This is a genomic window from Streptomyces sp. NPDC005722 (assembly GCF_040630935.1).
Lineage (GTDB): Bacteria > Actinomycetota > Actinomycetes > Streptomycetales > Streptomycetaceae > Actinacidiphila.
In genome coordinates this window covers 1-56,121 of the sequence record NZ_JBEXYN010000023.1, presented here as the reverse complement: position 1 = coordinate 56,121, position 56,121 = coordinate 1, and the positions used below count along the sequence as shown (strand labels likewise).

51 protein-coding genes (1 of these 51 only partly in view) are annotated in these 56,121 nt (G+C 72.6%); 17 read left to right on the top strand and 34 right to left on the bottom strand.

Annotation, left to right across the window (positions count from 1 at the left end):
• From ABZ479_RS24885 to ABZ479_RS24875, 3 genes are all read left to right on the top strand, one after another.
• Positions 1–813, top strand: partial view of a carbohydrate ABC transporter permease gene (locus tag ABZ479_RS24885; protein ID WP_500463616.1) — the 3' portion only. The gene continues 93 nt to the left of window position 1, outside the view; the window shows 813 of its 906 coding nt (coding positions 94–906); the start codon falls outside the window, past its left edge; the stop codon is at positions 811–813.
• Positions 814–835: 22 nt separating this feature from the next.
• Positions 836–1,858: a LacI family DNA-binding transcriptional regulator gene (locus ABZ479_RS24880; RefSeq protein WP_500463615.1), complete on the top strand. Its 1,023-nt coding sequence runs from the start codon at positions 836–838 to the stop codon at positions 1,856–1,858.
• A gap of 95 nt (positions 1,859–1,953) precedes the next feature.
• Entirely contained in the window at positions 1,954–2,355 is a 402-nt protein-coding gene (locus tag ABZ479_RS24875; protein ID WP_500463678.1) for a hypothetical protein, read from the top strand.
• An 82-nt stretch (positions 2,356–2,437) separates the two neighbouring features.
• Here the strand turns inward: ABZ479_RS24875 and ABZ479_RS24870 are convergent, their stop codons facing one another.
• Positions 2,438–3,406, bottom strand: a complete 969-nt coding sequence (locus ABZ479_RS24870) for an SDR family NAD(P)-dependent oxidoreductase (protein ID WP_500463614.1) — start codon at positions 3,404–3,406, stop codon at positions 2,438–2,440.
• A 125-nt stretch (positions 3,407–3,531) separates the two neighbouring features.
• Between ABZ479_RS24870 and ABZ479_RS24865 the strand changes: the two genes are divergently transcribed.
• On the top strand, positions 3,532–4,443 hold the full coding sequence (locus tag ABZ479_RS24865; RefSeq protein ID WP_500463613.1) for an AraC family transcriptional regulator: 912 nt from the start codon (positions 3,532–3,534) through the stop codon (positions 4,441–4,443).
• Positions 4,444–4,526: 83 nt separating this feature from the next.
• Here ABZ479_RS24865 and ABZ479_RS24860 read toward each other — a convergent pair whose 3' ends face one another.
• The 11 genes from ABZ479_RS24860 to ABZ479_RS24810 all read right to left on the bottom strand — a co-directional run bounded on the left by ABZ479_RS24860 (position 4,527) and on the right by ABZ479_RS24810 (position 18,393).
• Positions 4,527–5,861, bottom strand: coding sequence for an ABC transporter substrate-binding protein (locus ABZ479_RS24860; protein ID WP_500463612.1), 1,335 nt, complete (start codon positions 5,859–5,861; stop codon positions 4,527–4,529).
• Positions 5,858–7,474, bottom strand: a complete 1,617-nt coding sequence (locus tag ABZ479_RS24855; RefSeq protein ID WP_500463611.1) for a glycoside hydrolase family 43 protein — start codon at positions 7,472–7,474, stop codon at positions 5,858–5,860. The genes ABZ479_RS24860 and ABZ479_RS24855 overlap by 4 nt, the downstream gene beginning before the upstream one ends.
• A gap of 2 nt (positions 7,475–7,476) precedes the next feature.
• A complete protein-coding gene (locus ABZ479_RS24850) occupies positions 7,477–8,319 on the bottom strand; it encodes a DUF6807 domain-containing protein (RefSeq protein WP_500463610.1) in 843 nt (280 codons plus the stop codon).
• Positions 8,316–9,500 (bottom strand): Gfo/Idh/MocA family protein, encoded by a 1,185-nt coding sequence (locus ABZ479_RS24845; protein WP_500463609.1) that lies wholly within the window; start codon positions 9,498–9,500, stop codon positions 8,316–8,318. The genes ABZ479_RS24850 and ABZ479_RS24845 overlap by 4 nt, the downstream gene beginning before the upstream one ends.
• 48 nt (positions 9,501–9,548) lie before the next feature.
• Complete coding sequence (locus ABZ479_RS24840; protein ID WP_500463608.1) at positions 9,549–10,475, bottom strand: carbohydrate ABC transporter permease; 927 nt, start codon at positions 10,473–10,475, stop codon at positions 9,549–9,551.
• Positions 10,472–11,398 (bottom strand): carbohydrate ABC transporter permease, encoded by a 927-nt coding sequence (locus ABZ479_RS24835; protein ID WP_500463607.1) that lies wholly within the window; start codon positions 11,396–11,398, stop codon positions 10,472–10,474. The genes ABZ479_RS24840 and ABZ479_RS24835 overlap by 4 nt, the downstream gene beginning before the upstream one ends.
• A 108-nt stretch (positions 11,399–11,506) precedes the next feature.
• Complete coding sequence (gene araD / locus ABZ479_RS24830; RefSeq protein ID WP_500463606.1) at positions 11,507–13,231, bottom strand: L-arabinonate dehydratase; 1,725 nt, start codon at positions 13,229–13,231, stop codon at positions 11,507–11,509.
• Between the two features lie 24 nt (positions 13,232–13,255).
• Positions 13,256–14,158, bottom strand: coding sequence for a dihydrodipicolinate synthase family protein (locus ABZ479_RS24825; protein WP_500463605.1), 903 nt, complete (start codon positions 14,156–14,158; stop codon positions 13,256–13,258).
• Between the two features lie 93 nt (positions 14,159–14,251).
• Entirely contained in the window at positions 14,252–14,917 is a 666-nt protein-coding gene (locus ABZ479_RS24820) for a GntR family transcriptional regulator (RefSeq protein WP_499606170.1), read from the bottom strand.
• Positions 14,918–16,231: 1,314 nt separating this feature from the next.
• A complete protein-coding gene (locus tag ABZ479_RS24815; protein ID WP_500463604.1) occupies positions 16,232–17,416 on the bottom strand; it encodes a hypothetical protein in 1,185 nt (394 codons plus the stop codon).
• A 41-nt stretch (positions 17,417–17,457) separates the two neighbouring features.
• Positions 17,458–18,393, bottom strand: a complete 936-nt coding sequence (locus ABZ479_RS24810) for a 5-dehydro-4-deoxyglucarate dehydratase (protein ID WP_499606168.1) — start codon at positions 18,391–18,393, stop codon at positions 17,458–17,460.
• Between the two features lie 209 nt (positions 18,394–18,602).
• Here ABZ479_RS24810 and ABZ479_RS24805 point away from each other — a divergent pair, with 209 nt between their 5' ends.
• Positions 18,603–19,412 (top strand): NAD-dependent epimerase/dehydratase family protein, encoded by an 810-nt coding sequence (locus tag ABZ479_RS24805; protein WP_499606167.1) that lies wholly within the window; start codon positions 18,603–18,605, stop codon positions 19,410–19,412.
• 278 nt (positions 19,413–19,690) lie between these two features.
• Positions 19,691–20,902 (top strand): TerD family protein, encoded by a 1,212-nt coding sequence (locus tag ABZ479_RS24800; RefSeq protein ID WP_500463677.1) that lies wholly within the window; start codon positions 19,691–19,693, stop codon positions 20,900–20,902.
• A gap of 68 nt (positions 20,903–20,970) precedes the next feature.
• Here the strand turns inward: ABZ479_RS24800 and ABZ479_RS24795 are convergent, their stop codons facing one another.
• Together ABZ479_RS24795 and ABZ479_RS24790 are read right to left on the bottom strand one after the other, a co-directional pair.
• Entirely contained in the window at positions 20,971–22,437 is a 1,467-nt protein-coding gene (locus ABZ479_RS24795; protein ID WP_500463603.1) for an alkaline phosphatase PhoX, read from the bottom strand.
• Positions 22,438–22,602: 165 nt separating this feature from the next.
• The gene (locus ABZ479_RS24790) at positions 22,603–24,135 is read right to left on the bottom strand and encodes a hypothetical protein (RefSeq protein ID WP_500463602.1); all 1,533 of its coding nucleotides are present in this window, start codon (positions 24,133–24,135) and stop codon (positions 22,603–22,605) included.
• A 349-nt stretch (positions 24,136–24,484) separates the two neighbouring features.
• Here ABZ479_RS24790 and ABZ479_RS24785 point away from each other — a divergent pair, with 349 nt between their 5' ends.
• Both ABZ479_RS24785 and ABZ479_RS24780 read left to right on the top strand, forming a co-directional pair.
• Complete coding sequence (locus ABZ479_RS24785) at positions 24,485–25,072, top strand: suppressor of fused domain protein (RefSeq protein ID WP_500463601.1); 588 nt, start codon at positions 24,485–24,487, stop codon at positions 25,070–25,072.
• A gap of 100 nt (positions 25,073–25,172) precedes the next feature.
• Positions 25,173–26,900, top strand: a complete 1,728-nt coding sequence (locus tag ABZ479_RS24780; protein ID WP_500463600.1) for a dolichyl-phosphate-mannose--protein mannosyltransferase — start codon at positions 25,173–25,175, stop codon at positions 26,898–26,900.
• A gap of 31 nt (positions 26,901–26,931) precedes the next feature.
• On the opposite strand, the gene ABZ479_RS24775 is transcribed toward ABZ479_RS24780, so the two are convergent.
• Complete coding sequence (locus ABZ479_RS24775; protein ID WP_500463599.1) at positions 26,932–27,666, bottom strand: rhomboid family intramembrane serine protease; 735 nt, start codon at positions 27,664–27,666, stop codon at positions 26,932–26,934.
• A gap of 185 nt (positions 27,667–27,851) precedes the next feature.
• On the opposite strand from ABZ479_RS24775, the gene ABZ479_RS24770 reads away from it, so the two are divergent.
• Positions 27,852–28,358, top strand: a complete 507-nt coding sequence (locus tag ABZ479_RS24770) for a GNAT family N-acetyltransferase (protein WP_499606160.1) — start codon at positions 27,852–27,854, stop codon at positions 28,356–28,358.
• A 150-nt stretch (positions 28,359–28,508) separates the two neighbouring features.
• The gene (locus ABZ479_RS24765) at positions 28,509–28,967 is read left to right on the top strand and encodes a DUF4279 domain-containing protein (protein ID WP_500463598.1); all 459 of its coding nucleotides are present in this window, start codon (positions 28,509–28,511) and stop codon (positions 28,965–28,967) included.
• Positions 28,968–29,075: 108 nt separating this feature from the next.
• Here the strand turns inward: ABZ479_RS24765 and dapD are convergent, their stop codons facing one another.
• Together dapD and ABZ479_RS24755 are read right to left on the bottom strand one after the other, a co-directional pair.
• Complete coding sequence (gene dapD / locus ABZ479_RS24760; RefSeq protein ID WP_500463597.1) at positions 29,076–30,068, bottom strand: 2,3,4,5-tetrahydropyridine-2,6-dicarboxylate N-succinyltransferase; 993 nt, start codon at positions 30,066–30,068, stop codon at positions 29,076–29,078.
• A 10-nt stretch (positions 30,069–30,078) separates the two neighbouring features.
• On the bottom strand, positions 30,079–31,344 hold the full coding sequence (locus tag ABZ479_RS24755; protein ID WP_500463596.1) for an MFS transporter: 1,266 nt from the start codon (positions 31,342–31,344) through the stop codon (positions 30,079–30,081).
• A 66-nt stretch (positions 31,345–31,410) separates the two neighbouring features.
• Here ABZ479_RS24755 and ABZ479_RS24750 point away from each other — a divergent pair, with 66 nt between their 5' ends.
• Positions 31,411–32,298, top strand: coding sequence for a winged helix-turn-helix transcriptional regulator (locus ABZ479_RS24750; RefSeq protein ID WP_500463595.1), 888 nt, complete (start codon positions 31,411–31,413; stop codon positions 32,296–32,298).
• On the opposite strand, the gene ABZ479_RS24745 is transcribed toward ABZ479_RS24750, so the two are convergent.
• From ABZ479_RS24745 to ABZ479_RS24690, 12 genes are all read right to left on the bottom strand, one after another.
• On the bottom strand, positions 32,276–33,487 hold the full coding sequence (locus tag ABZ479_RS24745) for an MFS transporter (RefSeq protein ID WP_500463594.1): 1,212 nt from the start codon (positions 33,485–33,487) through the stop codon (positions 32,276–32,278). The two genes, ABZ479_RS24750 and ABZ479_RS24745, sit on opposite strands and share 23 nt — an antisense overlap.
• A 106-nt stretch (positions 33,488–33,593) precedes the next feature.
• Complete coding sequence (locus tag ABZ479_RS24740) at positions 33,594–34,148, bottom strand: TetR/AcrR family transcriptional regulator (protein WP_500463593.1); 555 nt, start codon at positions 34,146–34,148, stop codon at positions 33,594–33,596.
• Complete coding sequence (locus ABZ479_RS24735; protein WP_500463592.1) at positions 34,148–34,468, bottom strand: DMT family transporter; 321 nt, start codon at positions 34,466–34,468, stop codon at positions 34,148–34,150. The genes ABZ479_RS24740 and ABZ479_RS24735 overlap by 1 nt, the downstream gene beginning before the upstream one ends.
• A gap of 67 nt (positions 34,469–34,535) precedes the next feature.
• Complete coding sequence (locus ABZ479_RS24730) at positions 34,536–35,330, bottom strand: hypothetical protein (RefSeq protein ID WP_500463591.1); 795 nt, start codon at positions 35,328–35,330, stop codon at positions 34,536–34,538.
• A 113-nt stretch (positions 35,331–35,443) separates the two neighbouring features.
• Positions 35,444–35,785: a metal-sulfur cluster assembly factor gene (locus tag ABZ479_RS24725; RefSeq protein ID WP_018560667.1), complete on the bottom strand. Its 342-nt coding sequence runs from the start codon at positions 35,783–35,785 to the stop codon at positions 35,444–35,446.
• On the bottom strand, positions 35,782–36,246 hold the full coding sequence (sufU, locus tag ABZ479_RS24720) for a Fe-S cluster assembly sulfur transfer protein SufU (protein WP_018560668.1): 465 nt from the start codon (positions 36,244–36,246) through the stop codon (positions 35,782–35,784). The genes ABZ479_RS24725 and sufU overlap by 4 nt, the downstream gene beginning before the upstream one ends.
• Before the next feature lie 19 nt (positions 36,247–36,265).
• Complete coding sequence (locus tag ABZ479_RS24715; RefSeq protein ID WP_500463590.1) at positions 36,266–37,525, bottom strand: cysteine desulfurase; 1,260 nt, start codon at positions 37,523–37,525, stop codon at positions 36,266–36,268.
• Positions 37,522–38,286, bottom strand: a complete 765-nt coding sequence (sufC, locus tag ABZ479_RS24710) for a Fe-S cluster assembly ATPase SufC (RefSeq protein WP_499606146.1) — start codon at positions 38,284–38,286, stop codon at positions 37,522–37,524. Before sufC ends, ABZ479_RS24715 begins: the two co-directional genes overlap by 4 nt.
• 7 nt (positions 38,287–38,293) lie before the next feature.
• On the bottom strand, positions 38,294–38,623 hold the full coding sequence (locus tag ABZ479_RS24705; protein WP_018560671.1) for a non-heme iron oxygenase ferredoxin subunit: 330 nt from the start codon (positions 38,621–38,623) through the stop codon (positions 38,294–38,296).
• Complete coding sequence (gene sufD / locus ABZ479_RS24700; protein WP_500463589.1) at positions 38,620–39,795, bottom strand: Fe-S cluster assembly protein SufD; 1,176 nt, start codon at positions 39,793–39,795, stop codon at positions 38,620–38,622. Before sufD ends, ABZ479_RS24705 begins: the two co-directional genes overlap by 4 nt.
• Positions 39,796–39,983: 188 nt before the next feature.
• Positions 39,984–41,405, bottom strand: coding sequence for a Fe-S cluster assembly protein SufB (gene sufB, locus ABZ479_RS24695; RefSeq protein WP_499606144.1), 1,422 nt, complete (start codon positions 41,403–41,405; stop codon positions 39,984–39,986).
• A complete protein-coding gene (locus ABZ479_RS24690) occupies positions 41,402–42,151 on the bottom strand; it encodes a helix-turn-helix transcriptional regulator (RefSeq protein ID WP_500463588.1) in 750 nt (249 codons plus the stop codon). Before ABZ479_RS24690 ends, sufB begins: the two co-directional genes overlap by 4 nt.
• Before the next feature lie 215 nt (positions 42,152–42,366).
• On the opposite strand from ABZ479_RS24690, the gene ABZ479_RS24685 reads away from it, so the two are divergent.
• Together ABZ479_RS24685 and ABZ479_RS24680 are read left to right on the top strand one after the other, a co-directional pair.
• The gene (locus ABZ479_RS24685) at positions 42,367–43,293 is read left to right on the top strand and encodes an ABC transporter ATP-binding protein (protein WP_499606142.1); all 927 of its coding nucleotides are present in this window, start codon (positions 42,367–42,369) and stop codon (positions 43,291–43,293) included.
• Positions 43,290–44,060 (top strand): ABC transporter permease, encoded by a 771-nt coding sequence (locus tag ABZ479_RS24680; RefSeq protein WP_500463587.1) that lies wholly within the window; start codon positions 43,290–43,292, stop codon positions 44,058–44,060. The genes ABZ479_RS24685 and ABZ479_RS24680 overlap by 4 nt, the downstream gene beginning before the upstream one ends.
• Here ABZ479_RS24680 and ABZ479_RS24675 read toward each other — a convergent pair.
• The gene (locus ABZ479_RS24675) at positions 44,047–45,327 is read right to left on the bottom strand and encodes a glycosyl hydrolase family 28-related protein (RefSeq protein ID WP_500463586.1); all 1,281 of its coding nucleotides are present in this window, start codon (positions 45,325–45,327) and stop codon (positions 44,047–44,049) included. The genes ABZ479_RS24680 and ABZ479_RS24675 overlap by 14 nt on opposite strands.
• A gap of 61 nt (positions 45,328–45,388) precedes the next feature.
• On the opposite strand from ABZ479_RS24675, the gene ABZ479_RS24670 reads away from it, so the two are divergent.
• Positions 45,389–46,414 carry a COX15/CtaA family protein gene (locus tag ABZ479_RS24670; protein ID WP_500463585.1) on the top strand — a complete coding sequence of 342 codons (1,026 nt, stop codon included), beginning with the start codon at positions 45,389–45,391 and terminating at the stop codon, positions 46,412–46,414.
• A 705-nt stretch (positions 46,415–47,119) separates the two neighbouring features.
• On the opposite strand, the gene ABZ479_RS24665 is transcribed toward ABZ479_RS24670, so the two are convergent.
• The 4 genes from ABZ479_RS24665 to ABZ479_RS24650 all read right to left on the bottom strand — a co-directional run bounded on the left by ABZ479_RS24665 (position 47,120) and on the right by ABZ479_RS24650 (position 50,984).
• Entirely contained in the window at positions 47,120–48,229 is a 1,110-nt protein-coding gene (locus tag ABZ479_RS24665; RefSeq protein ID WP_500463676.1) for an amidohydrolase family protein, read from the bottom strand.
• On the bottom strand, positions 48,226–49,578 hold the full coding sequence (locus ABZ479_RS24660; RefSeq protein WP_500463675.1) for a glutamine synthetase family protein: 1,353 nt from the start codon (positions 49,576–49,578) through the stop codon (positions 48,226–48,228). Before ABZ479_RS24660 ends, ABZ479_RS24665 begins: the two co-directional genes overlap by 4 nt.
• A 68-nt stretch (positions 49,579–49,646) precedes the next feature.
• A complete protein-coding gene (locus ABZ479_RS24655) occupies positions 49,647–50,009 on the bottom strand; it encodes a hypothetical protein (RefSeq protein WP_500463584.1) in 363 nt (120 codons plus the stop codon).
• A 24-nt stretch (positions 50,010–50,033) separates the two neighbouring features.
• The gene (locus ABZ479_RS24650) at positions 50,034–50,984 is read right to left on the bottom strand and encodes a heme o synthase (RefSeq protein WP_499606271.1); all 951 of its coding nucleotides are present in this window, start codon (positions 50,982–50,984) and stop codon (positions 50,034–50,036) included.
• A gap of 341 nt (positions 50,985–51,325) precedes the next feature.
• Between ABZ479_RS24650 and tkt the strand changes: the two genes are divergently transcribed.
• Genes tkt through zwf form a run of 3 tightly spaced genes read left to right on the top strand, consistent with a single transcriptional unit; the run spans position 51,326 to position 56,092 of the window.
• Complete coding sequence (gene tkt, locus ABZ479_RS24645; protein WP_500463583.1) at positions 51,326–53,404, top strand: transketolase; 2,079 nt, start codon at positions 51,326–51,328, stop codon at positions 53,402–53,404.
• Between the two features lie 40 nt (positions 53,405–53,444).
• Positions 53,445–54,563: a transaldolase gene (tal, locus tag ABZ479_RS24640; RefSeq protein WP_499606136.1), complete on the top strand. Its 1,119-nt coding sequence runs from the start codon at positions 53,445–53,447 to the stop codon at positions 54,561–54,563.
• Positions 54,564–54,568: 5 nt separating this feature from the next.
• On the top strand, positions 54,569–56,092 hold the full coding sequence (gene zwf / locus ABZ479_RS24635) for a glucose-6-phosphate dehydrogenase (protein ID WP_500463582.1): 1,524 nt from the start codon (positions 54,569–54,571) through the stop codon (positions 56,090–56,092).
• Positions 56,093–56,121: the final 29 nt, after the last annotated feature.

The following is a 56,121-nucleotide window of genomic DNA, read 5'->3' as shown; positions in this document are numbered from 1 at the left end:
GTCCCGACCGTCGTACTGCTGCTCGGCGCGGCCTACTGCCTGCTCCCGGTGGCGTGGGTGCTGGTCGCGTCGACGAAGAGCAGCCGCGAACTGTTCGCGACGTTCACCTTCCTGCCCGGCACCGGCCTGGCCGGCAACGTCTCCGCGCTCACGGCGTACCGCGACGGCGTCTACTGGCGGTGGATGCTCAACTCCCTCTTCTACGCTGGCTTCGGCGCGCTGCTGTCGACGGCGGTGTCCGCGGTGAGCGGCTACGCGCTCGCGAAGTACCGCTTCCGGGGCCGCGAGGCGATCTTCAACGTCCTGCTGACCGGGGTGCTGATGCCGCCGGTCATCCTGGCGATCCCGCAGTACCTGCTGATGGCCAAGGCGGGTCTGGCCGACAGCTACCTGTCGGTGCTGCTGCCGAGCGTCCTGGCGCCGTACGGCATCTACCTGGCGCGGATCTACGCCTCCGCGGCCGTGCCGGACGAGGTGGTGGAGGCGGCCCGGGTGGACGGGGCGCGCGAGTGGCGGATCTTCCGGACGATCGCGCTGCCGGTGATGCTGCCCGGACTGGTGACCGTCTTCCTCTTCCAGTTCGTGGCGATCTGGAACAACTTCCTGCTGCCGTTCATCATGCTGGGCGACGACGAGAAGTTCCCGGTGACGCTCGGCCTGTTCACCCTGCTCCAGCAGGGCGCCTCGGCGCCCGCCCTCTACACGCTGGTGATCACCGGTGCGATGCTGGCGATCATGCCGCTGATCGCACTGTTCCTGGTGATCCAGCGGTTCTGGAGCCTGGACCTGCTCTCCGGGGCCGTAAAGTCCTGAGGAGCCCCGAAGGAAGAACGGTATGAGCCGCACAGAACGACGCCGTCCCCCGACGATCCACGACGTGGCCCGCGAGGCGGGCGTGTCGCGGGGCACGGTGTCGCGCGTCCTCAACGGCGGGCACAACGTGAGCCCGGCCGCGATGGAGGCGGTCAACGCCGCCATCCGCCGTACCGGCTACGTGGTGAACCGGCACGCCCGCAGCCTGATCACCGGGCGGTCGGACTCGGTGGGCTTCCTGCTCACCGAACCGCAGGAGCGCTTCTTCGAGGACCCGAACTTCAACGTGCTGCTCAGCGGCTGCACCCAGGCGCTGGCCGCGCACGACATACCGCTGCTGCTGATGATCGCCGGCGACGAGCCCGAGCGGCGGCGGATAACCCGCTACATCACCGCCGGGCACGTCGACGGCGTGCTGCTGGTGTCCAGCCACTCGGGCAACCCGGTCGCCGAGCGGCTGGAGAAGGCCGGGGTGCCGGTCGTTGCCTGCGGTGAGCCGCTCGGGCAGGGCGGCCGGGTCGCGTACGTGGCGGCCGACGAGCGGGGCGGCGCGCACCGGATGGTGCGGCACCTCGTGGCCTCCGGACGGCGCAGGATCGCCATGATCACCGGCCCGCTGGACACCCCCGGCGGTGTGCAGCGCCTGGCGGGTTACCGCGAGGAGCTGGCCGCCTCGGGGCTGCCCGCCGACGGGACGCTGGTCGCCGAGGGCGACTACAGCCGGGCCAGCGGGGAGGCCGCGATGACCGCCCTGCTGGGCCGCTCCCCCGGCCTGGACGCGGTCTTCGTCGCCTCCGACCTGATGGCGCAGGGCGCGCTGGCGGCGCTGGAGCGGGCCGGGCGGCGGGTCCCGGAGGACGTCGCGGTCGGCGGCTTCGACGACTCCCCGGCGGCGCTGGCCACGCTGCCGCCGCTGACCACCATCCGCCAGCCCTGGGACCGGATCAGCGCCGAGATGGTGCGGCTGCTGCTCGCCCGCATCGCCGGGGACGAGCCGTCCGGGGTGATCCTCCCGACGGAGCTCGTGCGGCGGGAGTCGACCTGAACATCCCATAGGATCATGGGAGTTGGGGCGCCGAAGCCGTCGCCCCCGGACTTGGAGGACCGGTGCGTCTCCCCCGCTCCCTTTCCGGCTGGACCATGGCCGTCTTCGGTCTGCTCGCCGCCGCGCTCGGCATCGTCGGGATCGTCTCGCCGGCCGTCCAGCTCTCCCTGCTCGGCTTCGCCCGGCCGGACCACCGCGCGGCCGGCGACCACACCCTGGTCTTCCTCACGGCTTCCTCGATGGCGGCGCTGAACATGGGCGTGTACTACGTCCTGGCGGCCCTCGCCGACTGGCGCGCCTTCTTCCGCTGGACGGTCCCGTTCCGGCTGCTGACCTTCGCCGTCTTCACCACGGCCGTGGTGGTCGGCCGGGCGCCGTCCGGCTTCCTCGGCGTCGGCGTGTGGGAGGGCGTGGGCGCGCTGGTGACGGGCGCGGCCCTCTGGTACGAGGGCCGCGGGGCCCGGGCCGCGACCCCCGGGGGCACCGCGGCCGCGTGACCCGCCCGCGCCCGGTCAGGACGTGCGGAGCGGGACCGCGCCCCGTCCGGGGCGGGCGCGGCCGCAGGGGACGTCCCCGGTCTCACCTCCGCAGGGCGCACTGCGCGCGGTCCCAGAGCCGGTCCGCGGCGATCGGGTCCACGGCGTGGGGGGCGACGCCTGCGGGGCGCCCCTCGTTCGCCTCGAGGACCGGGGCCTCCTGGTTGTGCTCGAAGTAGCGCCCGGTGACCCCGTCGAGCAGCGGGGAGGCCGCGAGCAGCACCGATGTCGAGGCGCCCTGCTCGACGGTCTTGTGGTACGGCTGCGGGATGACGGCGCCGTCCTCGTCCGTCACGCCCATCGCCCGCATGGTGGCGTCGTCGATGTGGCGCTGGAGGTTGGTGCTGAGGATCCATCCCGGGTTGAGCGTGTTCGCCGTGATGCCGTCGGCGGCCCACCGGCGGGCGGCGCCGACCGTGAACAGGACGTCGGCGGTCTTGGACTGCGCGTACGCCGTCCAGGGGTCGTAGGGACGGCGCTCGAAGTGCGGGTCCTCGAAGTCGAACGCGGCGCTCTTGTGCGCTCCGGAGCTGACGACGACCAGGCGCGCCGAGCCGGCCGCCCGCAGTTCGGGGTGGAGCGCCGTGGCGAGGGCGAAGTGGCCGAGGTGGTTGACGGCGAGCTGCAGCTCCCATCCCCGGTCGCTGACTTGGCGGGTGGGGAGGGCCATGACCCCGGCGTTGGCGACGAGGATGTCGAGCGGGCCGCTCCACTCGCGGGCGAAGCGCGCGACGGAGTCGAGGTCGGCCAGGTCGAGGGGGCGTACGTCGACCGAGCCGGCCGGGCCGGTGGCCTCGAGCCCGCGGAGTGCGGGCGCCGCTGCGGCGAGGTCGCGCGTGGCGATGGTGACGTCCGCGCCGGCCGCGGCCAGGACCCGGACGGTTTCGAGGCCGATGCCGGAGGCGCCGCCGGTGACGAGGGCGCGCCGGCCGGTGAGGTCGACCCCGCTGATGACCTCGGAGGCCGTGGCGTGGAAGGGGAAGGGGGTCTGCAGGAGGGGGTGGTCGAGCACGGTGACCTTCTCTGAAAGGGAGGAACGGCTGGTACTCGATCCAGGCTAGGAAGGGCGTCGCGTATCCTCCATAACGAAAACTCCGGAAAACTTCATCCATCGTCCAGCCACCCCAGGAGGCTCCCATGGATCCGCTCGAGGACGTGCTGGCCCTGCTGGAGACCAGGGCCCATCTCTCGACGGGCCTCGTGGCGGGCGGCGAGTGGGCCGTGCGCTTCGGGGCCCCGTCCGGGGTGAAGTTCAACTCGGTCCGGCACGGCCGGTGCCGGCTGGAGGTCGAGGGGACGGACCGGCCGGTGGAGCTGGCCGCGGGCGACTGCTTCCTGCTGACCCAGGCCCGGCCCTTCGTGCTGCGCAGCGGCCCCGGCGTGGCCGCGGTCGACGCGGCGCCGGTGTTCGCGGCGGCGGAGGGCGGCTTCGCCAGGCTCGGCCGGGGGGACGACGTCCTGCTCGTCGGCGGCCGCTTCTCCTTCGGCGACCGCGCGCGGGCCCTGCTGCTGGACGCGCTGCCGCCGGTCATCCACGTGCCCGCGGAGACCGCGCAGGCCGAGACCGTGCGCTGGGCGCTGGAACAGATCGGTCAGGAACTGCTGGGACGGCCCGTGGCCGCCACGCTCGTGGCGGAGCACCTGGCCGTCGTCATGCTGGTCCACGTGCTGCGCCTGCACCTGGCGCGCGAGGCGCACGGCGCGTCGGGCTGGCCGGCGGGCCTGGCCGACCCCGTCGTGGCGCCTGCCCTGGCGGCGCTGCACAGCGCCCCGGCGCACGGCTGGACGGTCGCCGAACTCGCCCGTGCCAGCGGGGTGTCCCGGTCCACGCTCGCCGCGCGGTTCAAGCGGACCGTGGGCTGCCCGCCGCTGGACTACCTCAGGCGGTGGCGCATCGAACTCGCCTCGCAACGGCTGCGCACGGGCACCGACACCCTGGCCGTCATCGCCCGCGCGGTCGGCTACGGCTCCGAGAGCGCGCTCAGCACGGCCTTCAAAGAGGTGACGGGGAGTTCACCCCGTGAGTACCGCAGCGGCCCCGCGGCCTGACGGGCGGATCGGGGACGGCCGGCGGCGCACGACGCGGCGTGGGCGCCGTGCGCCGCCGGACGTCCCGTTCCCGGGCGCGCGGATCAGGAGTTGTGCTTCTTCCAGTCCGCCTGGGCGGCGTTGAGCTTCCCGGCGAAGGCGTCCAGGAAGTCCTTGGCGCTCAGCCGGCCGAGGACGACCTTCTGGAACTCCGGTTCGCTGTCGGCCTTGCTGAGGGTGTTCCAGTCCGGCAGGTAGTACGGCAGCTGGACGATCCTGGTGTCGGGGTCGGTGAGCGCGTCGATGGCGGTCTTGGTGGCACCGGCGGAGGCGATCCAGTCGTCGTCCTGCGCCCCGGTGTTGGACGGGACGGCCCCGGCCGACTCGTTCCACAGGCTGTTGGCCTCCGCGGAGGCGGCGAACTCGATGAACTTCCAGGCCGCCTCCTTGTTCCCGGAGCTCTTGAACAGGCCGAGCCCGTCCACCGGGTTGGAGACCGTGGTGCGCACGCCCGACGCGTCGACCGGCATGGCCACGCCGGCGAACTTGTCCTTGCCGAGGGCGTCCAGGTGGTTCTGGTAGGAGCCCAGGTTGTGCTGGAGGATGCCGATCTTCCCGTTGTCGAACTCGGCGACCATCTTGGTGAAGTCGTTGTTGAGGTCGGCTTCCGGCGTGGTCTTCTTGTAGAGCGCCACGTACTTCTCCAGCGCGGCCACGTTCTTCGGGTCGTTGACGGTGGTCGAGTCGCCGTTCCAGAAACTGTCGATGCCCGACTGCCCGTACATCATGTCCAGGGCCTGGGCGATCGAGCCGGCGCCGCCGCGGAAGGTGAAGCCGAACTCGTTGTTCGTCCGGTCGGTCAGCTTCTCCGTCGCCGTGAAGAAGGCGTCCCAGGTGGTGGGCGCGGGCACGCCCGCGGCCTCGAAGAGGTCCGTGCGGTACCACAGGACGCCCATGTTCGCGGAGGTCGGCACCGAGAACAGCTCCTCGCCGCCGCCCGCCACCTGCACGCTCTCGACCAGGTCGGGGTCGAACCTGCCCTTGAGGGAGCTGCCGTCGATGCGGTCGGTCACCGGGTCCAGGGCGCCCTGCGCCACCAGGCTCGCGAGCATCGCGGTGCCCACGCCGCCCACGTCGGGCAGGCCCTTGCCGCCCGCTATGGCGGTGTCGTACTTGGACTGCACGTCGGCGGCGGCGACCCCGACGTACTTCACCTCGACGTCCGGGTTCTTCTTCTCGAAGCGCGAGATGATCTCCTTCCACACCTCGGTGCGGACACCGCCGTTGTTGTCCCAGAAGGTGACGGTGCCCTTGCCGCTGCCCTCGCTGCCCGAGCCGCCCTTGCCGTCGGTGCCGCAGGCGGACGCGGTCAGCGCCAGTGCGGAGACGGCCGCGACGGCGGCGGCGAGGCGCGCTCCGCGACCCATCGGTGCTCTCATGGTGACTCTCCTGTCGGGGTGTGTGCGGGTGGTGGGGACGTACGGGGCGGCCGGGGATCCGGCGCGGGTTCCGGGGCGGACGGGCCGGCCGTGATCCGGAAGCGCGTGAAGTCCGCGGTCCCGGCGGGACCGCCGTGGCCGGTGGGCGCGGTGGGGGCCGCGGCGAAGAGCCCGAGCTGGGCACCCACCCAGCGCCACGGCGTGGCGGCGAAGACCGGGCCCGAGGAGCGCGGGCCGTCACCGGTGTCCGCGGCGAAACGGCAGCGGGCGCCCGGGGTCACCTCGACGCGCAGCGACGCGCGGCCCTCCGGTGCCGGCCGGGCGTACGCGGCGTCGCGCTCGGCCCCGGCGGCGGACTCGGCGAAGCGGTGCACCAGGTGGACGCCGCCCGCCGACCGCTCCAGGCCGATCCAGCAGAAGGCGTCGCCGACGACGGCCAGTCCGGCCCTCGCGCCCTCGGCGCCCGCGTCCAGCGCGAGGTCGACGGTGACGGTGAAGGACTCTGCGGGCAGCCGCTGCAGCAGGACGTTGGGCAGCCGCCGCAGGTCGTGGGCGGCGGCGGTGCGCACGCAGGTCAGGCGCAGCGCGTCGGCGCCGTGCGCGGTGGTCCAGCCGGGCCGCGGCGGGGCGGCCCAGGACCACTGCCGGCCGAACCGTCCGCCGGGGAAGTCGTCGTCGGTGACCGGGGCCTCGGGCGGCTGCGGCCCGGCGGCCCGCGGCTTGGCGTGGACGGTCACGGGTTCGCCCGCGTCACCCGCCAGGGGCCAGCCGTCCGCGGTCCAGCGCAGCGGCTGCAGGTGCACCACACGCCCGTACGCGCCGCGCTGCTGGAAGTGCAGGAACCAGTCCTCGCCCCGCGCGGTGCGCACCCAGGCGCCCTGGTGCGGCCCGTTGACCGCGGTGCGCCCCTGTTCGAGCACGACGGCCTCCTCGTAAGGGCCGAAGAACTCGCGGGCGCGGAACGCGCCCTGCCAGCCGGTCCCCACCCCGCCGGCCGGGGCGAGGATCCAGTACCAGCCGTCGTGGCGGTGCAGCTTGGGGCCCTCGATGGTGAACCAGCCCGGGATGCGGTCGCCGTCCACGACCACCCGGCCCTCGTCGAGCAGTTCCCGGCCGTCCGCGCCCATCCGGTGCCCGGTGAGCCGGTTCTTCACCCCGGAGCGGGACCTGGCCCAGGCGTGCACCAGGTAGGCGGTGCCGTCCTCGTCCCAGAGCGGGCAGGGGTCGATAAGGCCCTTGCCGGCCTTCAGCAGGTGCGGGCGGGTCCACGGGCCGCGCGGATCGGGCGCGTTGACCTGGAACAGCCCGGCGTCGGGGTCACCCCAGAAGATCCAGAAGCGGCCGTCGTGGTGCCGCAGCGACGGCGCCCACACCCCGCAGTCGTGCCGCGGCACGGCGGACGCCCGTACGGGACGGTCCAGCGCGTGCCCGATGATCCGCCAGTTGACGAGGTCGCGGGAGTGCAGGAGGGGCAGTCCGGGGACCCGGCCGAAGCTGGAGGCCGTGAGGTAGTGGTCGTCGCCGACGGAGATGACGTCGGGGTCGGACCAGTCGGCGTGGAGCACCGGGTTGCGGTAGGTGCCGTCGCCGAGGTCGGCGGTCCAGGGGCGCATCGTCAGCCGCCCCCCTCGACGAGGCCGCGGGCGAGCGCGCCGGCGGCCGCGGGGCCGAGCCGCCCGTCGGCGACGGCGGTGGCGATCCGCCGGCTCACGGTGCCGCCCGCGGGGACGGTCAGCCGCCGGTCCCACGCGAGGGAGGAGCCGACGCCCGGGTACTCGGCGGTGCGCACGAACCAGGGGTCGCGGCGGGTCACGGCGGTCATCCCGGCGAAGACCAGCGTCCAGTCCTCACCGGACAGCGCCAGCCAGCCGGCCGCCCGGCCGTGCACGGCCTCCTCGCCCTCCGCCTCGGCGGTGAACACCCGCGCGCGCTCCGGGCCGGCGGGCGCGCGCCAGAAGAAGCCGCCGTAACCGGCGCCGGGCCGGCCGTTGCTGGCGGGGCTGCCGATGGTCAGCTCCCGGTCGCCGGGGTTGGTGAGCGCGAAGGTGACGTCGAGCGCCCAGCGGTCCTCGCCGAGCGCGCGGGCCGCGACCGTCCGGTGCTCGCGGAGCAGTTCGCGCTCCCCGTGGCGCCAGGACAGCTCCTCGGTGAAGCCGTCCGGGCCGCTGCGGAGCAGTCCCCGGTGCTCCTGGACCCCGTGGTCGTCGAGTTCCGTCGGGCCGCGGCCGCGGACGAAGGTGCGGCCGCCCCAGAAGTTGTGTCCGCCGACGTCCGGGACGGCGACGCTCACCCCGAGGTGGTGGAGGTGGTCGGCGGGCATGAACGCGGTGACGGGCACCCCGGCCAGGGTCGTCAGCGGGTGCAGGTACGGACGCGGGGAGAGCCGCCCGGGCAGCTCGGGGCGGTGGACGTACCGCCCCACGGGGCGTCCGGCGGCGTGCAGGGTCGTGGTCGTCATCGCGGCACCGTCCCGCCGGCGGCGGCCCAGGGGGCGCCCAGCTCGGAGAAGAGGGCGAGGCGCTCGGCGCCGGCGGTGACCACCGCGTCGATCCCGGTGACGACGCGCCTGCGGGACCGTTCGCCGGGTTCGGTGCGCCAGGCGTCCTCGGGCAGCGGCACCGGTTCCGGTGCCGTGCGCACGGCCTCGACGACCTTCATGAAGGCACCCGTCGCGCGCGGCGGCACGAGCAGTTCCGCGCCGTGCCGCACGTGCGCGAGGAGGTTCTCCAGCAGGTCCGTGCGCCCGTAGCGCCGCTCCCGCGGGCCGTGCCCGGCGCGTTGCAGCAGGACGCGGTCCTGCTTGTACCAGAGGGTCACCCGGCCGCGGTCGCCGTGGACGACCACGTACGGCTCGCTGTTCCGCTCGGCGCACAGGGTGGCGGTGACCGTGACGACCGTGCCCCGCGCGGTGCGCAGCCGCAGCGCGGAGGTGTCGTCCGCCTCGATGGCGTTGGCCCGGAAGAGCTCGAGCTCGATCGCGCCGACGTCCTCGGCGCGATCGCTGCCGTCCAGGGCGAGCGCGGTGGCCACGGCGTGGGCGAGCGGGTTGGTGAGCACCCCGTCGACGACGTCCGTGCCGCCGGTCCGGCGCCGCCCCGACCAGGCGGCCCGGCGGAAGTAGTGCTCCTCGCGCACCCAGTTGCCGGCCGCGCCGATGCCGCGCACCTCACCGATCGCACCGTCGGCGACGAGCGCCCGTACGGCGGCCAGGGCGTGCGAGCCCAGTGACTGGAAGCCGATCTGGCAGGCACGTCCGCTCGCCTCCGTCCCGGCGACCAGCCGCTCGTACGCGGCGTAGGAGGGCGCCGGCGGCTTCTCCAGCAGCACGTGGGCACCCTGCGCGGCCGCGGCCAGCGCCAGGTCGGTGTGCGTGTGGATGGGGGTGCAGACGATGGCGATCCGGGCGCCGGTCCGCGCGGTCAGCTCGCCGAGGTCGGTGCCGTGGACGGCCCCGGGGAACCCGGCCGGCTCGCCCGCCGCCGGCGGCACGGTGTCGCAGACCCCGGCGAGCCGTACCAGGCCGGCGGCCGACAGCCGCCGCAGGTTCGCCAGGTGCCAGGCGCCGTGGCCGCGGAACCCGGCCAGGACGACGGGCACCGGCACCGCGCCGCCGGGGGGCGCTGGGGATGGATCACGCACGTTCGGACCTCCTCGTCCACGGGGGAACCGCGGGTGACCGGCCGGGCCTCAGCCCTTGACGGCACCCGCGCTGAAGCCGGTGACCAGCCATTTCTGGATGAACGCGAAGACGATGACGACGGGCACGGCGGCCACGACGCCGCCCGCGGCGAGCGTCCCGAGCTCGACGCTCTCGCCGGAGCCGATGGTGTAGCTGAGGCCGACGGGGATCGTGTACTTCTCCTGCGTGCTGAGGAACATCAGCGAGAAGAGGAAGTGGTTCCAGCTGTGCACGAAGGCGAAGGAGCCCACCGCGACCAGCCCCGGGCGCAGCAGCGGCAGCACCACCGCGCAGAAGGCGCGGATCCTGCCGCAGCCGTCGACCCAGGCGGCCTCCTCCAGCGACACGGGCACGTTCTTGATGAAGCCGCTGATGAGGATGATCGACAGGGGCAGCTGGAAGACCGTCTCGGCGACGATGACGCTCCACAGCGAGTCGATCATGCGTAGTTCGCTGAAGATCTGGAACAGCGGCACCAGCATCAGCGCGCCCGGGATGAACTGCGAGCACAGCAGGGCCAGCAGGAAGGCGCGCTTGGCGCGGAAGTCGAAGCGGGCCAGCGCGTAGCCGCCGAGCAGGGCGATCACGGTGGTCATCAGGAGCGTGGCGATGCCGATGAGCAGGCTGTTCTTGAAGAACACGGCGAAGCCGAGGTCGTTCCACACCTTCGAGAAGTGCGCCGTGGTGGCCGGCCACGGCACCAGTGAGGTGGACCCCGAGGGGCGCAGCGCGAACAGCAGCATCCAGTAGAAGGGGACGAGCGTGAACAGCAGGTACAGGCCCAGCGGCAGGTAGATCTGCCAGCGGGGCGCGCCCGCGGTGAGCGCCCGGCGTCCGCGGCGCGGCCGGGTGCCGCCACCGCCGCCGTCGGGCCGCGCTGCGGGGGCCACGCGGGGCAGGGGGACGCCGTTGGTCTCCGGCACGGTGGTGGTCATGCGCGGTCGCCCCCGAACTTGCTGAGCCGCAGGTAGACGATGGAGCAGAACAGGAGGATCACGAAGGCGACCGTGGTGAGCGCGGACGCGTAGCCGAAGTCGTGGCCGTCGATGCCGGTGTTGGCGACGTACAGCGGCAGCGTGGTCGTCGACCCGGCGGGGCCGCCGCCGGTGAGCGTGTAGAGCAGGTCGACGTTGTTGAACTCCCACACCCCGCGCAGCAGCGTGGACAGCACGATGGCGTCCCGCAGGTGGGGCAGCGTGATGTGGCGGAACCGCCGGAGGCGGCCGGCGCCGTCGACCGCGGCCGCCTCGTACAGCTCGTCCGGGATCGACTGCAGGTCGGCGAGGATGAGGATGGCGAAGAACGGTACGCCGCGCCACAGTTCGGCCAGGACGGCGGCCGGGAAGACGGTGCCGGGGTCGGACAGCACCGAGGTGCCGTACTCGCCGATGCCGGCGTCCGCGAGGTAGCGGCTGATGCCGGTGGCGGGGTTGTACAGCAGCATCCAGATCGTGGTGGTCAGCACGCCGGAGACGGCCCACGGCGAGAAGACCAGGGCGCGCGAGAGGCCGCGCCCGACGAAGGTCTGGTTGACGACCAGGGCCAGCGCCAGCCCGAGGGCGAGCTGCAGTCCCACCTCCGCGGCGACCCACTTGAGGCTGAAGAGCAGGCTCTGCCAGAACAGCGGGTCGTCGAAGAGGATCCGGCGGAAGTTGCCGAGGCCGGCGAAGCCGTTCCGCCAGGGCTTGGTGACGTTGTGGTCCCGGAGGCTGTAGTAGAGGACGCTCACCATCGGGTAGGCGATGAAGCCCAGCATCAGCAGCACTGCGGGGGCGATCAGCAGGTACGGGGTGCGCCGGGCCGCGCCGGACGGCCGGCGCCGCGGGGGCCGGGGTGGTTTCGCCACGGCTGTGGCCATGACCGGTACTCCTTCGTACGGGTACGGGGAAAGCGCTTGCCGAGTGGTGCGGGGCCGCCACGGGCGCGGTGGCGGTGAGGGCGGTACGGGGTGGTGCGCGGCGGGACGTCAGCCCGCGTAGGGCTCCGGCACTTCTCCGGGCCGGGCCAGGAAGCGGAAGTCGCAGCCGGTGTCGGCCTGGGTGATCTGGTCCTGGTAGAGCGCGCCGTACCCGCGTCCGTAGCGCGGCGGCGGTGCCTGCCACTGGGCGCGGCGGCGTTCGAGTTCGGCTTCGTCGACCTCCAGGCGCAGGGTGCGCGCGTGGACGTCCAGGGTGATCGGGTCCCCGGTGCGGACGAGGGCCAGCGGGCCGCCCACGTGGGACTCGGGAGCCACGTGCAGCACGCACGCGCCGTAACTCGTGCCGCTCATCCGGGCGTCGGAGATCCGCACCATGTCCCGTACCCCCTTCTTCAGGAGGTGGCCGGGCAGCGGCAGCATCCCGTACTCGGGCATGCCCGGTCCGCCGAGCGGTCCGGAGCCGCGCAGCACGAGGACACTGTCCTCGGTGATGCCGAGCCCCGGGTCGTCGATGGTGCGCTGCAGCGTCCGGTAGTCGTCGAACACCACGGCCGGACCGGTGTGCTTGAGCAGGTGCGGCTCCGCGGCGATGTGCTTGATGACCGCGCCGTCCGGGCACAGGTTGCCGCGCAGGACGGCGACGCCGCCCTCGGCCGCGAGCGGGTTCTCCAGTGGGCGGATCACGTCGTCGTCGTGGACGAGCGCCCCGGCCAGCTGCTCGCGCAGGGTCGCGTGCGCGACGGTGGGCCGGTCGAGGTGGAGGACGCCCGCGTCCCGCAGCCGGGTCAGGAACCCGGGGAGGCCGCCCGCGAAGTGGAAGTCCTCCATCAGGTACCGCCCGCCGGGCCGGAGGTTCGCCAGCACCGGCACCGTGCGGGCGACACGGTCGAAGTCGTCCAGCGTCAACGGCACACCACTGCGGCCCGCCATCGCGATCAGGTGGATCACGGCGTTGGTCGAACCGCCGAGCGCGAGCACCGTCGCCACCGCGTCCTCGTACGCCTCCCGGGTCAGGATCGCCGAGGGGCGCAGGTCCTCCCGCACCATGCCGACGATCCTCCTCCCGGAGGCCGCCGCCATGCGGTCGTGCCCGGAGTCGACGGCGGGGATCGACGAGGCGCCCGGCATCGTCATCCCCAGCGCCTCCGCCGCGGCGGTCAGCGTGGAGGCGGTGCCCATGGTCATGCAGTGACCGGGCGAACGGGCCAGCCCGCTCTCCAGTTCGGCCATCTCGCAGTCGCCGATGAGCCCGGCCCGCTTGTCGTCCCAGTACTTCCACATGTCCGTGCCCGAACCCAGCACCTCGGTGCGCCAGTGCCCGGGCAGCATGGGCCCGGCCGGCACGAACACCGCCGGCAGGCCGGCGCTCGCGGCCCCCATGAGCAGCGCGGGCGTGGACTTGTCGCAGCCGCCCATCAGGACCGCCCCGTCAACGGGGTAGGAACGCAGCAGCTCCTCGGTCTCCATCGCGAGCAGGTTGCGGTAGAGCATCGGCGTCGGCTTCTGGAACGTCTCCGACAGCGTCGCGACGGGGAACTCCAGGGGGAAGCCGCCCGCCTGCCACACCCCGCGCTTGACCGCCTGCGCCCGGTCGCGCAGGTGCACGTGGCAGGGGTTGATGTCGCTCCAGGTGTTGAGGACCGCGATCACCGGCTTGCCCAGGTGCTCCTCGGGCAGGTAGCCCAGCTGCCGGGTGCGGGCCCGGTGGCTGAACGAGCGCAGGCCCTCGGTCCCGTACCACTGGTGGCTGCGGAGCTCTTCCGGCTTCTTCATGGCGGCCCTCCGTCCCCTCCCGGCTCACACGTCCCAGCCGGCGACGAGCGCGGCCACCCGCTCACGCCGGTCCGCGCTCAGCGCCCGGCTGGGCGGGCGCACCTCGCGGCGGCACAGCCCCAGCGCCGCGAGCGCCTCCTTCACCACCGACACGTTGTCGGCGGAACCCTGCTCGGCCCGCAGTTCCTCGAACTCCCTGATCTGCTCCCACACCTTCATCGCCGCCGCGTAGTCGCCGTCGCGCAGCGCGCGCAGCATCTCCAGCGACACCCGGGGCGCGACGTTGACCAGGCCCGAGGTGAAGCCGGTCGCGCCGACCGCCCAGTACGCGGGGGCGTACAGCTCGGCGAGGCCCGCGACCCACGTGAAGCGGTCCAGCCCCGCATCCCGCGCCACCGCCGCGAAACGGGCGGCGTCGGGCACCGCGTACTTCACCCCGATGACGTTCGGGCACAGCTCGCCGAGGCGCGCGATCAGTCCGCCGCCCAGCGCCGGGTTGCGGACGTACGGCACGACCCCCGTCTCCGGGACGGCCTCCGCGATCGCGCGGTGGTAGTCCACCCAGCCCTCCGGCGACACGTACGGGTGGACCGGCTGGTGCACCATCACCATCCGCGCCCCGGCGTCCCGCGCGTGCCGCGCGGCGGCCACCGCGGTCGGCACGTCGTGGCCGACGCCCACCACGACCTGGGTGCCCGGGTCCGCCTCCGCCATCGTCAGCTCGACGACCAGCCGCCGCTCGGCCGGGTCGAGGGCGTAGAACTCCCCGGTGTTGCCGTTCGGCGTCACCGTCCGCACCCCGCCGTCGAGCAGCCGGCGCAGCAACGCCCGGTACGCGGCGCGCTCCACGCCCCCGTCCGCGCCGAACGGGGTCACCGGGATCGCCACCACGTCGGCGAGCGCCGACGACTGCTCTGCGAATGACATGCGGTTGCCCTTCAACTCGGGTGACTGCGGGGTCGGGACGCGACGGAAGCGGACGCGCGGGGGGCCGTCCCCTCACCCCCGCGCGTCCGCGGCTCAGCGGGCCGGCCCGTCGTCGCCGCCGGGGAACGCACGGGCCACGAAGCTCGCGATGTGGTCGTGGAGCAGCCGCGCCGCGCCGTCCGCGTCCCCGTCCACGGCCCGCGCCAGGATCTCCCGGTGCTCGCGGGCCTCCTGCTCCCACGACGGCGTCTCCTGCCAGACCACCGCGGAGACCAGGGCCGCCTGGTCCCGTACGTCGTCCAGCATCCGGGCCAGCAGGGGGTTGCCGCACGGCGTGTACAGCGCCCGGTGGAACTCCCGGTTGGCGAGCGACCGGTCGGCCCGGTCCGCCGCCTCGTCGGCCCGCGACAGCGCGTCCCGTGCGGCGTCCAGCGGGGCGCGGTGCGTGACCGTACGGCGCAGGGCCTCCGGCTCCAGCAGCAGCCGCACGTCGTACACCTGACGCGCCATCTCCGCGTCCACGGTCCGCACGGTCACGCCCTTGTACTGGCTCATCACGACCAGCCCGGTCCCCGCGAGCGTCTTCAGCGCCTCCCGCACGGGCGTCTTCGACACCCCGAACTGCGCGGCCAGCTCGGCCTCCACGAGTGCCTGACCGGGCTTCAGGCGCCCGGTCAGGATCCCGTGCTTGATCGTTTCCAGCACGACCTGGGTACGGGACGGAATCGGCGTCGGCGCGGCGCCGGCGAGCAGGTCCATGGGGGGCTCTTTCGGGTCTCGCGTATGGCGTCTCATATATGACGTACGAAGTACGACGCGACGAAGGTAGGGCTGGGGGCGGGGTTCGTCAATGGGTCGCGCCGGGGGCGCCTGCACCGGGTTGTGGTTGCGTGCGGGTGCGTCGTGGTTTCTGTTGGGGTTTCTCCCCCACCCTCCCGCCCGATTGCCCGGCGCGATTGGTGCGGGCCTGCGCAAGTTCGTCTGGGGTCGGCGCCGCGCCGGCGCACGTCCTCAACGCTCGCGGTTTACCCCAACATCATTCGGCGCCGGGTACGCCGCTCGTCGTTTCCGGGCGCACCCCGACACACCCCCTCCCGAGGTTGGGGCGCACAACGGCCGGTGGGGGGCGAGGAGGCAGTCCGGGGCGCCCCGAACCGCCCTGTGCCCCCGCAATTTCAGCCCGGATCGCTCGGTTCAGGGTTCACCGCTCGTTCCCAGCCTTCGGCGAGGCGGAGCACCCCGACACGTCCCCTCTTCCTGTGTGGGCGCACGACGGCCGGTGAGGGTGGGGTGGCGGTCCGGGGTTGTCGTCCCTGTCTACTTTGGGCACCCGCACGGCCGGTGGTCCCGCGCCATTGTGAAGGCCTCCCTACCCCCTCCTCCGGGCTGGCGACTGACGCCAACGTCATGCCGCGCAGGGTCGGCCGCTCTTCCCCTTTGATCCGCGCGCCTGGCCGAAAGCTGGAGAAGACGGGCGGCAGACCCGGTGCCGAATGGTGCGGTTTTGAGCGGAGGGGCTGTGGGGGTCAAAGGGCGGTTCCGGGTACCCCCGCACGCCTATCTGACCCGCCACCGGCCGTTGTACGCCCATACGAGAGGAGGGGGTGTGGCGGGGTGCGCCCCCTGGCCGAAGACTGAGGAAGACGAGCGGCGAACGCGGTGCCGAATGATGCGGGCTTGCACCGTGGGGCCGTGGGGTCAGACGGCGGTTCCGGGTACCCCCGCACGCCTATCTGACCCACCACCGGCCGTTGTACGCCCATACGACGGGAGGGGGTGTGTCGGGGTGCGCCCGGAAACGACGAGCGGCGAACGCGGTGCCCGACGATGTGGACGTAAACCGCGAGCGTTGAGGACGTGCGCCGGCGCGGCGCCGACCCCAGACGAACTTGCGCAGGCCCGCACCAATCGCGCCGGGCAATCGGGCGGGAGGGTGGGAGACAGCCCGCCGCAGGCGCACGCAACGTGCACGCAAACAACCAGGTGGCCCGGCGCAGCCACCCGCAACCACGACGGCGCCGCAGACAAGCACGCACCGGGCACACAACGCCCCCGGCGCAGGAGGCGCAAGCCTCACTCAAGCGCCGCCAAAAACGCCCGCACCGCCGCCAGATCCGCCGCGGACGCGAGCCCCGCGTGGTAGAGCCGCAACTCCGTCGCCCCCGCCGCGGCGGCCCGCGCCGCGTCCTCGGCCAGCGTGCCGGGGCTGCCCCCCATCCCGGCGACCACGGGAAAGTTGGCGGCCAGCACGGTCCCCGCCCCGGCGAGCCGACCGCAGGCCGCGACCAGGTCCACCCCGGGCAGCACGAGCCCGTCCGCGTGCCTCAGAACGTACCCCGGGTCGACACCCACATTGGCCCCGCAGCGATGCGCGTTCGGGTCCGCGTGCAGCAGCACCCGGAACCCCGGTGCCCCGGCCGCTGCCGCGGCCGCCCGTACCGCCTCCACCGCCGCCCGCTGCAACTCCCGCGCGACGGGGCCCCGCCACGCCATGGTGAGCCCCGCGAGGTCCGCCCCGAGCAGCTTCTCGACGTCGGCCCACTCGTCGGCCCCGGGGGTCCACTCCCCCGCCCAGACCGGCGCCAGGGCGCCCCGCACGGCCGCCCGCAGCGCGTCCGGGTCCGCGCCGAGCCCGGCGTACCCCGCCTCGCACGCGGCGCAGAAGCACAGGGACATCAGGTACTGCGCGGCCCCGGGCAGCGGGACCCCGCCGACCTTGTCGTGGGCGTGCAGGTGCGCGAAGCCGTACCAGCCGCAGGACTCCAGTTCCGTGCCGCCCGTCCCGGTCCCCGGCCGCACCGCGGCCTCCGCCGCCAGGTCGACGAGGTACTCGCGCACCTCCGGCTGGGCGATGCACGGCGCCCAGGGGTAGCGGTCGCCGTAGGCGTTGCGCACGCTCACCCGGGGGTGCTCGTCCCCGAGGCGGGAGTTGTGGGCGAGCACGACCCAGGAGTGCACGTCCAGTCCGGCCGCACGAAGGGCCCGGGCGGCCTCGCCGTAGGCGTCCTCGGCGCCCGCCCAGTCCTGGGTGTACGGCCGCAGGGCGCGTCCCGCCCAGCGGCGCTCGCCGGGCGGGTAGAGGACGGCTGCGTGGCGCGCGGTGACGACGCGGTGCCCGGGGTGGCGGGGGGTCAGCGCGCGCGTGGAGTGGTAGGCGGAGGCGAGGGTGACCTGCTGCACGCCGAGGCCGGCCATGCGGTCCGCCGCCTCCGGGTCGCCGATGACGTCCCACGGGTAGACGAAGGTGGAGGCTCTCAACGCGGCTCCTGGTGAAGGGGGTTGACGCGGGTCACGGTACGTCAGTCCTCGCCGAGCAGGGCGAGGCCGCGGTCGATGAGTTCGGCGAGTTCCTTGATGTGCGCGGGTGAGGGCTCGGACAGCGGCGGGCGCACCTCGCCGGCGTCGAGCCCGCGCAGCCGGACACCGGCCTTGACCAGGGAGACGGCGTAGCCGCGGCCCTGTTGGCGCAGTTCCACCAGGGGCCGGTAGAAGCCGTCGAGGAGGGCGTTGACGGTGGCGTCGTCGCCGCCGGTCAGGGCGCGGTGGAAGGCGAGGGCGATCTCGGGCGCGAAGCAGAAGACGGCGGAGGAGTAGAGGGTGACACCGATGCCGCGGTAGGCGAGGCCGGTGAGTTCGGCGGTGGGGAGGCCGTTGAAGTAGCGGAAGTCGCGGTCGGGGACGGTACTGCGGACGGCGCTGATGATGCGCTGCATCAGGTCGAGGTCGCCGACGCCGTCCTTGAGGCCGATGACGCGCGGGATGCGGGCGAGTTCGGCGACGGTCGCGGGGGTGAGGACGGCGTTGTCGCGCTGGTAGACGATGACGTCGAGGGAGGTGCCCGCGGCGAGCGCCGCGTAGTGCCGCAGCAGTCCGGCCTGGTCGGCGACGACGAGGTAGGGGGGCATGGCGAGCAGTCCGTCGGCGCCCGCGTCCTCGGCGAGGCGCGCGAACTGCAGGGCCAGGGCCGTGCCGTAGCCGGCGCCGGCGACGACGGGGACGCGGCCCGCGGACTCCTCGACGGCCGCGCCGACGCAGGCGCGGAACTCCTCGGGCGTCAGCGCGTGGAACTCGCCGGTGCCGCAGCACGCGAAGACCGCTCCGGCCCCGGCCTCGATCCCGCGGCGCACGTGCGCGCGGAAGACCTCCAGGTCGACGGCGCCGTCCGGGCCGAAGGGCGTCACGGGGAAGAACAGCAGGCCGTCGAGGCGCGCGGACAGTGAGGCGGCATCGGTCATCGGGTTCTCCCTGAGGACTGGCGTCTGTGCGCTCATCTGATCGATGTCCATATTCATGAACGCGTTCACGCTAAAGCAGCACAGGAGGAAGGGTCAAGGAAGACAGCCGCAGGTGGTGGAGTCTTGACGCTTCGACAAGCGCTCTTTAGCGTGTCCATGAATATGAATAACGTCCATGAACGTGGACGTCCTATCGAGGAGACCCGCGCATGCCCGCTCCCCGCACCGTCCTGCTGACCGGCGCCGCAGGCGGCCTGGGCACCCTGATGCGCGAGCTGCTGCCGGCTCACGGCTACGAGCTGCGCCTCCTCGACATGCTGCCCGTCGAGGGCGCGCCCGACGCGATCACCGCGGACCTGGCCGACCGCGCCGCCCTGCGCGAGGCCGTGCGCGGGGTCGACGCGATCATCCACCTCGCTGGCATCTCCCTGGAAGCCCCCTTCGAGAAGATCCTGCGCGCCAACGTCGAGGGCACGTACAACCTCTACGAGGCCGCCCGCGAGGAGGGCGTGCCGCGCATCGTCTTCGCCTCCAGCAACCACGCCGTCGGCTTCACCCCGCGCCCGGTCGGGGACGACCCGCTGATCCCGGTCGACACCCCGCGGCGCCCCGACACCTTCTACGGCCTGTCCAAGGGCTTCGGCGAGGACCTGGCCCAGCTCTACTGGGACCTGCACGGCCTGGAGACCGTTTCCGTCCGCATCGGCTCCTGCTTCCGGGAGCCGACGTCCGTGCGCATGCTGTCGGTCTGGATGAGCCCCGAGGACGGCGCACGGCTCTTCCACGCCGCCCTCACCGCCGAGGGCGTCGGGCACACCGTCGTCTACGGCAGCAGCGCCAACACCCGGCTGTGGTGGGACCTGTCCTCCGCACGGGCGCTGGGCTACGAGCCGCAGGACGACTCCGAGCCCTTCGCGGCGAAGCTCGTCGCCGAACAGGGCGAACTCGACCCGGCGAACCCCGACCACGCCCACCTCGGCGGCCACTTCACCACGCACCCGCCCATCTGGCCGCACTGACCGGGGCCGCTCTCGGAGGATTCGCGCGGTGACGTGGGCGGCGCCCGGGGAGGCGAGCCGGTGCGCGAGCGCGACGTCCCCGCCCGCGTTGCGGGCCGGCACGTCCACCCGGCCGAACCGCTCCGCCACGACATCGCGCACCCCGGCCGCCTCCGCCTTCGTCGGCCAGGCCCGCCGGGACCGCCACCCGCCGACCACCGCGATGCGTGACACGTGAAAAGCCCGTTCGGTAATGGAACCGTAAACCCGTAACGATCGTTAAGCGGAACATGACCGCAATGACACCCGGCTCGAACATCCCGCTCTCCGCGGCGCGCGTGACAGTGGAGGTATCCGCGCCCGTGCGGCTGGACGTCTCGGGCCTCCTGATCGCCGCCGACGGCAAGGTGCGATCCGACGACGACTTCGTCTTCTACAACCAGCCCGCGGGGCCGGGTGTGACCTACCGGTCCGGTGGCGGCACCTCCCCCGACGCCATCACGGTCGACACCGCGGCCGTGCCCGCCGGCATCGAGAAGATCGTCGTGACGGCGAGCCCCGACGCGCCCGGGGCCACCTTCGCCGGCACCGAGCCGACGGCGACGCTGCGGGACGCCGACAGCGGCACCGTCCTCGCCACCTTCACCCCGTCCGGGCTGAGCAGCGAGACCGCGCTCGTGGTGGTGGAGGTCTACCGCCGCTCCGGCGCCTGGAAGGCCCGCGCGGTCGGCCAGGGGTACGCGAACGGTCTTGCGGGCATCGCCACCGACTTCGGCGTCTCCGTGGAAGAGCCCGCGGCCGCCGCGCCGCAGGCACCGCCCCAGGCGCCGCCCATGGCTCCCCCGCCGCCCGCCCCGGCGGCGGCCGCCGTGACGCCGCCCCCCGCACCCCCGGCCGCGCCCCCGGCCCCGCCCGCCCCGCCGACCGGCACGGGCAAGATCAACCTGGACAAGGGCCGCGTCAACCTCCAGAAGCACCAGACGGTCTCCCTGGTCAAGGGCGGCAAGCCGCTGATGGCCTCGGTCCGCATGGGCCTGGGCTGGGAGCCCGCCTACCGCGGCAAGGACATCGACCTGGACGCCTCGGTCATCGCGTACGGGCCGCAGCGCAACCACATCGAGTCCTGCTACTTCGGCCGGCTCACGATCCTCAACGGCGCGGTCCAGCACTCCGGCGACAACCTCACCGGCGAGGGCGCGGGCGACGACGAGGTCATCACCGTCCACCTCGGCGGGCTGCCGCCCGAGGTCACCGGGCTGGTCTTCACCGTGAACTCCTTCTCCGGCCAGAAGTTCAACCAGGTGGCCAAGGCCTATTGCCGGCTGATGGACGGCACGACGGGCGAGGAGCTGGTGCGCTTCGACCTCACCGGCGCCGAGCCGCGCACGGGCGTGATGATGGCCAAGTTCATCCGCCAGTTCTCCGGCGAGTGGGAGATGACGGCGATGGGCGACTTCGTCGACTCCCGCACCGTCAAGGGCATGGTCAAGCCCGCCGCGCAGGCGCTCTGAGCGACGCGGGCGCGCCCGGTGGTCCGTGCAGGGCACGGACCACCGGGCGCGGGTGACGCGGTCGGGTCTCAGCAGGCTCCGCCGTGGCCCTGGCGGCGCCAGGGGCCGGTGACGGCCAGCATGATGCCCGGGTCCTGGATGTTGGCGAACAGCGTCCTGCCGTCGGGCGAGAAGGTCACCCCGGTGAACTCGCTGTACTCCGGCTCCTCCGCGGTGCCGATGTTGAGCTCGTTGCGGGCGATCGGGTAGGTACGGCCGTCGCCGAGCGCGCCGAACAGGTGCTGCACGCCCTCGCCGTCCTCGGCGATGACCAGGCCGCCGTAGGGCGAGACGGTGATGTTGTCGGGGCCGTCGAAGGCGCCGTCGGCCGACGGGTCGGGGTTGACGCCCAGCAGGACCTTGAGGGTCAGGGTGCGGCGCTTGGGGTCGTAGAACCACACGGCACCGTCGTGGGACGCGCCCGGGCTCTCCTCGCGGGCGTAGGAGGAGACGACGTACACGCCGCCGTCGCCCCACCACATGCCCTCCAGCTTGCGGGCCCGGGTGACCTCACCGGCCGCGAACTGCTTGCGGACGGAGGTCGTCTTCGCGTCGCGGTCCGGGACGTCCACCCAGTCCACGCCGTAGACCACGCCGATCTTCGTGGCGCGGGACAGGTCGTCCACGAACCTGCCGCCCGAGTCGTAGCACTTGAAGGCCTGCAGCACGCCCGCGTCCTCGGGCAGCGCGCGCAGCCTGCCGCGGCCGTGGTGGAAGCCGGCCGGCGGGGTCCAGCGGAAGAACAGGCCGTTGGGGTTGGAGGCGTCCTCGGTGAGGAAGAGGTGGCCGCGCTTGGGGTCGACGACGACCGCCTCGTGCGCGTAGCGGCCCAGGGCCTTGATCGGCTTGGGGTCGCGGTTGGCCCTGCGGTCGTACGGGTCGACCTCGAAGACGTAGCCGTGGTCCTTCAGGAAGCCGTTCTTGCCGGCCTTGTCCTCGGTCTCCTCGCAGGTCAGCCAGGTGCCCCAAGGAGTGCGGCCGCCGGCGCAGTTGGTGGCGGTGCCGGCCACGCCGACCCACTCCACGACGTGGCCGCCGTGCTGGGCGACCTCGACGATGGTCACGCCGCCCGCCGCGCCGGAGTCGTAGACCAGGCCCTCGGTCAGCGGGACGGGGTGCGGCCAGTCGGCGCGGGCGCCGGCCAGCTCGTGGTTGTTGGCGAGCAGCGTGGCGCCGCGCAGGCCCTCGAAGGTGGCGGTGCCGTCGTGGTTGGAGGGGGTCGACTCGCCGGACTCCAGCTTGGTGACGCCGGTCCGGGTGATGACCCGGTAGGAGAAGCCCTTGGGCAGGGCGAGGATGCCCTTGGGGTCCGGCACCAGCTCGCCGTAGCCCAGCCCGCCGTGGTGCCGGGAGGCGCCGGCCTCGGCGGCGGTGGCCGGTGCCTCGGCGGCGAGGGCGCCGGGTGCGGTCGCGAGGACGTCGACGGTTCCGGCCAGCGCGACTCCGGCGCCGGTGATCGCCGTGCGCTTGGCGAAGTCTCTGCGGGTGAGAGGCATCGTTCTCTCCTGAGGCCACAAGGTCGGTGCTCTGCCGCAGTCACGCTCCCGTCCCGCGGCGAACGGGAGTTGAACTGAGCGGGACATTCCGGCGCCCATTCCCTGCAGCGTTCGGGCCTCCCGCGCGCCCTCCCCGCGGGGTCCGCGAGGAGGGCCGCGGGCCGCTCAGGGCGCCGTGGTTCCCGCCGAACGGGCCTTGAACGCGGCCTTGCGCGCCTCCTTGGCCAGCCGCTTGTCGGGGTGGATGCGCCCCATGGCCTCCAGCACGTCGGCGGTCGCCGGGTGGTCCACCCGCCAGGCGGCGGAGAAGAACCCGTCGTGCCGGGCGACGAGGTCGGTGACCAGTTCGCGCAGCAACTCGGGGTCGTCGTCGGCGTCGAGCTGCGCGGCGATGGTGTCGACGGTGAGCCAGAAGATCATGTCCTCGTCGGGTGCCGGGACGTCCGCCGCCTCGCGCTCCGTCAGCCAGACCCGGGCCAGTCCGCCGAGCTGGCGGTCGGCCAGGACCTCGCGCAGGGCCGGCTCGGCCTCGTCGCCGAGCAGGCTCAGGGTCTGCTGGGCCACCAGCCGGCGGCCGGGCGCGTTGCGGTCCTCGCCGCGCGCCGCCTCCAGCAGCTCGCGGGCCGCGTCGTACGGCTTGCGGTTGCCGAGCCACGCGTCGGCCTCCCGGCGGGCGATCTGGTCCGGGTACTGGAACAGCGCCTCCAGGAGGACCGTGGCCGGTTCCCCGGCCAGGTCCCCGGCGACCGGGGCGTGCATGCCGGCGTCGACCAGCCGGGTCCGCACGCCGTACAGGCCGAGCGGCGTCAGCCGCACGAGACCGTAGCGGGAGACCTCCTCCGGCCCGATCTCGTCCGGGAAGACCGCCGCGCCCTCGGCGGGGCCGTCGTCCTCCGACTCGGCCTCCTCGATCAGCGCCTCGTCCAGGGGCTGGTACTCCAGCAGCCCGGTGGTCGTGAGGAGCCGGAAGTGCTCGTCGAGGCGCATCATCACCTCGGTGACGTCCTCCAGCAGGGCGTCGCTCGGCTCCTCGACGTCCTCGGGGACGACGAGGGAGGCGGCCAGCACCGGCAGCGGCACGGCGTCCTTGGCGTCGCCGCCGGAGTCCTCCATGGCGGTGAAGAGGTAGAGGTTGGCGAGCGCGCCGTCGAGGAACTCGGCCTCCTCCTCCGGGTCCCAGTCCAGGGAACCCAGGTCGACCTCGCCGTCCGGGCCCAGTTCCTCCATCAGGCCGTCGAGGTCGGGGGTCGCGGCCTCGGCCAGCGCCGTGTCCAGCGCGGCCAGCCACACCTCCAGCACCTCGCGCGGCCCGCCCGCGTCCAGCCGCCGCAGCGCCTCGCCGGGCACGGCGCGCCCAGCGGGCTCGTCCAGGGCCACGATGCCGGCGCCGGTCTCCTCGTCGTCCTCGTCCGGGCCGTCCTCGATCTCGAGGTCGACGAGTCCGGCGTCCACGGCCACGCCCCAGGCCTGCGCCGCCTCCGCCGGGCCGTCCGGCTCGTCCTCCAGGCCCAGCTCACGGACGGCGCGCGGGACGTCCTCCGCGGTCAGCTCCCCCATCGCGTCGACGGTCACGTGCGGCGCGCACCAGCGCGCCAGTCGTACCGCGCGGTCGAGGAGCGGTACGGCGAGTGCGAACCGCGCCAGCTCCTCCTCGGGCAGCAGCCTCACCGGCGGCAGGTCGAGGCGGTCAGCGGCCATGGCGGGGTCTCCTATGCAGCGGTGTCGTGGGGGGGCGCCCGAACGCGCAGCACCAGCCTAGACGTGTGGGCGGCCGGTGGGTGCGCTTCGGCCTTCCGTCACCCGCCGTTACCGCAACGGACGCGCGATCCGTCGGCATTGAACGGGTCGGGGCGGCCCACCGGACGTGCCCGGCCGTTCCACCCGTCAGCGACGTCACTCCCGCCCCAACCCCGGCCCCACCCCCGACCCTGCCCCCGGTGCGTACGCCCCGGCGGCCCGAATCACCGGCGCACGACCGGGCGCACGTGAGCCCCCCGCACGCCGCCCGGCGCGAGGGGGTGTGCGAAGACCTGTCATGATCCCCGCCATGACGACGAGCGGTACGGACGCGGCGCACGATGCGGTCGACCGGCACGTGCGGAGGTTCTTCACGGGCCACCCGGTGGGCACGGCCGCCCACGACCTGGGCGACGGACGGCGCGGCACGGTCCCCGGCCTGCGGATCATCGAGGTGGGCCCGGGTCCTCGCGGTGACCACTGGACCTATGTGACGGCCGGCTGCTGGTCCCCGGACGACCGCGACGGCCACGGCATCGAGTTCGTCCTGACCGCCCCCGTCGCCGACCCCCGGTTCGCCGACCTGATCGCCATGACCGCCCACTACCACTGCGGCCCCTCCCCGCACCCGCTCGACGTGGGCCACAGCCTCCCGGTCGGCGAACCCTGGATCCCCGGTTCTGCCTGCGACCACATCCTGGTCAGCCTCCCGTACCTGCACGGCCCCGACTTGGAGGTGTGCCACCTGCCGGGCGGCCACGCCCGCCTGCTGTGGCTGCTGCCGGTGACCGCTTCCGAGATCGCCTTCCGCCGCGAGCACGGCACCGAGGCGCTGGAGCAGCGCTTCGACGACGCCGGAATCCGTCCCCTGGACCTGCACCGGCAGCCGGTGGTCTGAGCCGGGCGGCGGGCGACCGCGGCGCCGCCCGGGACCGGCACCGGGTCCCTCGAACACGGGGGCCGGTATGACGATCCGACAACGTCCCTAGGATGTCCGGGTGACGACGGACACCGCTACGCCGGACCGCACCGACGACGACGCCGGCGACCCCCGGGCGGCGACCGCCGCTGACTGGCCGCTGCGACTCCGCCGGTTCGGCCACAGCCCCCGCCCCCGCACCGACACCCGCGAGCGGCTGGTCCCGCCGTTCCCGGAACCGGGTACCCGCGTGTGGCGGGCCCTGGGCCTCGGCCCGGCGCGGGCGCACCGCGCCGCACGGGCCATGGGCTGGCTCGGCCCCGTCCTGGTCGCCGTCCTCGCCGGCGCGCTGCGCTTCGTGGGCCTCGGCAGCCCGCACGCGATCGTCTTCGACGAGACGTTCTACGCCAAGGACTCCTGGTCCCTGCTCCAGCTCGGCTACGAGGGCGGCTGGCCCGACCGCAAGGTCTCGGACCCGCAGATCCTCGGGGACCCCCAGGTCATCCCCCTCTCCGAGACCGCCCACTTCATGGCGCACCCGCCGATGGGCAAGTGGGTGATCGCGCTCGGCGAGTGGATGTTCGGCCTGAACCCGCTGGGCTGGCGCTTCATGGTGGCGGTGCTCGGCACGCTGTCGGTGCTGATGCTGTGCCGCATCGGCCGCCGCCTGTTCCGCTCCACGGCGCTGGGCTGCCTGGCCGGTGGGCTGATGGCGGTGGACGGCCTGCACTTCGTGATGAGCCGGGTCGCCCTGCTCGACGTGGTCGTCATGTTCTTCGTGCTGGCGGCGTTCGGCTGCCTGCTGATCGACCGCGACCGCGCGCGGGCCCGGCTCGCCGCGGCCCTCCCCGTGGACGAGGACGGCTTCGCCGGTCCCGACCCCGCCGCCGCGGCCCGCGCCGGGACCGGCCTGCGGCCCTGGCGGCTCTCCGCCGGCGCGCTCCTGGGCCTCGCCTCCGGCGTCAAGTGGAACGGCCTGTACTACCTGGCGTTCTTCCTGCTGCTGACCGTCCTGTGGGACGTCGGCGCCCGCCGCCTGGCCGGGGCCCGCCGGCCCTTCCGCGCGGTGCTCCGCCACGACCTCGGCTGGTCGTTCCTGTCCGTCGTCCCGGTCGCCGTGCTGGCGTACCTGGTGACCTGGACCGGCTGGTTCCTCAGCGACGACGGCTACGGCCGGCACTGGGCCGACGGCCGGGGCGGCACGTGGTCGTGGATCCCGGCGCCGCTGCGCAGCCTGTGGCACTACGAGTACGGGGTCTACCAGTTCAACGTCGGCCTGGACGACCCGCACCCCTACCAGTCCAACCCGTGGAGCTGGCTGGTCCTCGGCCGTCCGGTGTCCTTCTTCTACGAGTCCCCCAAGCTGGGGCAGGACGGCTGCGGCACCGCGAACTGCTCACGGGAGATCCTGGCCCTCGGCACGCCCCTGCTGTGGTGGGCGGGCTGCTTCGCCCTCGTCTACCTGCTCTACCGCTGGGCGATGCGCCGCGACTGGCGGGCGGGCGCCGTCCTGTGCGCGGTCGCCGCGGGTTACCTGCCGTGGTTCCACTACCAGAACCGCACGATCTTCTCCTTCTACGCCGTCGTCTTCCTCCCCTACGTCTGCCTCGCCCTCGCCATGGCGATCGGCGCACTGCTGGGCCGGGCCGGGGCGACCGAACGCCGCCGCGCCTACGGGGCGGTGGCCGCGGGCGTGCTCGTCCTGCTGATCGTCTGGAACTTCATCTACTTCTTCCCGATCTACACGGGGCGGACGATCCCCTACGACGACTGGCACGCCCGCATGTGGCTCAACACCTGGATCTGATGCGGCCCGGGCCCGCGCGGAGGCGGCGTTCCTAGAGCAGGCCCAGGTCGTCCAGTTCCTTGTGCAGGCCCGCGCGCGGGTTGTCGGCGGGGACCGGGAGGCCGCCGCGGGTCACCGCGGCGGGCCCGCCGCCCCCGCGGGCCGGGCGGTCGCCGCGGGCGCGCCGGTCGCGGAAGAGCCAGGCCCCCACCAGGCCCCCGACCAGCCCGCCGAGGTGGCCCAGCCAGCTCACCCCGGGCGTCCCGGGCACGGCGACCGTGAGCATGTAGGCGAAGGACGCCGCCATCACGATGCCGATGAGGGTGTCGATCAGGTGCCGGTCGAAGAGCCCGCGGACCACGACGTAGCCGAAGTAGCCGAAGATCAGGCCGCTGGCGCCGACGGTGTCGGCGTTGCCCTGCTCGAAGAACCACACCGCGAGGCCGCTGGTCACCGCGACGAGCAGGCTCAGCGCGAGGAAGCGGCCCACCCCGCGGTACGCGGCGAGGAAACCGAACACGAACAAGGGACCGGAGTTGCTCTCGATGTGCGCCCAGCTCCAGTGCAGGAACGGCGCGGTGAGGACGTCCGGCAGGGTGCCGACGTCGCCGGAGACCACCCCGTAGTCCCGCGAGAGCGCGTAGTGGCCCGCGTAGTTGGCCAGTTGCAGCAGCCAGACGACCGCCAGGAAGCCGAACATCACGAAGAACGCCTTGCGCGCCTCCGCGATCATCTCCTCCGGCCGTACCGCTCCCGAACCCGACCCGTCCCGCTCCGCCCCACCCATGACACGTCCCTCCCCGGCGGTCCCCGACCGCCCACACCACGAACCCCGCGGGTCACATGGTGCCCCAGGCAACCAGTTCCGCCCAAGCCCCACGGCTGAGCCCGGCGTGCCAGTCCCCCTGCGGACCCTGCGGGCCGCATACGCTGCGGGGACGTGTTGCCTGGCGAGCAGGGAGAGGGTGTGGCATGGCGTCCTCAGACGTGCACCTCCGGGAGATCACCGACGAGAACCGGGAAGCCGTCCGTGCCCTCCGCGTCCGGAACAAGCAGAAGCAGTTCGTCGCCTCCGTGTCGCTGTCGCTGAAGCAGGCCGCGAAGATGCCGGACGCCGGCCCCTGGTACCGCGCCGTGTACCGCGGCGACGAGCCGGTCGGCTTCGTGATGCTCTCGTGGAAACCGCCGTCCGGCCCGTACCAGGGACGCCACTTCATCTGGCGCCTCCTGATCGACAAGCACCACCAGGGACACGGGATCGGCCGCGAGGTGCTCACCCAGATCGTCGACCTGGTCCGCGCGGACGGCGCCACGGAACTGCTGACCAGCTACGAGCCCGGCGACGGCGAGCCCTGGCCCTTCTACCGCAAGTTCGGCTTCGAACCCACCGGCGACATCGACGACGGCGAGATCGTCCTCCGTCTCCCCCTCCCGCCCGCGACAGCCGCAGCCACGCCCGACGCGACCCCGCACGCGTAGCGCCGGTCCCGCGCGAGGCAGCCTGTACGCGAGGCCCATGATGCGAGCGCTCACCCCTCGGGATGGTGGCGAGCCCATTCCCGACGCCCAACCTGTTGTGACCTCCCCACGGACCGGCGCCACCCCGAGTCCGGGGGTAGAATCTCGCGGATGCCCGTCCGTCAGCACGTGTACTTCGCCCTGTACAGCCGCCACACCCCTGCACACGAGATCACCGAGCGGCTCGGCGTCAGCCCCGACAAGGTGTCGGTGCGGGGCAGTCGCCGCGCGGGGCCGACGGTGCTCCCGGTCGACCACTCGTGGAAAGTCGCGTGCGCGGATCCGGACGTGTGCGTGGACGAGCAGATCGCCCGCGTCCTCGACAGGCTGCGGCCCCACACCGCCGGCATCGCCGCACTCGCCGCCCGCCTGGCCGCCGAGGGCGGCGGGGCCGTGCTCCAGGTGGTGCGCTGCTTCGAGGACGCGGACCGGACCCCTCCCGGGGCCCCGGACGGCCCGAACCTCTTCGGCTGGCACCTGGACCGCGAGGTCCTGGACTTCCTCGCCGCCGTCGGTGCCGAAATCGACGTGGACGAGTACGACATGACCTCCGGCCCGGACGAGGACTGAACGCGACCGGACGCGCGAGCGCCCTCCCGGGCCGTCATCGGCGGCGGAAGGGCGCTCGTCACCTCGGCCGGCGCGGTCCGGGGTCCCGGGACGCCGGACCGTACGCGGTCAGTTGTGGCTGTGGAGGATCTCGTTCAGCCCGCCCCAGGAGCCCTTGCGCTGCAGGACCTCGACCGTGCCGGTGATGGAGTTGCGGCGGAAGAGGAGGTTGTTCGCGCCGGAGAGCTCCTTCGCCTTGACGATGGTCTCGTCGGGGAGGCAGACCCGGGTGCCGGCCGTGACGTAGAGGCCGGCCTCGACGACGCAGTCGTCGCCCAGGGAGATGCCGATGCCGGCCTCGGCGCCGAGGAGGCAGCGCTCGCCGATGGAGACGACGGTCTTGCCGCCGCCGGAGAGGGTGCCCATGATCGAGGCGCCGCCGCCGATGTCGGAGCCGTCCCCGACGATGACGCCCTGGCTGATGCGCCCCTCGACCATGGAGGTGCCCAGCGTGCCGGCGTTGAAGTTGCAGAAGCCCTCGTGCATCACGGTCGTGCCCGACGCGAGGTGGGCGCCGAGGCGGACGCGGTCGGCGTCGGCGATGCGGACGCCGGAGGGGACGACGTAGTCCGTCATGCGCGGGAACTTGTCGACGCCGTGGACGGACAGGTGCAGCCCCTCCGCGCGGGCGGCGAGGCGGGCGCGCTCGACGTTCCCGGCGGGGACGGGGCCGAGCGAGGTCCAGGCGACGTTGGCCAGGAGGCCGAAGATGCCGTCCAGGTTCTGGCCGTTGGGCTTGACCAGGCGGTGGCTCAGCAGGTGCAGGCGCAGGTAGGCGTCGTGCGCGTCGAGCGGCTTGTCGTCGGTCGAGGCGATGACGGTGCGCACGGCGACGACCTCGACGCCGCGGCGCGGGTCCGGTCCCAGGGCCTTGGGGGCGGCGTCGCCGAGCAGTTCGGCGGCCTGGTCCGCGGTGAGGCGTTCGGTCCCGGCGGGGCCGGGGGCCGCCACGAGCTCGGGCGCGGGGAACCAGGTGTCGAGGACGGTGCCGTCGTCGGCGATCGTGGCGAGGCCTGCGGCAACGGCACCGGTGGCGCGAGAGGTGGCGGTCGTTTCAGTCATGGGTCGAACGCTAGTCGTTGCGTCCCGCGCTTGCCCAACCGGCCCGCCATCCGGAACGCCGCCGCGCCCGGCCCGTCACCGCCCCCGCCACGACCCGGCCGGCGCCCTTCCCCGCGTCGTGCCGCCACCGCGCGGCGGCCGCCAGCACCACCGCCCCGCTGAGCGCGGCCAGCACCGCGCAGACCGGCCAGAGCGCACCGGGCGCGGCGTCGTAGAGGGCGCCGCCGAGGGGCGGGGCGAGGACGGTGCCGCTGACGGAGGCCCCCGCGTACAGGGACTGGAAGCGGCCCTGCAGGTGGTCGGGGGCGTTGTCGGCGACGTAGGCGGTGGCGGTGGTCTTGTAGAGGATCTCGCCCGCCGTGAGGAGCAGCATCATGGTCGCCGCCGTGCCGATGTACGGCCCGCCGGCCAGGGCGGCGTAGCCGGCGCCGACCAGGACGAGCCCGGTGCCGATGATCGGCAGCGGCGGGCGGCGGCGCAGGGCGACGGTGGCGGGGATCTCCAGGCAGAGGATGACGCCGCCGTTGACGGCGATCAGCCAGCCGTACGCGCCGGTGCCGATGCCGTGGTCGGCGAGCCAGACGGGCAGGGTGGAGTACTGCTGCCGGTAGACGGTGTCGGCGACCAGGATCGTCACCAGCAGCACCATCACGGCGGGCCGGGCGCGCAGTGCCGCCCACAGCCCGCCGGCGCGGTCTGGGCGCGCGGCGCGGTCCCGGCGGGCGCCCTGGGCGGGCAGCGCGAGCGCGGCGTAGCCGGCGAAGAGCAGGGTGCCGATGCCGTCGGCGACGAAGAGCCAGGTGTACGAGGTGTGCGCGGCCAGGAGCGCGCCGAGCGGCGGCCCGATGGTGAAGCCCGCGTTGGAGGCGAAGCGGAGCACGGCGAAGCCCTGGCGGCGCGCGCCCTCGGGCACGGACACGGCGACGAGCGCGGAGTTGGCGGCGCGTACGGTGCCGGCCGCGTACTGCGCGAGCAGCAGGACGGGCAGCAGCGCGGCGGTGGGCAGGGCGGGCAGCAGGACGAGCCCGGCGCCGGAGACGGCGGACCCGGCGAGCAGGACCCGGCGGTGCCCGAGGTGGTCGCCGAACCAGCCGCCGGTGAAGTTGCCGGCGACGAGGCCCACCCCGCCCGTGCCGGCGATCAGTCCGGCCTCGGGGACGGGCAGGCCGCGTACCGCGGTCAGCCAGACGAAGAGGTAGACGAACGTGAAGCTCACGACCGCGTTCGTGAAGACCCCCGCGGCCAGCGACCAGACGACCCTGGGCACCTCGCGCATGCCCGCACCCCCATCCACCCTGTGAGTTCCTTTTGGGAACTCACTCCCGGGTGGCAGGATAGCGGCATGGCCCGCCGCACAGAACCAGGTGACGCGAACTGCTCCATCGCGCAGGCCCTCGACGTGGTCGGCGACTGGTGGACGCTGCTGATCGTGCGGGACGCCGCCCGCGGCGTGGAGCGCTTCGACGACCTGCAGCGCGAACTCGGGGTGTCCCGCAAGGTGCTGGCCGAACGGCTGCGCCTGCTGGTCGACGCGGACGTGCTGGCCCGCGAGCCCTACCAGGAACGCCCGGTGCGGTACGCGTACCGGCTCACCCCCCGCGGCCGGGCCCTGATGCCGGTGCTGATCGCCCTCCAGGACTGGGGCGACCAGTGGGTGCTGGGCGACGGCGCGACCACCGGCACCGCGGCGGACGGCTCACGCGAGGCGGAGCGGGTCCACGCGCTGACGGGCACCCGGGTGCCGGAACTGCTGCTGCCCGCGGGCCCGGACGGCGAAATGCGCGACCCGGTGGCCGCGGAGCAGCCGTTCACCGTCCTGTACTGCTTCCCCGGCGCCTACGCGAGCCCCGCGTCCTACCCCCCGGGCTGGGGCGACATCCCGGGCGCGGCGGGCTGCACGCTGGAGTCCTGCACCTACCGCGACCGGCAGGCGGAGTTCGCCGCGGCGGGCGCGGCCGTGCACGGGGTGAGCGCCCAGCGCCCCGACGAGCAGGCGGAGTTCGCCCGGCGGGAACGGCTGCGCTTCCCCCTGCTGTCGGACGCCGAACTGACCCTGTCGGCGGCGCTGCGGCTGCCGACCTTCCGGGCGGGCGGCGCGGTGCGGCTGAAGCGGCTGACGCTGGTGGTCGGCGCGGACCGGGTGGTCCGGCGGGTGTTCTACCCGGTCACGGACGTCGCGGCGAGCGTGGCGGAGGCACTCGACGCGGTCAGGACTGCGTCGCGGCCTTGACCGCGTCCGGTTCGGCGGCCGCGTCGCGTACGCCCGGCAGCCGCTGGGCGCCGAGCACGGCCGCGCCGGCGACGACGCCGAGGACGGCGCACAGCGGCCACAGCGCGTCCGGCGCGGTCTCGTAGAGCACGCCGCCGAGCGGGGCCGCCAGCACCACGCCGCTGATGGAGGCTCCGGCGTACATGCTCTGGAAGCGGCCCTGCAGGTGGTCGGGGGCGTTGTCGGCGACGTAGGCGGTGGACGGCGACTTGTAGAGGATGTCGCCGACGGTCAGCAGCACCATCATCACGACGGCGGCCGCGACGTACCAGTGGCCGGTGGTGAGCGCGGCGAAGCCGAGGCCGACCAGGACCACGCCGAGTCCGATGATCGGCAGCGGGGCGCGCCGGCGCAGCGCGACGGTCACCGGGAGTTCGAGGAGGATGACCAGGGCGCCGTTGACGGCGATGAGGGCGCCGTAGACGCCGGTGCCGATGCCGTGGTCCTTCAGGAACACGGGCAGCGTGGAGTACTGCTGGCGGTAGATGGTGTCGGCCACCAGGATCGCGGCGAGCAGCACCAGGACGGCGGGCCGGGCGCGCAGCGCGGTCCACAGGCCCGGCGCGTCGGGCGAGGTGGCGCCCTTGGGCCGGTGGTTGCCGTTCGCCGGCAGGATGAAATGCGCGTAGACGCCGAAGAAGAGCATGCCGAGGCCGTCGGCGACGAAGAGCCAGTCGTACGAGACCGTGGTGGCGATCAGCGCCCCGAGCGGCGGGCCCACGGTGACGCCGAGGTTGGCCATGAAGCGCAGCAGGGCGAAGCCCTGGCGGCGGGAGCCCTCGGGCACGGAGAAGGCGATGAGCGCCGAGTTGGAGGCCCGGGTGACGCCGGTGGCGTACTGGGCGACCGGGAAGACCACCGCGAGGGCGACGGTCGGCGTCAGCGGCAGCGCCGCCAGGCCGAGACCGGACACGACCATGCCGGTGATGAGGGTGCGGCGGTGGCCGAAGCGGTCGCCGAACCAGCCGCCGCTGAAGTTACCGGCGACCATGCCGATGCCGCCGACACCGGCGATGAGCCCGGCCTGGGAGGTGCTGAGCCCGCGGGGGCCGGTCAGGTAGACGAAGAGGTAGACGAAGGTGAAGCTCACCGCCGCCACGAAGAACATCCCGGTGGCAAGGAGCCACACCACCTTCGGTATGTCCTTCATCGCCTGCTTCATTACGGCCCTCCGATCGACGCCTTACAAGAATCGATCACGTGAAGGCGTGAATGCGGCGCGTGAGGATGCCGGATCAGGTCGCGACCGGTATAGGTCAGCAGTCTCGCCCGGCTTTGCCGATGATCCGCGCGAAGACCTCGCGGGCCTCCTCCCGGTCGATGTCGCGGCCGGTCAGCAGGGCCTGCAGGGACATCCCGTCGGTGAGCGCGGCCAGCGCCCGCGCGGTGACGGGGTCGGTCCACTGCGTGAGGAGGGCGGCCATGCGGTCCACCCACTCCGCGGCGACCGGGCGTACGGCTTCGTGGCGCAGCGCGGCCAGGTAGAGCTCGTACTCCAGCTGCGCACGGGGACGGTCCCGGGAGACCGTCTCCGCGACGAACCGGGCCAGTTCCTCCGCCGGGTCGGCGCCGGGCGAGCCGAGCAGGGAGCGCTCCCCGACCTCCCGGAAGAAGGCCTCGTTGCACTGCCGCAGGGCCGCCACCAGGAGGTCGTCGAGGGTGGCGAAGTGGTACGTGGTCGAGCCGAGCGGGACGTCGGCCGCCGCGGCCACCGCCCGGTGGCTGAGCCCCGCGATGCCGCGCTCACCGACCACGCGGATCGCGGCGTCGATGATGCGCTGCCGCCGCTCGGGGTCGTAGCGGCGGGCCATCAGTGGGAGCCGCCGAGGTTGAGGACGACCACCCCGGAGATGACGAGGAGGATCCCGAACAGCCTGGTCGCGGTCGCCGCCTCCCCGAGGAAGACCATGCCGATGGCGGCGACGGCGGCGGTGCCTATGCCGGACCAGATGGCGTAGGCGGTGCCTACGGAGAGCGTCTTGAGGGTCTGCGCGAGCAGCGCGAAGGCGATGAGGTAGCCGGCCGCGGTGCCGAGCGAGGGCCACAGCCGGGTGAAGCCGTCGCTGTACTTCATCGAGGTCGTCCCGAGCACTTCGGCGAGTATCGCCGCGCCCAGCAGTGCGTAAGCCATGCGTACGAGCGTACACATCGTTGTGTACGCCCGTACATACGCGGCCGCCTCAGGGCCCTCAGGGCCCTCAGGACCGGCGCGACCACCACCGCTTCCGGGCGGCCGCCGGCTGCGGGGCCGGTTCCAGCCCCAGCGAGCCGGTCATGAAGAACTCCCCGTCGACCCAGTGCCCGGCCTCCGGGGTGTCCGTCAACTCCTCTTCGGCGACGGCGACATCGACCTCGAACCCGGCGATCGTCCGCACCCGCAGCCGGTGGAAGCGGCCTCCGGTGACGTCGCCGGTGTGGGCCTCGGCCAGCAGCACCTCCCCGGCGAACCCGGCGTGCGCCGAGGGCACCCAGTCCTCCTCCGCCCCCTCGGGCCTGAACAGGCCGAACGGGATGAGGAAGTCGGGCGCGAAACCGATCTCCTCGCCCTCCTGCGAGGCCTCGTACGCCTCCTTGCCGCCGGTGTGGAGCGTGATCCGCTCGGCGAGCGCGCCGAGGCGCAGCGATCCCTCCGGGACCTTCCCGCCGCGGGCCCGCAGCACGGCGCGGTCCTCCAGCTCCACCGTGAGCGGGCAGACCATCGTCCCGCCCGGTCCGTCGAGGAGTTCGAGCCGGGCGACCTCCTCGTCCACCAGCGACACCCCGCGCACCGGCACGGGTTCACCCCCGGGGCTGAGGCAGGGCAGTACCTGGGTGATCGACCCGTCCTGGGTCTCGATCACGACCCGGGCACCGCCGGCTCCGGTCCACACGTGCTGCCGCAGCGCGCCGTCGACCGTCCGCGGATCGGTCCGCCCGACCAGCCCGACGACGAGCTCGCGGAAGGAGTCCTGGTCGGCGACGCCGAGTCCGATGGCGGCGAAGTGATTGCTCATGCACGGAAGACTCACGGTCCGCACGGCATGGGCGCAAACGAAAATACGACTGCGGGGCGCCGCTCGAAGGAACGGCGCCCCGCAGTCGCGGCCCGCGGTCGCGGGCGTGAGGCTCAGACGTTGAAGCCCAGCGCGCGCAGCTGGTCGCGGCCCTCGTCGGTGATCTTGTCGGGGCCCCACGGCGGCATCCAGACCCAGTTGATCTTCAGGTCGTTGACGATGCCGTCGGTGGCCGACTTCGCCTGGTCCTCGATGACGTCGGTCAGCGGACAGGCCGCCGACGTGAGCGTCATGTCGAGGGTCGCGACGTTGCTGTCGTCGATGTGGATGCCGTAGATCAAGCCGAGGTTGACGACGTCGATGCCCAGTTCGGGGTCGACGACGTCGTAGAGGGCCTCACGGATCTCCTCCTCGCTCGCCGGCTTCGTCGTCGTCACTTCTGCGTTCTCGCTCATGCGGACTCCCTGACCGCGCCATCGCCCAGAGCCTGGGCGGTGGCGTCCTTCCACGCCATCCAGCTCAGCAGCGCGCACTTGACGCGTGCCGGGTACTTGGAGACGCCGGCGAACGCGACCGCGTCCTCCAGGACGTCCTCCATCGCGTCGTCGGGCTCCAGCTTGCCCTTGGACTGCATCAGCTCCAGGAAGACCTCCTGGACCTTCACGGCCTCGTCGACCTGGCGGCCGACGAGCAGTTCGTTGAGCACGGAGGCGCTGGCCTGGCTGATGGAACAGCCCTGGCCCTCGTAGCTGATGTCCTGGATGGACGTGCCGTCGAGCTTGACGCGCAGCGTGATCTCGTCGCCGCACGTCGGGTTGACGTGGTGCACCTCGACATCACCGTCGCGCAGGCCGCGGCCGTGCGGGTTCTTGTAGTGGTCCAGGATGACTTCCTGGTACATCGAATCCAGCTTCACAGGCTTCGCCGTCCGTCCCTCAGCCGAAGAAGTTCCGTACGTGCTCCAGGCCCTCGACCAAGGCGTCGACCTCGGCCGGGGTGGAGTACAGATAGAACGACGCTCGCGTGGTCGCGGGAATTCCGTACCGCAGGCAGACCGGCCGCGCGCAGTGGTGGCCGACCCGCACGGCGATGCCCTGCTCGTCGAGGACCTGGCCCACGTCGTGCGGGTGGATGTCGCCCAGGGTGAAGGAGATCGCGGAGCCGCGGCCCTCCGGGGTGTCCGGGCCGATGATCCTCAGTCCGGGCACCTCCTTGAGCCGCTTCAGCGCGTACTCGGTGATCGCGTGCTCGTGCGCGGCGATCCGGTCCATGCCGATGGCGCTGAGGTAGTCCACTGCCGCGCCGAGGCCGACGGCCTGGGCGATCGGGGGCGTGCCCGCCTCGAACTTGTGCGGCGCGGGCGCGTAGGTCGACTCGTGCATCGAGACGGTCTCGATCATCTCGCCGCCGCCCAGGAACGGCGGGAGGTCCTCCAGCAGCTCCTGGCGGCCCCACAGCACGCCGATGCCGGTCGGGCCGAGCATCTTGTGGCCGGTGAAGGCCACGAAGTCGGCCTGCAGCGCCTGCACGTCCAGCACCATGTGCGGCGCGGCCTGCGAGGCGTCGATCAGCACCAGGGCGCCGACCTCCTGCGCGCGGCGCACGAGCGCCTCGACCGGGTTGACCGTGCCCAGGATGTTGGAGACGAGCGTGAAGGAGACGATCTTCGTCTTCTCGGTGATGACCCGCTCGATGTCGCTCAGGTCGAGCCGGCCGTCGTCGGTCAGGCCGAACCACTTCAGCTTCGCGCCGGTGCGCTGCGAGAGCAGCTGCCACGGCACGATGTTGGAGTGGTGCTCCATCTCCGTGATGACGATCTCGGTGTCGCTGTCCACCCGGTAGGGCTCGTCGGCCCAGCCCAGCATGTTGGCGACCAGGTTCAGCGACTCCGAGGCGTTCTTGGTGAATATCACCTCGTCACGGCTCGGGGCGTTGATGAAGGCCGCGATCTTGTCGCGGGCGCCCTCGTACAGCGCCGTGGCCTCCTCGGCGAGCGTGTGCACACCGCGGTGGACGTTGGCGTTGTAGCGCTCGTAGTACTCGCTGAGGGCGTCGAGGACCTGGCGCGGCTTCTGCGAGGTCGCGGCGTTGTCCAGGTAGACGAGCCTCTTCCCGTCGTGGACCAGGCGGTCCAGCACCGGGAAGTCCTTGCGGATCGCCTCGGCGTCCAGCAGGCCCGGCAGCTGCGGTGTCACTCGGACGCGCCTCCCTTCACGTAGGCCTCGTAGCCCTCGGCCTCCAGCTTGTCCGCGAGCTCGGGACCGCCGGACTCGGCGATCCGGCCCGCGGCGAAGACGTGGACGTGGTCGGGCTTGATGTAGCGGAGGATGCGCGTGTAGTGGGTGATCAGCAGGGTGCCGACCTCACCGTTCTCGCGCACCCGGTTGACGCCCTCGGAGACGATGCGCAGCGCGTCGACGTCCAGGCCGGAGTCGGTCTCGTCGAGGATCGCGATCTTCGGCTTGAGCAGCTCGAGCTGGAGGATCTCGTGGCGCTTCTTCTCACCGCCGGAGAAGCCCTCGTTGACGTTGCGCTCGGCGAAGGAGGGGTCCATGTGCAGGCGCTCCATGGCCTCCTTGACCTCCTTCACCCACGTGCGCAGCTTCGGGGCCTCGCCGCGGATGGCGGTGGCCGAGGTGCGCAGGAAGTTGGAGACCGAGACGCCGGGGACCTCGACGGGGTACTGCATGGCCAGGAAGACGCCCGCCCGGGCCCGCTCGTCGACGGACATGGCGAGCACGTCCTCGCCGTCCAGGGTCACGGTGCCACCGGTGATGGTGTACTTCGGGTGCCCGGCCAGCGAGTAGGCCAGGGTCGACTTGCCGGAACCGTTCGGACCCATGATGGCGTGGGTCTCGCCCTGCTTCACGGTCAGGTCGACACCGCGGAGGATCTCCCGCGGACCGTTCTCGGCCTCGACGGAGACGTGCAGGTCGTGGATCTCAAGCGTTGCCATGGGTGTCTCAGGACTCCTGGGTGACGGAGACGAGCACATCGTCCCCTTGGATCTGAACGGGGTACACGGGGACGGGCCGCGTCGCGGGCAGCCCGGACGGCTTGCCGGTCCTCAGGTCGAAGGAGGAGCCGTGCAGCCAGCACTCGATCTGGCAGTCCTCCACCTCGCCCTCGGACAGCGAGACGTTCGCGTGCGAGCAGATGTCGTTGATCGCGAACACCTCGCCCTCGGTGAGCACGACCGACACCGGCACGCCGCCGAGCTCGACACGCTTGGGCGTGTCCTCCTCGAGCTCGCTCAGCGCGCAGGCGCGGACGAAGCCTTCGGCAGTGGTCATACGACGGACGCCTCCAGCTCCGCGTCGATCTTCTCCAGCAGGCGCTCCTGCAGGTCCGCGACACCGATCTGCTGGATCAGCTCGGCGAAGAAGCCGCGCACGACCAGCCGGCGGGCCTCGTCGGCCGGGATGCCGCGGGCCATCAGGTAGAACAGCTGCTCGTCCTCGAAGCGGCCGGTCGCCGAGGCGTGGCCGGCTCCGACGATCTCGCCGGTCTCGATCTCCAGGTTCGGCACCGAGTCGACCCGGGCGCCGTCGGTGAGCACCAGGTTGCGGTTGAGCTCGTAGGTGTCGGTGCCCTCGGCCTCGGCGCGGATGAGCACGTCGCCGATCCACACCGCGTGCGCGTCCCGGCCCTGCAGCGCGCCCTTGTAGGCCACGTTCGACCGGCAGTGCGGGGTGTCGTGGTCGATGAAGAGGCGGTGCTCCTGGTGCTGGCCCTCGTCGGTGAAGTACAGCCCGTACAGCTCGGCCTCGCCGCCCGGGGCGCCGTAGACGACCCGCGGGTGCAGCCGCACCACGTCGCCGCCGAAGGTGACGACGACGGACTTGAAGGTCGCGTCGCGGCCGACCAGCGCGGTGTGCTGGGCGGCGTGCACGGCGGTGTCGTCCCAGTCCTGGATGGAGACGACGGTCAGCTTGGCGCCGTCGCCGACCAGGTACTCGACGTTGGCGGCGACGGTCGCGTCGCCGGTGTGGTCGATCACCACGACCGCCTCGGCGAAGGCGCCGACCTCGACGACCTGGTGGCCGAAGGCCACGCCGCCCTGGCCGTGCACGGAGATCCGCACCGGCTCGGAGAGCACCGCGTCCTTGGGGATCGAGACGACGCCGGCCTTCTCGAAGGAGCTGTACGCCTGGGCGGCGACCCGGTCCACCGGCTTGCCCGCCCTGCCGACCCGGGCGTCCTCCCGGCCGACGGTCTCGACGGTGACGCCCGCGGGGGCGCTCACCTCGACCTTGACGCCGCCACCGGTGGCGACGGCGGTGCCGTCGTGCAGGCCGCGCAGCCGCTCCAGCGGGGTGAAGCGCCACTCCTCCTCGCGGCCTTGGGGCACGGGGAAGTCGGCCACGTCGTACGACGCGGGCGCGCTGACCCGGGCGTCCCGGGGCTGGCCGACCTGGATGGCGCCTTCGGTGGTGGCACCGGCGGCCGGGATGGTTTCAGCCATGGCTGGTTTACTGCCTCTTTCTGCCTATTTGTGCTCGCTCGCCTCCGGGCGCTCTGATCCGCTTCCGACGTTCCTCGACACTGCGCTCGTTCCTCGCTCGGTCTCGTCGCTTTCGGAAGCGGCGCGCCCTTCGGCTCGCTCACGGCCCTGCAGGGGCATCGGTTCGTGGTGGACGGAACAGCCGGGCGTCAGCCGACCGCGCCCTCCATCTGCAGCTCGATCAGCCGGTTGAGCTCCAGCGCGTACTCCATGGGCAGCTCGCGCGCGATGGGCTCCACGAAGCCGCGGACGATGGTGGCCATCGCCTCGGTCTCCTCCAGGCCGCGGCTCATCAGGTAGAAGAGCTGGTCCTCGCTGACCTTGGAGACGGTCGCCTCGTGGCCCATGGACACGTCGTCCTCGCGGACGTCCACGTAGGGGTAGGTGTCCGAGCGGGAGATGGTGTCCACCAGCAGCGCGTCGCACAGCACGTTGGACTTGGAGCCGTGGGCACCCTCGCCGATCTCGATCAGACCGCGGTAGGAGGTGCGGCCACCGCCGCGCGCCACGGACTTGGAGACGATCGAGGAGGAGGTGTTCGGCGCCATGTGCACCATCTTGGCGCCGGCGTCCTGGTGCTGGCCCTCGCCCGCGAAGGCGATCGACAGGGTCTCGCCCTTGGCGTGCTCGCCCATCAGGTAGACGGCCGGGTACTTCATGGTCACCTTGGAGCCGATGTTGCCGTCGACCCACTCCATGGTCGCGCCCTCGTACGCCACGGCGCGCTTGGTGACCAGGTTGTACACGTTGTTCGACCAGTTCTGGATCGTCGTGTAGCGGCAGCGGCCGCCCTTCTTCACGATGATCTCGACCACGGCGCTGTGCAGCGAGTCCGACTTGTAGATCGGCGCGGTGCAGCCCTCGACGTAGTGGACGTAGGCGTCCTCGTCGACGATGATCAGCGTCCGCTCGAACTGGCCCATGTTCTCGGTGTTGATCCGGAAGTAGGCCTGCAGCGGGATCTCGACGTGCACGCCCTTCGGCACGTAGATGAAGGAACCGCCGGACCACACCGCGGTGTTCAGCGAGGCGAACTTGTTGTCACCCGCGGGGATGACGGTGCCGAAGTACTCCTGGAACAGCTCCGGGTGCTCCTTGAGCGCGGTGTCGGTGTCCAGGAAGATGACGCCCTGCTCCTCCAGGTCCTCGCGGATCTGGTGGTAGACGACCTCGGACTCGTACTGCGCCGCCACGCCCGCGACCAGCCGCTGCTTCTCCGCCTCGGGGATGCCCAGCTTGTCGTAGGTGTTCTTGATGTCCTCGGGCAGGTCCTCCCAGGACTCCGCCTGCTTCTCCGTGGACCGCACGAAGTACTTGATGTTGTCGAAGTCGATGCCGGACAGGTCCGAGCCCCAGGTGGGCATGGGCTTCTTCCCGAAGAGCTTCAGGCCCTTGAGACGCAGCTTGAGCATCCACTCGGGCTCGTTCTTCTTCGCGGAGATGTCGCGGACGACGTCCTCGTTCAGGCCACGACGGGCGGCGGCACCGGCTACGTCCGAGTCGGCCCAGCCGTACTCGTAGTTGCCCAGACCCTCGAGTTCAGGGTGAGCCGTCTCCAGGGGGGCAGTCATGCGGGGTTCCTCCCGGCGTTGCTTGCGGTGTTGTTCGGTGCGGTGGTGCCGGCCGGCGGCGCGGTCTTCGGCACGAAGGTGGTGCAGACACCGTCTCCGTGGGCGATGGTCGCCAGCCGTTGTACATGGGTGCCCAGCAGGCGGGAGAAGACCTCTGCCTCCGCCTCGCACAGCTGCGGGAACTGCTCGGCGATGTGGGCCACCGGGCAGTGGTGCTGGCAGAGCTGCTCGCCGGCGGAGGCGGGCGCGCCACGCGTCGTGGCAGCGTACCCGTCCTGGCTGAGCGCCTTGGCCAGCGCTTGTGTGCGCTCCTCGGGACCGGCCGCCTCGACGACCGCGCGGTAGCGTTCGGCCTGCGCGGCGACCCGGGCGCGGGCGAAGGCGGAGACCGCGGCTTCCCCCTGCTGCCCGCCTCCGGCGGACTCGGCGATCCAGCGCAGGGCGTCGGCGGCGAGCTGGTCGTAGGCCTGGTCGAAGGCGTCGCGACCGCAGTCGGTCAGCGCGAACACCTTGGCGGGGCGGCCGCGGCCGCGGTTCCCGTAGACCCGCTTCTCGCGCGGCTCGACCATGCCCTCGGCGAGGAGCGCGTCCAGGTGACGGCGTACCGCCGCCTGCGTCAGCCCGAGCCGTTCCGCCAGGTCGGCGGCGGTCGACGGCCCGTGGACCAGGACGGACCGGGCGACCCGGTTGCGGGTGCTCCGCTCCCCGGTCGTCTGCTCCTCCTGAGCCTCGGACGCGTTTTTCACAAGCCCAGTGTTGCGTAATTCATCTCGCAGAGGCAAGCGGCGGTCCTCCAGGCGAATGTCTGCTGCGTCACTTAGGGAAACCTAACCTGACCTGCGGAAACGATCTTCCCCGCCGCCCGGACCCGGCCGCCGCGCACCCCCCACCACCGGCGGCGACGGCACCACGCGCCGCCCTCCCGGCGGGGCGGCCCCCGCGGGTTCGTAGACTTCCCGTCATGCGAATGGACCCCGCGGTCGAGGTGACGGGACTGGTCAAGCGTTACGGCGCCAAGACCGCGGTGGACGGGCTCGACCTGACCGTCGCCCGGGGCACCGTCGCCGCCGTGCTCGGACCCAACGGAGCCGGGAAGACCACCACCGTCGAGACCTGCGAGGGCTACCGCCGTCCCGACGGCGGCCAGGTGCGGGTGCTGGGACTCGACCCCGTACGGGATACGGCCGCCCTGCGGCCCCGGATCGGCGTGATGCTGCAGTCCGGCGGGGTGTACGCCGGCGCACGCGCCGAGGAGATGCTCCGCCACACCGCCAAACTGCACGCCGACCCCCTCGACCCGGCCCTGCTGATCGAGCGGCTCGGCCTGGAGTCCTGCGGCCGCACCCCGTACCGGCGGCTCTCCGGCGGCCAGCAGCAGCGCCTGGCGCTCGCCATGGCCGTCGTGGGCCGCCCGGAGCTGGTGTTCCTGGACGAGCCGACGGCCGGACTGGACCCGCAGGCCCGCCGCGGCACCTGGGACCTGGTCCGCGAGCTGCGCGCCGACGGCGTCACCGTCGTCCTGACCACGCACTTCATGGACGAGGCCGAACAGCTCGCGGACGACGTCGCGATCATCGACAAGGGCCGCGTGATAGCGAGCGGCACCCCCGAGGAACTGTGCCGCGGCGGCGCGGAGAACACCCTGCGCTTCTCCGGCCGCCCGGGCCTGGACCTGGCCTCCCTGCTCAAGGCGCTGCCCGCCGACTCCGCCGCGGTGGAGCTCACGCCGGGCAGCTACCGGATCGAGGGCAAGGTCGATCCGCAGATGCTGGCCACCGTCACCTCCTGGTGCGCCCAGCACGGCGTGATGCCGGACCGCCTCGCGGTCGAACGGCGCACCCTGGAGGACGTCTTTCTGGAGCTCACCGGCAAGGAGCTGCGTTCGTGACCGCCACCGGCACCTTCACCCCGGCCCCCGGGGCGGCCCCGCTGCCCCGGATGATCGGCGCCCAGACCGCGCTGGAGACCCGGATGCTGCTGCGGAACGGCGAGCAGCTGCTGCTGACCGTCGTGATCCCCACGCTGCTGCTGGTCCTGTTCAGCGCCGTCGACATCGTCGACACCGGCGCCGGCAAGGCCGTGGACTTCCTCGCCCCCGGCATCCTCGCCCTGGCCGTGATGTCCACCGCCTTCACCGGCCAGGCCATCGCCACCGGCTTCGAGCGGCGCTACGGCGTGCTGAAGCGGCTCGGCGCGTCCCCGCTGCCGCGCTGGGCCCTGATGACCGCCAAGACCGGCTCCGTGCTGGTCACCGAGGTCCTGCAGGTCGCGCTGCTGACCGTGATCGCGTTCGCCCTGGGCTGGTCGCCGCACGGCAACCCGTTCGCGGTGGTCCTGCTGCTCGCCCTGGGTACGGCGGCCTTCTCCGGCCTCGGCCTGCTCATGGCCGGCACACTGCGCGCCGAGGCCACGCTCGCCGCCGCGAACCTGGTCTTCCTGCTGCTGCTCGTGGGCGGCGGGGTGATCGTGCCGCTCGACAGGTTCCCGGGCGGGGTGCGCTCGGTGCTGGAGCTGCTGCCGATCTCCGCCCTGTCGGACGGCCTGCGGGACGTCCTGCAGCACGGCGCGGGCATGCCGTGGGGCGACCTCGGCGTCCTCGCCGTGTGGGCGGTGCTGGGCCTCGGCGCGGCGGCACGATGGTTCAGGTGGGAATGACGCAGTCCACGAAGCGGGCGAAGCCGGTTCCCTGGCCCTCGTCGAGCGCCAGGAAGCCGCTCTCGGGAGCGTGGCTGGCCAGCAGGCACATGTCGTAGCGCACGGTCGTGGGCAGTTCGGCGGAACCGTCGGTGCGGTAGCGGTGGGCGCCGGTGAGCTGGCAGGAGTCGTAGCGCACGAGCGGGCCGCGCGGGCCCAGCGTGTAGCGGTGGGCCCGCAGTTGCGGGGCGAAGGACTTGAACGCGTTGGCCGTGTCGTCGCAGTCGTTGAAGTGGACGGTGCCGCCGCCCCATTCGCAGTCGATCACGACGGTGTCGGCGTTGCGCAGCTCGAAGCGTATGTCCTCGGCGTGGAAGCGCTGCACCGAACTGAAGTGCTGCTTGCGGGGGAAGCGGAAGAACGCGCTCTCGTAGCCGTAGTCGGGGTGCGGCGCGGGGCGGCGCCCGGTGACGATGTAGCTCCCGGCGCGGCAGGTGACCGAGCCGCCGTAGGGGAACTCCAGGAAGTTGCCCCACTCGTAGGTGACGTTCATGTCGGTGAACCAGTAGTTGAGGAACTGGTCCTGCTGCTCGGGGTTCTCCGAGCGCTTGGACAGGCCGGAGTAGAGGAAGGCCCTGCGGTAGGCGCCGCCCACCCGGCAGGCCTCCCAGCGCATCTCGGAGTTGGTGTTGGTGCCGTCGAGGGCGAGCCCGTACTCCCACTCCCCCATCCACTCGCAGTCGGTGAACCGGTAGTTCGCCGCGCCGCCGGTGGAGTAGGAGGAGAAGAAGGAGGCGCCGGGGGTGCCGGAGGTGAAGCGCAGGCCCTCGAAGGCGAGGTTCTGCCACATGTCGTCGTTGCGGCAGAGGAAGGCGCCGGCGGGCTCGCGCGGCGCGAAGACGATCTCGCTGATGCGCAGGCCCGCCCCGCGGAAGCGCAGCCCGTTGGCCGCGTTGGACGGGTCGTCGCCGTCGAGCAGCGCGCCGGGCTCGGTGATCAGGTACCTGCCGGGCGGGACGTCGATCACCGTGCGGCCGGTGTGGTCGTCGAGCCGTGACTCCGCGTAGCGGTAGGCGTCGGCGAAGGCCTTGCTGTCGTCGGTGGTGCCGTCGCCCTTGGCGCCGAAGTCGGCCACGACGTCGACCACGCCGGGGTGCGTGGCGCTCCTGGGCTGCCGCACGGCCTCGGCGGCAGGTGTGTCGGCGGCGGAGTACGCGGCCGCGCCGATCCCCGTGAGCGCCGCCGCGGCGCCGCCGTACAACAGTTTCCGCCGGTCGACCTCGGACATGGCCCCCATCCCCTCCCCCGGGTGTCCCCCTCGTGAAGGATTGCACAAGGAGGCGCCTACGATGGTGGCCGTGCCGAATCTCAGCCAAGCAGGCCAAGCGTCGCGAAACCCCCTGGCCTTCATCGCCCAGCGCTGGACCCCGTCCCCGGAGACGGTCCGGCGGGCCGCGCTGGCCGCGCTCGTGATGAGCGTCGTCATCGTGGTGACCGGCGGTGCCGTCCGGCTGACCGGTTCGGGCCTCGGCTGCCCGACTTGGCCCAAGTGCACCGACGACAGCCTGACCGCGACCCGGGCGATGGGCGTGCACGGGGTGATCGAGTTCGCCAACCGCATGCTGACGTACGTGCTGTGCGCGGCCGTGGGCTGGGCGATCATCGCCGCGCGGGCCGTGAAGCCGTGGCGGCGCGGGCTCACCCGGCTCGGCTGGGCCCAGTTCTGGGTCGTCATGGGCAACGCCGTGCTCGGCGGTTTCACCGTCCTGACCGGCCTCAACCCGTACACCGTCGCCGCGCACTTCCTGCTCTCCAGCGCGCTGATCGCCGTCGCGCTGCTGATGTGGCAGCGCACCGGCGAGGGCGACGCGGGTGCGCGCCCCCTGGTCGGCAAGCCGGTCAGGCAACTGGCGTGGGTGCTGGTCGCCGCCTCCGGTGCGCTGATCGCGGTCGGCACGCTCGTGACCGGAGCCGGGCCGCACGCCGGCGACAGCAGCGACGTGCCGCGCGTGCCGGTGAAGTGGGAGACCATCTCGCAGCTCCACGCCGACCTGGCGTGGGTGGTGTGCGGGCTGACGATCGCGCTGTGGTTCGTGCTGCGCGCCGTTGACGCGCCCGCGGGACCGCGGGCCCGGGTGCGCGACCTGCTGGTCGTGCTGCTGGCGCAGGGCGTCATCGGCTACGTCCAGTACTTCACGAAGCTGCCCGAGGTCCTGGTGGCCCTCCACATGCTCGGCTCGACGCTGGTGTGGATCGCGGTGCTGCGGGTGCTGCTGTCGATGCGCGAGCGGCCGGAGGCGGAGCCCGGCGAGGAACAGCTCGCGGTGCCCGTCCCGTCCTCGTCCTCGGCTCCGGAGCCTGCGCCGGCTGCGTAGCGCCCTGCCCGGCGGCGTCGGGGCGGCGGGGCCGGGGCGGTGGGGGTCGCGCCGGTGGTTCGGCTGTCTCGCCGTCTCGCGCCCTTCGGGCGCACAGCGGCGGGCTGCGGGTGGCAGGGTGGCGGTCCGGGGCCGGTCGGCAGTCTGCGGGTCGGTGGGCGGCCGGGGTTCAGGCGCCGGAGCGGGGCCGGTTGTCGTACGGTCCCGGTCTCGTTGCCGTCCGCGGGTGCAGATGGGCGGTGACCACGCCCACCGTTCGTGGGTGGCGCGCCCGCCGTAACCCGCGTCTGCGGGTGCTTCCCCGATCCCACATCGGGCTCTGTTCCCACGTCTATACCGCTGGAAGCGAGCCCGATCTCGCCCGGCTCAAAGATCGGGCCCTCTTCCGACGGCTATACCGCTGAAAGCGGGCCCGATCTCCCGCCGACCGCCCGACAGCACCCCGAAATACCCGCAGTCGCGGGTTACGGCGGGCGCGCCCACCACCCACGGATGGCGTGGAAGCGGCCATCTATACCCGCGGACGGCAACGAGACCGACACCGCCGGAACGGCAACCCGCTCCGGCGCCTGAACCCCGGCCACCCACCCACCCGCACACTGCCGATAAGCCCCGGACCCCCACCATCCCCGCCGCAGCCGGCATCTTTGCGCCCGCAGGGCGCGAGACGGCGGGACAGCCGAACAACCAGCCCCCCACCCCCGCTCAAGGGAGCCCGTACACCCGTCGCGCGTTGTCCGCCGCCACCATGGCCGCGACGCGCCCGGCGTCCGCCGCCGACCAGGCACCGTCCGCGACCCAGCCGCCCAGCACCTCGCGCACCGCGCCGCGGAAGGCCTCGGCGCCGGTGACGTACAGCTCGGGCAGCCCGTAGGCGTCCGTCGAAAACAGCAGCTTCCCGAACGGCGCCAGCTCCAGGAACTCCGCCAGGACCGCCCCCGCCCGCGCCCCCACATGGGTGAGGGCGAGGCCGACGTCCGCGTACACGTGTGGGAAGACGTTCGCCAGGTAGGCGGCCTGACGGTGGTACGGGTAGCAGTGCAGCAGCACCAGATCGGTCCCGGTCCCCGCGGTCGCCCGGACGAAGTCCGTCAGCAGCGCCGGGTCGGCGCGGTCGAGCCGCAGGTCCGGGTCGCCGAAGCCGGTGTGCAGTTGCAGCGGCAGCCCGGTCGTGACGGCCGTCCACAGCAGGTGCCGCAGCAGTACGGGGTCGCCGAGCCGGTCGCGGCCGGCGCGGCGCGCCTCCAGCCACGCCCCCGCCGCATGCCGGACCTCGCCGGGGGCGGGCGGCTCCGGGGCGAGGCCCAGGCCATGACGGTAGGCGGCGATCGACTTGAAGCCGGCGGCGGTGCGCGCGGCGTCGTGGACGGCCCCGGCGATGCCCTCGACCAGTTCCCCGGCCGAGTCGCAGGCCCCGGCGACGTCCTCGGCAAGCCGCTCCAGCCGGACGATCTCCCGCTGCGCTCCCCCGCCGGCCGCGGCGAGTTCCGCGGGCGTCGTGAGGTCCCCGGGCAGTCCGGTGTCGACGACGTACGTGCCGATGCCGCTGCCCCGCAGCAGCCGGCGCGTGCTCTCGTACGTCCCGAGTTCGCGGCGCCGCGCGAGGTAGCCCGCGGGCGGGCAGTGCGGCTCCAGACCGAGCAGCGGCGGGCACCAGCGGCGGACGGCGAAGCCGGTCTGGGTGTCGAAGAAGGTGGTGCCGGACGCGGCGGGCGTGTCGGACTCGGTGAGATACGTCTCGAAGGCCGCGATGCCGAGCTCTCCACGGACGACGCCGTGGCAGTGGTGGTCGACCAGCGGCGGAAGCTCGATCACCAGCGCCACCGGGTGGCCTCCGCGAGCTCGGCGGGACCGTACTCGGCCAGGGCCTCGGACTCGGCGCGCCGCACCGCGACCACCGCGCCGAACAGCGCCTCGCCCAAGGCCTCCTTGAGCGCGGTGCTGCGCACCAGGTGCGAGAGGGCCTCGCCGAGCGAGGTCGGCAGCCGCTTCTGCTCGCCGCGCCCGGCCGGGTCGCCGCTGACCGGAGGGGGCAGCGTCCCCCCGCCGTCGCGCAGGCCGGCCAGGCCCGCCGCGATGACGGAGCCGACCAGCAGGTAGGGGTTGGCGGCGGCGTCGAAGGGCTTGAGCTCGGCGTGGCCGCCGTCGGGGTCGTCGGCCTCGCCCGGCACCAGGCGCAGCGCCGCCTCCCGGTTCTCCACGCCCCAGCACCGGTGGACCCCGGCCCAGCGGGAGGGGACGAGCCGCAGGTAGGAGGCCGGGGAGGGGGCGCCGATGGCGCACAGGGCGGGCAGGGCGTCGAGCACGCCGGCCAGGAAGGTGTTCGCAGTGGGTGCCAGGCCGTAGGGGGCGGTGGGGTCGCGGTGCAGGTTGTGTCCGTGCTCGCTCAGGCTCAGGTGCAGGTGGCAGCCGTTGCCGACCTGCCCGGCGACGACGGCCGGGGCGAAGGAGGCGCGCAGGCCGTGGGCGGCGCTGACCGCCCGTACGGTCTCGCGGACGAGGACGACCTCGTCGGCGGCGCGGACCGGTTCGGCGGGCGCGGTGGAGACCTCGAACTGGCCGGGCGCGTACTCGGGGTGCACCTGGAGGACCTCGACGCGCTGGGCGGCGAGGGCGTCGTAGAGGTCGAGCAGGTAGTCCGAGAGTTCGGTCACCCGGGTCATCCCGTAGGCCGGTCCGCGGGAGGCCCAGTCGCCGCTGCCGTCGTCCTTGACCACGACCCATTCGGTCTCGAAGCCCATCCGCAGCTCCAGGCCGCGGCCTGCGGCGCGCTCCGTCATGCGCCGGGCGAACAGCCGCTGGCAGCCGGGGTGCGGACGGCCGTCCTGGTCGTAGCGGTCGGCCGGCGCCCAGGCCCAGCCGGGCCGGGCGGCCAGCACGGTCAGGCGGTCCAGGTCGGGGAAGAGCCGCAGGTCGCCGTCGGGGCCGCCGATGAACGGGGAGGAGGTGATGGAGTCGTCGGAGGTGAAGACGTCGAAGACCGGCGACATGCCCACCCCGCGGTGCGCGGCCTGCGGCAGCCGGGCGGTCGGCACGGTCTTGGCCCTGCTGATGCCCGCGTTGTCGACCCAGCTGACGGCGACGGCGCGCACGCCCTCCGCGGACAGCCGCGCCGCTTCCCGGCGGGCCGTCAGCCGCCGTTCGTCGCGTTCCTCGGTGTCCACCGACGCCTCCTCGTTCCCACCCGTCAACAGGACCACTCCTCCCATGGTCCTCACAGGCGGGCCCGGCGTCAGGTGTTGGCGGGGCCGCCGATCTGGATCCCGGCCATCCGTGACCACTCGTAGCGGCCGGTGCGCACCTTGGCGGCGAGGTCTCCGTCGAAGGTCTCGTGCACGGTGATGCCGGAGCGTTCGACGGCGCTGCGGGCGATGTCGTAGGTGGGGGCCACCAGGTCGCCCCACTCGCCGTTCTCGCCGACGAGCACGATGCGGGTGCCGACCTCGCCGATGTACGCGATCTGGCCCTCGGCGCCGCCGCCGTGGCTCTTGGCGAACGCGGTGATCTGCTTCGCCAGGCGGGCGGCGCGGCGCTCCGCGCGGGCCGCGGCCCGGCGGTCCGCGGTCTGGGTGACTGCTTCCTCGGTCTCTGCCATGGACAGAATGCTACCCGCGGGTAATCAGCGCAGGAAGGGGTCCACGGCGACGGCGACGAACAGCAGCGTCGCGTAGGTGATGGACCAGTGGAAGAGCCGCATCTCCTTGAGCTTGGCTCCGACCACACCGGCCTTCGCCCGCGCGTACAGGGCGTGCGCCTCGACCAGCCAGAAGGCGCCCAGCAGCACGGCGGCGGCCGCGTAGAACCAGCCCGCCGCGCCGAGCGGCCACCACAGGGTGAGCGAGACCAGCACCATCACCCAGCTGTAGATGACGATCTGCCGGCCCACCACGACGTTGCCCGCGACGACCGGGAGCATGGGCACGCCCACGCGCGCGTAGTCGTCCTTCACCTTCATCGACAGCGGCCAGTAGTGCGGCGGCGTCCAGAAGAAGAGGACGAGGAAGAGGACGAACGGCGCCCACGCCACCTCGTTGCGCACCGCCGACCAGCCGATGAGCACCTGCATGCAGCCGGCGATGCCGCCCCACACGATGTTCTGGGCGGTACGGCGCTTGAGGCCGAGGGTGTAGACGAAGACGTAGTAGAGGATGGCCGCCAGGGACAGCGCCGCCGACAGCGGGTTGACGAGCACCCAGAACCACGCGGTGGAAACCACCGAAAGCGTGATGCCGAAGACCAGGCACTCCCACGGGGCGACCATGCCGGTGACCAGCGGGCGCTGCTCCGTGCGGTGCATCAGCGCGTCGATGTCGCGGTCGATGTACATGTTGAGGGCGTTCGCGCCGCCGGCCGACATGTAGCCGCCGATCATCGTCACCGCGACCAGCCAGAGGTCGGGGACGCCGCCCGCCGCGAGGAACATCACCGGAACCGTCGTGATGAGCAGCAGCTCGATGATGCGCGGCTTGGTCAGCGCCACGAACGCCATCACACGGGCACCGAACGGCCGGTGGCGGTGGCTCGACCCGATGGCTCCGGCGGGCCGGGATTCGACGGCCGTCACGAACACCCCTGACGAAAAGTCCAGCAAGCGGCTCCGCTTGCGCGTACCACGCCACTTTAGACGTAGCGGATACCCCGCCCGCGCTCGGGGGTGCCACGTGTTGGCCTCCATAGCGCAAGAGAGGTGCAACCTGAAGGTGTTCTGCGTTCAACAGGCGAAGAAACGCTGACCGGGGCACGCTGGTGACACCACCGGTGCCGGGGAGGGAATGCCGCTGCCCGGGGATCGGTTGCCGCACGCGTCGAGCCCGCACTCGAATAGGTGCACGTACGTGCAGGGGTAGGCTCGGCAACGCCCGGTGTGCACATCGTCACCGGCGTAATACATGTGGAGAGGAGCCCTCTCAGGTGAGCACCGAGCCGACCACCTCCGAGCTGGAGTGGAGCGAGCTGGACGGGCGCGCGGTTGACACCGCCCGGGTTCTGGCGATGGATGCCGTGCAGAAGGTCGGCAACGGCCATCCGGGGACGGCGATGAGCCTCGCCCCCGCGGCCTACCTGCTGTTCCAGAAGCTGATGCGGCACGACCCCTCGGACGCCGGGTGGACCGGTCGCGACCGCTTCGTCCTCTCGCCGGGTCACACGTCCCTGACGCTGTACACGCAGCTCTTCCTTTCGGGTTACGGGCTGGAGCTGGAGGACCTCAAGGCCTTCCGCACCTGGGGCTCGCGCACCCCGGGCCACCCCGAGCACGGTCACACGACGGGTGTGGAGACCACCACCGGCCCGCTGGGCCAGGGCATCGCCAACGCGGTGGGCATGGCGATGGCCGCCCGCTACGAGCGCGGCCTGTTCGACCCGGAGGCGGCGCCGGGCGAGTCGGTCTTCGACCACACCGTCTGGGCGATCGTCTCCGACGGCGACCTGGAGGAGGGCATCTCCGCCGAGGCGTCCTCGCTGGCCGGCCACCAGAAGCTGGGCAACCTGATCGCGCTGTACGACGACAACCACATCTCGATCGAGGGCGACACCGCGACCGCCTTCTCCGAGGACGTGCTGAAGCGCTACGAGGCCTACGGCTGGCACGTGCAGCGCATCGAGCAGGAGCCGTCGGGCGACTTCGACGTCCGGGCCCTGTACGCCGCCTTCGACAAGGCCCGCGCCGTCACCGACCGCCCGTCGATCATCGCGGCCCGCACGATCATCGCCTGGCCCGCCCCGAACGCCCAGAACACCGAGGCCGCCCACGGCTCGGCGCTGGGCGACGCCGAGGTCGCGGCCACCAAGAAGGTGCTGGGCTTCGACCCGGAGCAGAGCTTCGAGGTCGCCACCGAGGTGCTGGCGCACGCGCGCAAGGTCGCCGACCGCGGCCGCGAGGCCCACGCGGAGTGGACCAAGCGGTTCGAGGAGTGGCGCTCCGCCAACCCCGAGCGGGCCCGGACCTTCGACCGCATCCACGCCGGCGAGCTCCCGGCCGGCTGGGAGGACGTCGTCCCGGAGTTCCCCGCGGGCAAGGACGTCGCCACCCGCAAGGCCTCCGGTGAGGTGCTGAAGGCGCTGGGCGGTGTGATCCCCGAGCTCTGGGGCGGCTCCGCCGACCTGGCCGGCTCGAACCTCACCACCATCGACGCCTCGTCCTCGTTCCTCCCGGCGGACAACCCGCTGCCGGAGGCGAGCCCGTACGGCCGCACCGTGCACTTCGGCATCCGCGAGCACGCCATGGGCTCGACGATGAACGGCATCGCGCTGCACGGCAACACCCGCGTCTACGGCGGCACCTTCCTGGTGTTCTCCGACTACATGCGCCCGGCCGTGCGCCTGGCCGCGCTGATGAAGCTGCCGGTCTCCTACGTCTGGACGCACGACTCCATCGGCCTCGGCGAGGACGGCCCGACCCACCAGCCGATCGAGCACCTGGCGGCGCTGCGCGCCATCCCCGGCCTGAACGTGGTCCGGCCGGCCGACGCCAACGAGACGGCGATCGCCTGGGCGGAGATCATGCGCCGTCACACCGCCAAGCCCGCGCCGCACGGCGTGGCGCTGACCCGGCAGAACGTGCCCACCTACCCGGCCGACGAGAACGCGGCCAAGGGCGGCTACGTGCTGTTCGACGCCGAGGGCGGCCAGCCGCAGGTCATCCTGATCGCCACCGGTTCCGAGGTGCAGCTGGCCGTCGAGGCCCGCGAGGCGCTGCAGGCCGACGGCATCCCGGCGCGCGTGGTCTCCATGCCGTCCGTGGAGTGGTTCGAGGAGCAGGACCAGGCGTACCGCGACAGCGTCATCCCGCCGAACGTGCGGGCGAGGGTCGCCGTCGAGGCCGGCATCGGGCTGACCTGGCACCGCTTCGTCGGCGACGCGGGCCGGATTGTGTCCCTGGAGCACTTCGGGGCAAGCGCCGATTACAAGGTCCTCTACCGCGAGTTCGGTCTGACCGCAGAGGCCGTGGCCGCCGCCGCGCGCGACTCGCTCGCCGCCGCCGCTCGCTGACGCACAGACGCATACGACGTACCGAGGAGATGCAGAACCCATGACAGACGCACTCAAGCGCCTCTCCGACGAGGGCGTGGCGATCTGGCTCGACGACCTGTCCCGCAAGCGGATCACCTCCGGCAACCTGGCCGAGCTCATGGACCAGAGCCACGTGGTCGGTGTCACCACCAACCCGTCGATCTTCCAGAAGGCCATCGCCGGCGGTGACGGCTACGAGCAGCAGCTCGCCGACCTCGCCGCCCGGAAGCTGACGGTGGACGAGGCGCTGCGGATGATCACCACCGCGGACGTGCGCGACGCCGCCGACGTGCTGCGCCCGCTGTACGACGCCAGTGGCGGCCAGGACGGCCGGGTGTCCATCGAGGTGGACCCGCGTCTGGCCCACAACACCGTCGCCACCGTCGCCGAGGCCAAGCAGCTGGCCTGGCTGGTGGACCGGCCCAACACCCTGATCAAGATCCCGGCCACCAAGGCGGGCCTGCCGGCCATCACCGAGGTGATCGGCCGGGGCATCAGCGTCAACGTCACGCTGATCTTCTCGCTGGAGCGCTACCGCGAGGTCATGGACGCCTACCTGGCGGGCCTGGAGAAGGCCCGGGCCGCGGGCCTGGACATCTCCCTGATCCGCTCGGTGGCCTCCTTCTTCGTGTCGCGCGTGGACACCGAGATCGACAAGCGCCTGGAGAAGCTGGGCAGCGACGAGGCCAAGGCCCTCAAGGGCAAGGCCGCCGTCGCGAACGCCCGGCTGGCCTACCAGGCGTACGAGGAGGTCTTCTCCTCCGACCGCTGGCGGGCGCTGGAGCACGAGGGCGCGCACAAGCAGCGCCCGCTGTGGGCCTCCACCGGCGTGAAGGACCCGGCCTACCCGGACACCCTGTACGTGACCGAGCTGGTCGCCCCGGGCATCGTCAACACCATGCCCGAGGCCACGCTGGACGCGGTGGCCGACCACGGCGAGGTCACCGGCGACACCATCCGCGGCACGTACGAGCAGGCCCGGGCCGAGCTGGACGCGATCGGCGCGCTCGGCATCTCGTACGACGACGTCGTCCAGCTGCTGGAGGACGAGGGCGTGGAGAAGTTCGCGGCGTCCTGGAACGAGCTGCTGGGCTCGACCGAGGCCGAGCTCAAGCGCCTGGCGCCGAAGGAGGCGTAAGCACGTTGAGCAGCGCCAACCCGCTGCGTGACGCATCGGACCGACGGCTCCCGCGCATCGCGGGGCCGTCGGGCCTGGTGATCTTCGGCGTCACGGGTGATCTGTCACGCAAAAAGCTGATGCCCGCCGTGTACGACCTGGCCAACCGCGGGCTGCTGCCGCCGGGCTTCTCGCTGGTCGGCTTCGCCCGCCGCGACTGGGCGGACGAGGACTTCGCGCAGGTCGTCCACGACTCCGTCAAGGAGCACGCGCGCACCCCCTTCCGCGAGGAGGTCTGGCAGCAGCTCTCCGAGGGGATGCGGTTCGTCCCGGGCGACTTCGGTGACGACCAGGCCTTCGAGAAGCTGCGCGCGACGGTCGACGAACTCGACAAGGCCCGCGGCACGGGCGGCAACTTCGCCTTCTACCTCTCGGTGCCGCCCAAGTTCTTCCCGTCGGTGGTCCAGCAGTTGAAGAAGCACGGACTGTCCGACCCGGCCGAGGGCTCGTGGCGGCGCGCCGTCATCGAGAAGCCCTTCGGCCACGACCTGGCCAGCGCCCAGGAGCTCAACCAGGTCGTCCACCAGGTCTTCCGCTCCCAGGACGTCTTCCGGATCGACCACTACCTGGGCAAGGAGACGGTCCAGAACATCCTGGCGCTGCGCTTCGCCAACACGATGTTCGAGCCGCTGTGGAACCGCTCCTACGTCGACCACGTGCAGATCACGATGGCCGAGGACATCGGCATCGGCGGCCGCGCGGGCTACTACGACGGGATCGGCGCCGCACGCGACGTCATCCAGAACCACCTGCTGCAGCTGCTCGCGCTGACCGCCATGGAGGAGCCCGCCTCCTTCGAGGCCAAGTCGCTGGTGCAGGAGAAGCTGAAGGTGCTGCAGGCGGTCAAGCTGCCGGCCGACCTCGGCAGGCACACCGTGCGCGGCCAGTACGCGCACGGCTGGCAGGGCGGCGAGGAGGTGCTCGGCTACCTGGAGGAGGAGGGCATCGACCCCGGGTCCAAGACCGACACCTACGCCGCGATCAAGCTGGCCATCGACAACCGCCGCTGGGCGGGCGTCCCGTTCTACCTGCGCGCCGGCAAGCGCCTGGGCCGCCGCGTCACCGAGATCGCGGTCGTCTTCCAGCGCGCGCCGCACTCCCCGTTCGACAACACCGCGACCGAGGAGCTGGGGCAGAACGCCCTGGTCATCCGGGTACAGCCGGACGAGGGCATCACCATCAGGTTCGGTTCCAAGGTGCCGGGCACCTCGATGGAGATCCGGGACGTGACGATGGACTTCGCCTACGGCGAGTCCTTCACCGAGTCCAGCCCGGAGGCCTACGAGCGGCTGATCCTGGACGTCCTGCTCGGCGACGCCAACCTCTTCCCCCGGCACCAGGAGGTCGAGGAGTCCTGGCGGATCCTGGACCCGATCGAGGAGTACTGGGACCGGCACGGCAAGCCCGAGCAGTACACCGCGGGCACCTGGGGTCCGAAGGCGGCGGACGAGATGCTCGCACGAGACGGCAGGAGCTGGCGCCGGCCATGAACATCGACCTGACCGAGACCACCTCGAGC

Bases quoted from the DNA above. Each gene is read 5' to 3' on its own strand.
- ABZ479_RS24775 (WP_500463599.1), bottom strand. From the start codon at position 27,666: ATGGGTGGGGCGGAGCGGGACGGGTCGGGTTCGGGAGCGGTACGGCCG.
- ABZ479_RS24850 (WP_500463610.1), bottom strand. From the start codon at position 8,319: ATGACGACCACGACCCTGCACGCCGCCGGACGCCCCGTGGGGCGGTAC.
- ABZ479_RS24855 (WP_500463611.1), bottom strand. From the start codon at position 7,474: ATGCGCCCCTGGACCGCCGACCTCGGCGACGGCACCTACCGCAACCCG.
- ABZ479_RS24765 (WP_500463598.1), top strand. From the start codon at position 28,509: ATGCCCGTCCGTCAGCACGTGTACTTCGCCCTGTACAGCCGCCACACC.
- ABZ479_RS24810 (WP_499606168.1), bottom strand. From the start codon at position 18,393: ATGACCGATGCCGCCTCACTGTCCGCGCGCCTCGACGGCCTGCTGTTC.
- ABZ479_RS24750 (WP_500463595.1), top strand. From the start codon at position 31,411: ATGGCCCGCCGCACAGAACCAGGTGACGCGAACTGCTCCATCGCGCAG.
- ABZ479_RS24865 (WP_500463613.1), top strand. From the start codon at position 3,532: ATGGATCCGCTCGAGGACGTGCTGGCCCTGCTGGAGACCAGGGCCCAT.
- ABZ479_RS24675 (WP_500463586.1), bottom strand. From the start codon at position 45,327: ATGTCCGAGGTCGACCGGCGGAAACTGTTGTACGGCGGCGCCGCGGCG.
- ABZ479_RS24730 (WP_500463591.1), bottom strand. From the start codon at position 35,330: ATGAGCAATCACTTCGCCGCCATCGGACTCGGCGTCGCCGACCAGGAC.
- ABZ479_RS24800 (WP_500463677.1), top strand. From the start codon at position 19,691: ATGACACCCGGCTCGAACATCCCGCTCTCCGCGGCGCGCGTGACAGTG.
- sufB (WP_499606144.1), bottom strand. From the start codon at position 41,405: ATGACTGCCCCCCTGGAGACGGCTCACCCTGAACTCGAGGGTCTGGGC.
- ABZ479_RS24740 (WP_500463593.1), bottom strand. From the start codon at position 34,148: ATGGCCCGCCGCTACGACCCCGAGCGGCGGCAGCGCATCATCGACGCC.
- ABZ479_RS24735 (WP_500463592.1), bottom strand. From the start codon at position 34,468: ATGGCTTACGCACTGCTGGGCGCGGCGATACTCGCCGAAGTGCTCGGG.
- ABZ479_RS24825 (WP_500463605.1), bottom strand. From the start codon at position 14,158: ATGTCATTCGCAGAGCAGTCGTCGGCGCTCGCCGACGTGGTGGCGATC.
- ABZ479_RS24705 (WP_018560671.1), bottom strand. From the start codon at position 38,623: ATGACCACTGCCGAAGGCTTCGTCCGCGCCTGCGCGCTGAGCGAGCTC.
- araD (WP_500463606.1), bottom strand. From the start codon at position 13,231: ATGAAGAAGCCGGAAGAGCTCCGCAGCCACCAGTGGTACGGGACCGAG.
- ABZ479_RS24685 (WP_499606142.1), top strand. From the start codon at position 42,367: ATGCGAATGGACCCCGCGGTCGAGGTGACGGGACTGGTCAAGCGTTAC.
- sufD (WP_500463589.1), bottom strand. From the start codon at position 39,795: ATGGCTGAAACCATCCCGGCCGCCGGTGCCACCACCGAAGGCGCCATC.
- tal (WP_499606136.1), top strand. From the start codon at position 53,445: ATGACAGACGCACTCAAGCGCCTCTCCGACGAGGGCGTGGCGATCTGG.
- sufC (WP_499606146.1), bottom strand. From the start codon at position 38,286: ATGGCAACGCTTGAGATCCACGACCTGCACGTCTCCGTCGAGGCCGAG.
- ABZ479_RS24785 (WP_500463601.1), top strand. From the start codon at position 24,485: ATGACGACGAGCGGTACGGACGCGGCGCACGATGCGGTCGACCGGCAC.
- ABZ479_RS24875 (WP_500463678.1), top strand. From the start codon at position 1,954: ATGGCCGTCTTCGGTCTGCTCGCCGCCGCGCTCGGCATCGTCGGGATC.
- ABZ479_RS24745 (WP_500463594.1), bottom strand. From the start codon at position 33,487: ATGAAGGACATACCGAAGGTGGTGTGGCTCCTTGCCACCGGGATGTTC.
- ABZ479_RS24770 (WP_499606160.1), top strand. From the start codon at position 27,852: ATGGCGTCCTCAGACGTGCACCTCCGGGAGATCACCGACGAGAACCGG.
- ABZ479_RS24820 (WP_499606170.1), bottom strand. From the start codon at position 14,917: ATGGACCTGCTCGCCGGCGCCGCGCCGACGCCGATTCCGTCCCGTACC.
- ABZ479_RS24790 (WP_500463602.1), bottom strand. From the start codon at position 24,135: ATGGCCGCTGACCGCCTCGACCTGCCGCCGGTGAGGCTGCTGCCCGAG.
- ABZ479_RS24755 (WP_500463596.1), bottom strand. From the start codon at position 31,344: ATGCGCGAGGTGCCCAGGGTCGTCTGGTCGCTGGCCGCGGGGGTCTTC.
- ABZ479_RS24840 (WP_500463608.1), bottom strand. From the start codon at position 10,475: ATGACCACCACCGTGCCGGAGACCAACGGCGTCCCCCTGCCCCGCGTG.
- ABZ479_RS24860 (WP_500463612.1), bottom strand. From the start codon at position 5,861: ATGAGAGCACCGATGGGTCGCGGAGCGCGCCTCGCCGCCGCCGTCGCG.
- ABZ479_RS24670 (WP_500463585.1), top strand. From the start codon at position 45,389: ATGGTGGCCGTGCCGAATCTCAGCCAAGCAGGCCAAGCGTCGCGAAAC.
- dapD (WP_500463597.1), bottom strand. From the start codon at position 30,068: ATGACTGAAACGACCGCCACCTCTCGCGCCACCGGTGCCGTTGCCGCA.
- ABZ479_RS24835 (WP_500463607.1), bottom strand. From the start codon at position 11,398: ATGGCCACAGCCGTGGCGAAACCACCCCGGCCCCCGCGGCGCCGGCCG.
- ABZ479_RS24655 (WP_500463584.1), bottom strand. From the start codon at position 50,009: ATGGCAGAGACCGAGGAAGCAGTCACCCAGACCGCGGACCGCCGGGCC.
- ABZ479_RS24725 (WP_018560667.1), bottom strand. From the start codon at position 35,785: ATGAGCGAGAACGCAGAAGTGACGACGACGAAGCCGGCGAGCGAGGAG.
- ABZ479_RS24805 (WP_499606167.1), top strand. From the start codon at position 18,603: ATGCCCGCTCCCCGCACCGTCCTGCTGACCGGCGCCGCAGGCGGCCTG.
- ABZ479_RS24880 (WP_500463615.1), top strand. From the start codon at position 836: ATGAGCCGCACAGAACGACGCCGTCCCCCGACGATCCACGACGTGGCC.
- ABZ479_RS24795 (WP_500463603.1), bottom strand. From the start codon at position 22,437: ATGCCTCTCACCCGCAGAGACTTCGCCAAGCGCACGGCGATCACCGGC.